59 protein-coding genes and 1 tRNA gene (1 of these 60 running past the window's edge) are annotated in these 57,143 nt (G+C 59.7%); 25 read left to right on the plus strand and 35 right to left on the minus strand.

What is annotated here, in order from left to right; translation table 11 throughout:
- Positions 1-32 precede the first annotated feature (32 nt).
- The 3 genes from R3C19_00005 to R3C19_00015 all read right to left on the minus strand — a co-directional run bounded on the left by R3C19_00005 (position 33) and on the right by R3C19_00015 (position 2,331).
- Positions 33-989, minus strand: coding sequence for a tyrosine-type recombinase/integrase (locus R3C19_00005; protein ID MEZ6058724.1), 957 nt, complete (start codon positions 987-989; stop codon positions 33-35).
- Positions 990-1,059: 70 nt separating this feature from the next.
- Positions 1,060-1,133: transfer RNA gene (locus R3C19_00010), tRNA-Val, on the minus strand.
- 157 nt (positions 1,134-1,290) lie between these two features.
- A complete protein-coding gene (locus tag R3C19_00015) occupies positions 1,291-2,331 on the minus strand; it encodes a hypothetical protein (protein ID MEZ6058725.1) in 1,041 nt (346 codons plus the stop codon).
- A 357-nt stretch (positions 2,332-2,688) separates the two neighbouring features.
- Here R3C19_00015 and R3C19_00020 point away from each other — a divergent pair, with 357 nt between their 5' ends.
- Positions 2,689-3,561: a hypothetical protein gene (locus R3C19_00020; GenBank protein MEZ6058726.1), complete on the plus strand. Its 873-nt coding sequence runs from the start codon at positions 2,689-2,691 to the stop codon at positions 3,559-3,561.
- Between the two features lie 181 nt (positions 3,562-3,742).
- Here R3C19_00020 and fmt read toward each other — a convergent pair whose 3' ends face one another.
- The 13 genes from fmt to R3C19_00085 all read right to left on the minus strand — a co-directional run bounded on the left by fmt (position 3,743) and on the right by R3C19_00085 (position 14,006).
- The gene (fmt, locus tag R3C19_00025) at positions 3,743-4,726 is read right to left on the minus strand and encodes a methionyl-tRNA formyltransferase (protein ID MEZ6058727.1); all 984 of its coding nucleotides are present in this window, start codon (positions 4,724-4,726) and stop codon (positions 3,743-3,745) included.
- 78 nt (positions 4,727-4,804) lie between these two features.
- A complete protein-coding gene (locus tag R3C19_00030) occupies positions 4,805-5,167 on the minus strand; it encodes a 2Fe-2S iron-sulfur cluster-binding protein (protein MEZ6058728.1) in 363 nt (120 codons plus the stop codon).
- A 2-nt stretch (positions 5,168-5,169) separates the two neighbouring features.
- A complete protein-coding gene (locus R3C19_00035; protein MEZ6058729.1) occupies positions 5,170-5,415 on the minus strand; it encodes a hypothetical protein in 246 nt (81 codons plus the stop codon).
- An 80-nt stretch (positions 5,416-5,495) separates the two neighbouring features.
- A complete protein-coding gene (locus R3C19_00040) occupies positions 5,496-5,894 on the minus strand; it encodes a F0F1 ATP synthase subunit epsilon (GenBank protein MEZ6058730.1) in 399 nt (132 codons plus the stop codon).
- Between the two features lie 118 nt (positions 5,895-6,012).
- Positions 6,013-7,461, minus strand: a complete 1,449-nt coding sequence (gene atpD, locus R3C19_00045; protein MEZ6058731.1) for a F0F1 ATP synthase subunit beta — start codon at positions 7,459-7,461, stop codon at positions 6,013-6,015.
- Positions 7,462-7,687: 226 nt separating this feature from the next.
- Positions 7,688-8,569: an ATP synthase F1 subunit gamma gene (atpG, locus tag R3C19_00050; protein MEZ6058732.1), complete on the minus strand. Its 882-nt coding sequence runs from the start codon at positions 8,567-8,569 to the stop codon at positions 7,688-7,690.
- 380 nt (positions 8,570-8,949) lie between these two features.
- A complete protein-coding gene (gene atpA / locus R3C19_00055) occupies positions 8,950-10,470 on the minus strand; it encodes a F0F1 ATP synthase subunit alpha (protein ID MEZ6058733.1) in 1,521 nt (506 codons plus the stop codon).
- Positions 10,421-11,059: an ATP synthase F1 subunit delta gene (gene atpH, locus R3C19_00060; GenBank protein ID MEZ6058734.1), complete on the minus strand. Its 639-nt coding sequence runs from the start codon at positions 11,057-11,059 to the stop codon at positions 10,421-10,423. The genes atpA and atpH overlap by 50 nt, the downstream gene beginning before the upstream one ends.
- A 111-nt stretch (positions 11,060-11,170) precedes the next feature.
- Positions 11,171-11,836, minus strand: coding sequence for a F0F1 ATP synthase subunit B (atpF, locus tag R3C19_00065; GenBank protein ID MEZ6058735.1), 666 nt, complete (start codon positions 11,834-11,836; stop codon positions 11,171-11,173).
- A gap of 74 nt (positions 11,837-11,910) precedes the next feature.
- Complete coding sequence (gene atpE / locus R3C19_00070) at positions 11,911-12,207, minus strand: ATP synthase F0 subunit C (protein ID MEZ6058736.1); 297 nt, start codon at positions 12,205-12,207, stop codon at positions 11,911-11,913.
- Positions 12,208-12,310: 103 nt separating this feature from the next.
- Positions 12,311-13,240: a F0F1 ATP synthase subunit A gene (gene atpB, locus R3C19_00075; GenBank protein MEZ6058737.1), complete on the minus strand. Its 930-nt coding sequence runs from the start codon at positions 13,238-13,240 to the stop codon at positions 12,311-12,313.
- 53 nt (positions 13,241-13,293) lie between these two features.
- Entirely contained in the window at positions 13,294-13,560 is a 267-nt protein-coding gene (locus R3C19_00080) for a hypothetical protein (GenBank protein MEZ6058738.1), read from the minus strand.
- A gap of 122 nt (positions 13,561-13,682) precedes the next feature.
- Positions 13,683-14,006 carry an AtpZ/AtpI family protein gene (locus R3C19_00085; protein MEZ6058739.1) on the minus strand — a complete coding sequence of 108 codons (324 nt, stop codon included), beginning with the start codon at positions 14,004-14,006 and terminating at the stop codon, positions 13,683-13,685.
- Positions 14,007-14,830: 824 nt separating this feature from the next.
- Between R3C19_00085 and R3C19_00090 the strand changes: the two genes are divergently transcribed.
- Positions 14,831-16,111 carry a hypothetical protein gene (locus R3C19_00090; protein ID MEZ6058740.1) on the plus strand — a complete coding sequence of 427 codons (1,281 nt, stop codon included), beginning with the start codon at positions 14,831-14,833 and terminating at the stop codon, positions 16,109-16,111.
- Positions 16,112-16,120: 9 nt separating this feature from the next.
- On the opposite strand, the gene R3C19_00095 is transcribed toward R3C19_00090, so the two are convergent.
- The 3 genes from R3C19_00095 to R3C19_00105 are packed head-to-tail and all read right to left on the minus strand — an operon-like array spanning position 16,121 to position 18,440.
- On the minus strand, positions 16,121-16,786 hold the full coding sequence (locus R3C19_00095; GenBank protein ID MEZ6058741.1) for a CDP-alcohol phosphatidyltransferase family protein: 666 nt from the start codon (positions 16,784-16,786) through the stop codon (positions 16,121-16,123).
- On the minus strand, positions 16,786-17,745 hold the full coding sequence (locus tag R3C19_00100) for a phosphatidate cytidylyltransferase (GenBank protein MEZ6058742.1): 960 nt from the start codon (positions 17,743-17,745) through the stop codon (positions 16,786-16,788). The genes R3C19_00095 and R3C19_00100 overlap by 1 nt, the downstream gene beginning before the upstream one ends.
- Positions 17,742-18,440, minus strand: a complete 699-nt coding sequence (locus R3C19_00105; GenBank protein ID MEZ6058743.1) for a VTT domain-containing protein — start codon at positions 18,438-18,440, stop codon at positions 17,742-17,744. The genes R3C19_00100 and R3C19_00105 overlap by 4 nt, the downstream gene beginning before the upstream one ends.
- Before the next feature lie 49 nt (positions 18,441-18,489).
- On the opposite strand from R3C19_00105, the gene R3C19_00110 reads away from it, so the two are divergent.
- The 3 genes from R3C19_00110 to R3C19_00120 all read left to right on the plus strand — a co-directional run bounded on the left by R3C19_00110 (position 18,490) and on the right by R3C19_00120 (position 21,069).
- Entirely contained in the window at positions 18,490-19,383 is an 894-nt protein-coding gene (locus R3C19_00110; protein MEZ6058744.1) for a metallophosphoesterase, read from the plus strand.
- Between the two features lie 73 nt (positions 19,384-19,456).
- Positions 19,457-20,164, plus strand: a complete 708-nt coding sequence (locus tag R3C19_00115) for a phytanoyl-CoA dioxygenase family protein (GenBank protein MEZ6058745.1) — start codon at positions 19,457-19,459, stop codon at positions 20,162-20,164.
- A 251-nt stretch (positions 20,165-20,415) separates the two neighbouring features.
- The gene (locus tag R3C19_00120) at positions 20,416-21,069 is read left to right on the plus strand and encodes a hypothetical protein (GenBank protein ID MEZ6058746.1); all 654 of its coding nucleotides are present in this window, start codon (positions 20,416-20,418) and stop codon (positions 21,067-21,069) included.
- Positions 21,070-21,094: 25 nt separating this feature from the next.
- Here the strand turns inward: R3C19_00120 and R3C19_00125 are convergent, their stop codons facing one another.
- The 4 genes from R3C19_00125 to R3C19_00140 all read right to left on the minus strand — a co-directional run bounded on the left by R3C19_00125 (position 21,095) and on the right by R3C19_00140 (position 25,550).
- A complete protein-coding gene (locus R3C19_00125) occupies positions 21,095-21,799 on the minus strand; it encodes a hypothetical protein (GenBank protein MEZ6058747.1) in 705 nt (234 codons plus the stop codon).
- Between the two features lie 37 nt (positions 21,800-21,836).
- Positions 21,837-23,045, minus strand: a complete 1,209-nt coding sequence (locus tag R3C19_00130; GenBank protein MEZ6058748.1) for a hypothetical protein — start codon at positions 23,043-23,045, stop codon at positions 21,837-21,839.
- 160 nt (positions 23,046-23,205) lie between these two features.
- On the minus strand, positions 23,206-24,249 hold the full coding sequence (locus R3C19_00135) for a DUF21 domain-containing protein (GenBank protein MEZ6058749.1): 1,044 nt from the start codon (positions 24,247-24,249) through the stop codon (positions 23,206-23,208).
- Complete coding sequence (locus R3C19_00140) at positions 24,246-25,550, minus strand: CNNM domain-containing protein (protein MEZ6058750.1); 1,305 nt, start codon at positions 25,548-25,550, stop codon at positions 24,246-24,248. The genes R3C19_00135 and R3C19_00140 overlap by 4 nt, the downstream gene beginning before the upstream one ends.
- Before the next feature lie 103 nt (positions 25,551-25,653).
- On the opposite strand from R3C19_00140, the gene bioD reads away from it, so the two are divergent.
- On the plus strand, positions 25,654-26,412 hold the full coding sequence (bioD, locus tag R3C19_00145) for a dethiobiotin synthase (GenBank protein ID MEZ6058751.1): 759 nt from the start codon (positions 25,654-25,656) through the stop codon (positions 26,410-26,412).
- Between the two features lie 167 nt (positions 26,413-26,579).
- On the opposite strand, the gene R3C19_00150 is transcribed toward bioD, so the two are convergent.
- The 4 genes from R3C19_00150 to R3C19_00165 all read right to left on the minus strand — a co-directional run bounded on the left by R3C19_00150 (position 26,580) and on the right by R3C19_00165 (position 30,572).
- The gene (locus R3C19_00150) at positions 26,580-26,861 is read right to left on the minus strand and encodes a hypothetical protein (GenBank protein ID MEZ6058752.1); all 282 of its coding nucleotides are present in this window, start codon (positions 26,859-26,861) and stop codon (positions 26,580-26,582) included.
- A 425-nt stretch (positions 26,862-27,286) separates the two neighbouring features.
- A complete protein-coding gene (locus R3C19_00155) occupies positions 27,287-27,565 on the minus strand; it encodes a hypothetical protein (GenBank protein ID MEZ6058753.1) in 279 nt (92 codons plus the stop codon).
- A gap of 22 nt (positions 27,566-27,587) precedes the next feature.
- Entirely contained in the window at positions 27,588-28,316 is a 729-nt protein-coding gene (locus R3C19_00160) for a hypothetical protein (protein MEZ6058754.1), read from the minus strand.
- Between the two features lie 111 nt (positions 28,317-28,427).
- Positions 28,428-30,572 (minus strand): PQQ-dependent sugar dehydrogenase, encoded by a 2,145-nt coding sequence (locus R3C19_00165; protein MEZ6058755.1) that lies wholly within the window; start codon positions 30,570-30,572, stop codon positions 28,428-28,430.
- A 290-nt stretch (positions 30,573-30,862) separates the two neighbouring features.
- Here R3C19_00165 and cysS point away from each other — a divergent pair, with 290 nt between their 5' ends.
- Positions 30,863-32,368: a cysteine--tRNA ligase gene (gene cysS, locus R3C19_00170; protein ID MEZ6058756.1), complete on the plus strand. Its 1,506-nt coding sequence runs from the start codon at positions 30,863-30,865 to the stop codon at positions 32,366-32,368.
- Positions 32,369-32,449: 81 nt separating this feature from the next.
- Here cysS and R3C19_00175 read toward each other — a convergent pair whose 3' ends face one another.
- Positions 32,450-32,956, minus strand: coding sequence for a DUF1569 domain-containing protein (locus R3C19_00175; GenBank protein MEZ6058757.1), 507 nt, complete (start codon positions 32,954-32,956; stop codon positions 32,450-32,452).
- A 167-nt stretch (positions 32,957-33,123) separates the two neighbouring features.
- On the opposite strand from R3C19_00175, the gene R3C19_00180 reads away from it, so the two are divergent.
- The 6 genes from R3C19_00180 to R3C19_00205 all read left to right on the plus strand — a co-directional run bounded on the left by R3C19_00180 (position 33,124) and on the right by R3C19_00205 (position 37,593).
- Complete coding sequence (locus R3C19_00180) at positions 33,124-33,558, plus strand: SRPBCC domain-containing protein (protein ID MEZ6058758.1); 435 nt, start codon at positions 33,124-33,126, stop codon at positions 33,556-33,558.
- Between the two features lie 214 nt (positions 33,559-33,772).
- A complete protein-coding gene (locus R3C19_00185; protein ID MEZ6058759.1) occupies positions 33,773-34,108 on the plus strand; it encodes a metalloregulator ArsR/SmtB family transcription factor in 336 nt (111 codons plus the stop codon).
- Between the two features lie 88 nt (positions 34,109-34,196).
- Positions 34,197-34,736 (plus strand): Uma2 family endonuclease, encoded by a 540-nt coding sequence (locus R3C19_00190; GenBank protein MEZ6058760.1) that lies wholly within the window; start codon positions 34,197-34,199, stop codon positions 34,734-34,736.
- A 244-nt stretch (positions 34,737-34,980) separates the two neighbouring features.
- Positions 34,981-36,120 carry a D-TA family PLP-dependent enzyme gene (locus R3C19_00195; GenBank protein MEZ6058761.1) on the plus strand — a complete coding sequence of 380 codons (1,140 nt, stop codon included), beginning with the start codon at positions 34,981-34,983 and terminating at the stop codon, positions 36,118-36,120.
- 39 nt (positions 36,121-36,159) lie between these two features.
- Positions 36,160-36,663, plus strand: coding sequence for an NUDIX domain-containing protein (locus R3C19_00200; GenBank protein ID MEZ6058762.1), 504 nt, complete (start codon positions 36,160-36,162; stop codon positions 36,661-36,663).
- Positions 36,664-36,882: 219 nt separating this feature from the next.
- Positions 36,883-37,593 carry an ECF-type sigma factor gene (locus R3C19_00205; GenBank protein ID MEZ6058763.1) on the plus strand — a complete coding sequence of 237 codons (711 nt, stop codon included), beginning with the start codon at positions 36,883-36,885 and terminating at the stop codon, positions 37,591-37,593.
- 10 nt (positions 37,594-37,603) lie between these two features.
- Here R3C19_00205 and truB read toward each other — a convergent pair whose 3' ends face one another.
- Positions 37,604-38,524, minus strand: coding sequence for a tRNA pseudouridine(55) synthase TruB (gene truB, locus R3C19_00210; protein ID MEZ6058764.1), 921 nt, complete (start codon positions 38,522-38,524; stop codon positions 37,604-37,606).
- Between the two features lie 123 nt (positions 38,525-38,647).
- Positions 38,648-39,658, minus strand: coding sequence for a DUF368 domain-containing protein (locus tag R3C19_00215; GenBank protein MEZ6058765.1), 1,011 nt, complete (start codon positions 39,656-39,658; stop codon positions 38,648-38,650).
- 456 nt (positions 39,659-40,114) lie between these two features.
- Between R3C19_00215 and R3C19_00220 the strand changes: the two genes are divergently transcribed.
- The 12 genes from R3C19_00220 (at position 40,115) to R3C19_00275 (ending at position 52,567) form a co-directional block, all read left to right on the plus strand.
- Positions 40,115-41,605, plus strand: a complete 1,491-nt coding sequence (locus R3C19_00220; GenBank protein ID MEZ6058766.1) for a DUF1501 domain-containing protein — start codon at positions 40,115-40,117, stop codon at positions 41,603-41,605.
- 246 nt (positions 41,606-41,851) lie between these two features.
- Complete coding sequence (locus R3C19_00225) at positions 41,852-43,426, plus strand: DUF420 domain-containing protein (protein ID MEZ6058767.1); 1,575 nt, start codon at positions 41,852-41,854, stop codon at positions 43,424-43,426.
- 309 nt (positions 43,427-43,735) lie between these two features.
- On the plus strand, positions 43,736-44,032 hold the full coding sequence (locus R3C19_00230; protein ID MEZ6058768.1) for a hypothetical protein: 297 nt from the start codon (positions 43,736-43,738) through the stop codon (positions 44,030-44,032).
- Entirely contained in the window at positions 44,029-45,267 is a 1,239-nt protein-coding gene (locus tag R3C19_00235) for a GspE/PulE family protein (protein ID MEZ6058769.1), read from the plus strand. The genes R3C19_00230 and R3C19_00235 overlap by 4 nt, the downstream gene beginning before the upstream one ends.
- Before the next feature lie 120 nt (positions 45,268-45,387).
- A complete protein-coding gene (locus R3C19_00240) occupies positions 45,388-46,452 on the plus strand; it encodes a type II secretion system F family protein (protein ID MEZ6058770.1) in 1,065 nt (354 codons plus the stop codon).
- A gap of 8 nt (positions 46,453-46,460) precedes the next feature.
- Positions 46,461-47,840: a hypothetical protein gene (locus R3C19_00245; protein ID MEZ6058771.1), complete on the plus strand. Its 1,380-nt coding sequence runs from the start codon at positions 46,461-46,463 to the stop codon at positions 47,838-47,840.
- Positions 47,827-48,915, plus strand: coding sequence for a type II secretion system F family protein (locus R3C19_00250; protein ID MEZ6058772.1), 1,089 nt, complete (start codon positions 47,827-47,829; stop codon positions 48,913-48,915). Before R3C19_00245 ends, R3C19_00250 begins: the two co-directional genes overlap by 14 nt.
- 21 nt (positions 48,916-48,936) lie before the next feature.
- On the plus strand, positions 48,937-49,365 hold the full coding sequence (locus R3C19_00255) for a hypothetical protein (protein ID MEZ6058773.1): 429 nt from the start codon (positions 48,937-48,939) through the stop codon (positions 49,363-49,365).
- Positions 49,362-49,910 (plus strand): hypothetical protein, encoded by a 549-nt coding sequence (locus R3C19_00260; protein MEZ6058774.1) that lies wholly within the window; start codon positions 49,362-49,364, stop codon positions 49,908-49,910. Before R3C19_00255 ends, R3C19_00260 begins: the two co-directional genes overlap by 4 nt.
- A complete protein-coding gene (locus R3C19_00265) occupies positions 49,907-50,323 on the plus strand; it encodes a hypothetical protein (GenBank protein ID MEZ6058775.1) in 417 nt (138 codons plus the stop codon). The genes R3C19_00260 and R3C19_00265 overlap by 4 nt, the downstream gene beginning before the upstream one ends.
- The gene (locus tag R3C19_00270) at positions 50,320-51,282 is read left to right on the plus strand and encodes a DUF1559 domain-containing protein (GenBank protein ID MEZ6058776.1); all 963 of its coding nucleotides are present in this window, start codon (positions 50,320-50,322) and stop codon (positions 51,280-51,282) included. The genes R3C19_00265 and R3C19_00270 overlap by 4 nt, the downstream gene beginning before the upstream one ends.
- Positions 51,283-51,595: 313 nt before the next feature.
- Positions 51,596-52,567, plus strand: a complete 972-nt coding sequence (locus R3C19_00275) for a hypothetical protein (GenBank protein MEZ6058777.1) — start codon at positions 51,596-51,598, stop codon at positions 52,565-52,567.
- Between the two features lie 101 nt (positions 52,568-52,668).
- Here the strand turns inward: R3C19_00275 and R3C19_00280 are convergent, their stop codons facing one another.
- The 5 genes from R3C19_00280 to R3C19_00300 all read right to left on the minus strand — a co-directional run.
- Entirely contained in the window at positions 52,669-53,145 is a 477-nt protein-coding gene (locus R3C19_00280; protein MEZ6058778.1) for a transposase, read from the minus strand.
- Positions 53,139-54,185 carry an IS4 family transposase gene (locus R3C19_00285; GenBank protein MEZ6058779.1) on the minus strand — a complete coding sequence of 349 codons (1,047 nt, stop codon included), beginning with the start codon at positions 54,183-54,185 and terminating at the stop codon, positions 53,139-53,141. Before R3C19_00285 ends, R3C19_00280 begins: the two co-directional genes overlap by 7 nt.
- A gap of 275 nt (positions 54,186-54,460) precedes the next feature.
- A complete protein-coding gene (locus R3C19_00290) occupies positions 54,461-54,661 on the minus strand; it encodes an RHS repeat-associated core domain-containing protein (protein MEZ6058780.1) in 201 nt (66 codons plus the stop codon).
- A gap of 43 nt (positions 54,662-54,704) precedes the next feature.
- Positions 54,705-56,921, minus strand: a complete 2,217-nt coding sequence (locus tag R3C19_00295; GenBank protein MEZ6058781.1) for a penicillin-binding transpeptidase domain-containing protein — start codon at positions 56,919-56,921, stop codon at positions 54,705-54,707.
- 97 nt (positions 56,922-57,018) lie between these two features.
- Positions 57,019-57,143 carry the 3' end of a hypothetical protein gene (locus R3C19_00300; GenBank protein MEZ6058782.1) on the minus strand. It continues 382 nt past the right edge of the window, so 125 of the gene's 507 nt are visible here — the last part of the coding sequence; its start codon lies off the right edge, out of view; it ends in the stop codon at positions 57,019-57,021.

Here is a 57,143-nt window from a genome sequence, read left to right on the forward strand (position 1 = left end):
ACGGGTAGGAATGAGGCGTTCGGGCTCGTGGGTTAAGACGTGCAGAAAGCATCAGTGTTCGCCGCGGCCAGTATAATTGGCACTCCCGCCTCAAGGGCATCGGTACAAAACGTATGACGCAGGCTGTAGGGCACAGAATCATCGTCCATACCGAGTCGCTGCTTGAGTCGTCGGAACGTCTGGGCGATGTGATTCCTGTTCCATGGCGCGCCGGATTCGTTTCGAAAGATTGGCCCTGATGGATAGTGCAGGATCAGTTGTTGCGTAGCTCTGACCATGACGGGCGTCAGCCAGATGATCTTTGGCTTCGCGGTATGGCGTCGTGTCTTGTGCTGCTGAAGCACCCAGCACGAATTCTGTTCGTCGAAGTCAGCGGCAGTGACCTTCGAAATATCCCCGGGCCGGGCTCCGGTGTGTCGCAACGCATGCAGGAATCGGCGGAAAGAGGGGTTCGCCGACCTGAGAATCAGTGCTAGCTGATCCCTGCTCAACGTTGACTGCCGTGACTCGGTGTGCGGTTTTCGGAGATCCGAAAACGGATTCGACGAAATCAGGCCTTCCCGACGTGCCCAGTTAAAGCATGCTTTCAGATCGCGAACGAACGTTGCTTTGGACTGCGCCGACCATGACTTCCGCGTGGACAGGAACCGCGTGGCGTGGTTGAGGATCAGTTCCCGGATCTTTATCCGACCGGCGAACGCAGAGAAGAGGTTCAGGTGATGCTTCTTGAGTTCGTAGGTGGACGCCGCATGGTGCTCAAGCGAATAGTCCAGATACGCATCCATGATCACGGCACACTGATCCGAGTCCGCGGGGACGGAAGCCGCGGCCCGGAGCCGTTCGAACACCTCCTCCGCCCGCTTTCGATCCTTTGCAGTATTCCTGCCGGAAATCAGCCGTTGGCGCGGACGACCGTTAATTGTCGCGAACCATGCGCCTTCGTGATGTCGGTAATACGGTCTTGCCTGGCGTCCCATGATTTCCCTCATTTCGCCCCGATTTAGGGTGAGTATAGGGTGGAGACACCGGCAGTGAAGCCTGAAAACACTGATTTTCCAGTGGGCGATGAGGGACTCGAACCCCCGACTTCTTCCTTGTAAGGGAAGCACTCTAGCCAACTGAGTTAATCGCCCGGAATGGATGCACACGATGGCCGCCAGTCGAATGGTGCCCGGCAGCGGGTCGGAAGTATGCCCGGCGGAGCGGTGCCGTGCAAGCGCGGCAGTCGGGGAATTCGATCTGACATCTGGCGGCACACGATGGGCGAGGCACCAGAGTCATGTCCGGCAGTTATCGATTCGCAGTCTTTTGCTTTTCCGCTCGTGCAATCCACTTTTCCGGGTCGGCGTCGAATGCGGCTTTGCAGCCGCTGCAGCACACCCAGTAGGAACGCCCCTGGTACGATACGGAAATTGTGCCCAGACCCTGAGAAATGATGCAGGTCTTGTCACCATAGCCAGCGTCGCTGATGGCAAATGATGTCCCTTCACGCTGAGTCGATACTGTGTCGTAGCGCCGAAACGGAGCGGTTCCACGGCGGCGTCCAACTTCCAGTAGGTAGCGGTCGTTTTCCTGCTGAGCGAACGCGATTTGCCAGGCTTCCGCTTCCTGCGAACTTTCGACTTCGTTCAGTTCCAGACGAAAAACGCGGTGCAGCTTATCGTCCGTGCCCACAATTTCGTGAACGGGTTCCGTGAAGTCCCCCGTCAATTGACGCGTCACGTTTTCACCGTCGGTCACCTCAAGCACGAAAACGTCGCGGTTGCTGTCCCACGTCAGCCTTGCCTGTCTCAGGTAAGGGCTTCGGTCCGAATTCAGCGTCAGTGCCGGACGGGAAGGATCTGTCTGCAGATCCCAGATCCATTCGTGGGAATCCATGGCCTTAAATCCCTCGAATTCACGGCGCGTCGTGCCTCGCCATTTTCCCAGCAGCACCTGAAGCGGTTTCAGCTTGCGGATGATGACGTCGGCTTGCTGGTCAGATTCCGATTGTTGTGGTCGGGCAGCCTTCCGCGTGTCGAAACCTGCACCGGTATGAATTCCCAACTGCAGCGGACGGAAGTCTGAATTGTCTGCCTCTTCCGCAACATTCTCGTCGGCAACATTCTCTGACGTCGCTGCCGCCCGGGGAGTTTCCGACGACGGGGAGGGCTGAGCCGTTGACGGATCGCGGGAGCGAACGACGCTTGCCTTTCCGGCCGCTCCATCGGCGGTTGACGACGGCAGGGCATGTCGGTCGGCCGGCGCATCGGTGGAATCGCAGCCGGCTGTCAGCAGCAGCACAGCCAGGCAGGCTGCCATTGGACAGCATTGTCGACTTGTGGTTCTCACTGCGATCCTTCCGTCGATAGCGGGCAGGGCGGTCTTCGTGCAGCCTGCGGGCCTTTTGATTCGCCGCATCACGCGGTCACGGCCAACTGCATCCGGACGTATCAAACGCGAATCGACGAATGGTACATGCCGTCGGCGAACAACTCACGAGGTGTCCGGAAATTCCGTTCTCGAACGTGGCGGGACACCGCTGCGATCGTCGATTTCGCCGTGGAGTTGACCGTGTCCGCCCGGTAGGTCCAATGATCGATGAACCGGCGGAAACGTGTCGTTTTCTCCAGCGGGATCATTCCCGGTTTTCGGCCGCAACGACAGCGAGTCGATGCGGCGGGTAAGTTGTCATTCAGGAGAATGCAGATGACAGGATTTCGCGGGTACGGTCGGCGACGTCGCGTCCTTTCCAGTTTCGGTCCCATCGACATCGAAAAGCTGGAGGACCGGTTGCTGCTTACGGGAAACGTCAGTGTTGAAATCAGCCGGGGGGACATTCGGATTTCCGGTGACCGCAGTGACAATGTGATTTCGATTACTCTCGACAATACGGGACTTACGATTTCCGGTGCGAACGGAACGACAGTAAACCGGGTGCAGCGACTCGTGATTCCTCCCGGCCGAATTCCGGCGGAAATCGACGACGTGTTCATCAACATGGCCGGCGGAAACGACACGGTCCAGGCTAACATTGCCGGTGTCTCGGTCCGGCACGATGTCCGGGTGAACCTTGGCGCCGGAAATGACCGATTAACGGTCACCGGCGGTTCGGTCGGTCGAGACGCGACGGTTCTTGGCGGCCCCGGTAATGACGTCGTGCAATGGGAGATGTTTTCCGTGGCAGACGACCTGAACGTACTGCTGGGAGGCGGCAACAACAGTCTTACGCTGACAAACGGCGAAGTTGGTGACAACGCCACAATCTTCGGCGGCGGAGGCATCGATCTGATCTTCGTCAATTCGGTGCAGGTGGCGGACGACGCCACTATCAGTACGTTCGGACGAAATGACCAGGTGACCGTGATGAATTCTCAGGTCGGCAATACTGTCCGCATTCAACTCGGAGCCGGCAATGACCAGTTGACCGTCAGCAACAGTCAGGTGGGCAACCGGACGATCGCCGGCGGCGGAGCAGGAAGAGACACACTGAATGTCACAACATCCCTGTTTGGGCGGACACCGCGGCTGACAAGTTTCGAAACGCTGCTGGGAGATCTGGCGAACACGATGCTCGCGTAGACCGCGCAGGAATGTTTCCTGTTCAACAGCCAGGCGACGGCAGACTGGAAGGCGGCACTCCGTGATTCAGCGTCACGGGGTGTTCGCCGGAATTCGGCGTCCGGAACAGAGCCGTGCAGCGGGTGACGTCGAGTCACCCGCCGCACTTCACCGCAACACGCATTTCGCTGCGAGTCGACATTCACGCCGGCGAAGTGTCGGCCGTGCCGCCGAACTGCATTCCGCCGCTGATCCGGTAGCCGTTCAGAAATGCTGTGGCGTCCATCGGCCCTTTTCCATCCGGCTGCAGCCGACAAATTTCGATCACGCCGCCGCCGGTCTGAACCAGCAGCCTTTTGTCCGCGAGCAACACCGTGCCCGTGCTGCCTGAGGCGACATTCTCCGGCAGGCTCTGCGGATCGGGATTCGTCGTGAGAATGATGCAGCGAAGCGGTTCGCGGGTTTTCGAAACCAGCCACGTCGCTGCCTTCGGCCATGGCTGCATGGCTCGCACGTGACAATCGATCTGTCGCGGCGACTGAGTCCAGTCGATCACACCGTCGTGTTTGCGAATTTTCGGAGCCAGCGTGACCAGCGACGGATTCTGGCGGGCGAACCTGGCGGTGCCGTGTTCAAGCTGGTTGACGACGTCCAGCGCCAGCGGCGCGCTGAGTTCCGCCAGCCTGAGCATCAGGTCGCCCGATGTTTCTTTGCTGCCAATTTCGGTCTCGACGACGCCTGCGATCGGGCCGGAATCCAGCGCCGGTTCGATCCGAAAGATCGTCACGCCGGTTTCCTGATCGCCTTTCCAGATCGAGTACTGCACCGGTGCGGCTCCGCGATGCCGAGGCAACAGGGATCCGTGCAGATTGAAGGCTCCCAGCCGCGGGATTTCCAGGAACTCGGGCTTCAGAATCTGACCGTAGGCGGCGACGATGAATGCGTCAGCGTTCAGCAAACGCAATTCGTCCAGCACGTCGGGTCGGTTGACTCGCGGCGGCTGGAACACCGGAATGCCGTGTTCTTCGGCGAGCTGCTTCACCGAATTGACATGCCGATGATGCCCGCGACCGGTGCGATCCGGTTGAGTGAAGATTCCCGCCACTTCGTGGTCAGATTCAATTAGCGCCTTGAACGAAGGCAGCGCGAATTCGCCGGTGCCCAACAGGACGATTCGAAGCGGCACGAGGAGTCCCTTCAAACAAAGCGAGCCACTCCGTCAGCGGAGTGGCTCGAGGTAGACTGACGAACGATGCCGTGCAGATCAGTTCCAGAATTTCTCACCGTGCCAGTTGATCGACGGATGCGTTTCAACCTCGACATCGCCATTCACCTTTGTCTGACAGGCAAGGCGGACGTCCTGGCCGGGATGACTGAGCATCTTCAGTCCGAGCAAGGGGTTGATCCACTTGCCGATCCGTTCAAAGAAGCTTCTCTTCGAACAGTTCTGTGACCCGTTTCTGATGATCACATTGCAACTGCCGCATTGTCCGAACCCCATGCAGTTCACAACCTTATGCGGCCCGGAATAGAGCTGCACGCCGTTCTTTCTCGCGACTGAGCGAATATCTTCGCCGTCGTGAGCCTGCACAGTGACCTTTTCGTTGACAAACTTGATCGTGGGCATAACTAGGCCGATGCTTCTTCGCGAGCCAGATACAACCGCTGAATGTCCTCCAGCGTGACAGTGATTTCGCGCGCAAATCCCGTGTGTGTGCGTTCGTACTGGATCTTGCTGGCGAATTCCGGGTGCTCATGAATGGACCTGGCCACCCAGCGGCGATCTTCAGCAGACAGGTCGCCGACGGAATCGTCCCAGCGAGTTCGAGTCTCCATTACCAACGCGTCAATTCGCGGATCAAATTTCTGCGCCATGTGAGTTGTCGTTTCTGTACGACGGAACTCCGATCCCGTCGGTAAGTCGCGACGGGATCGGAGTCCCGTCGCACAAGATACTAATCCTTCCGGGCCATGCTGACCAGCTTCCTGGCTCGTTCCAGAGCGTGAGCATTGGCGGCAAATTCTTCGTCGGAACGGACCCGCTCGGCCCTTGCTTTCGTCATTTCCTCGACCGCTTTGGCGCGGCTGATTTCTGACACGGGTTGAGCGGAATTTGTCAGCACGGAAACCTGTTCGCCCTTGACCTGAATGAAACCGCCATCGATGAAATACGACTCGCTTCCGCCGCCAAGCTCGTTCAGTTTCAGCTCGCCGACGCCCAGCCGTCCGACCAGCGGCGCGCGGCCCGGATAGACGCCGGCAGATCCATCGAACATCGGAACGCGGATCGACGCCACAGGGCGGTCGAACAGCGTCGTTTCGGGTGTAACGAGTACCAGGCGAAGGTCAGCCACTGTGAGTTCCTGTTGATCGTTTTTCGGCGATCCGAAGTCGATGCTGTGACAAGCGGTGAAACGCCGCCTTCAGACTGCCGAAAAATCAGTCCCGATCGACGGCGGTTCCTGCCACCGGCTATTCTCCGGCTTCTTCCTGCATCTTCTTGTACTGGGCTTCCGCTTCTTCGATAGCACCGACGTACATAAACGCACTTTCCGGCAGGTGGTCCCACTTGCCGTCGCAGATCTCTTCGAAGCTGCGAATCGTGTCTTCCAGCGGAGTAATGTTGCCCGGCTTGCCCGTGAACACTTCCGCGACCAGGAACGGCTGCGACAGGAAGCGTTCAATGCGGCGAGCACGATGCACGACCATTTTGTCGTCTTCGCTCAGTTCGTCCACACCCAGAATGGCGATGATGTCCTGTAGTTCTCGGTATCGCTGAAGCGTCTGCTGAACTCGGCGAGCCACTGCGTAGTGCCGTTCGCCGACGTACTGCGGGTCCAAAATACGGCTGGAGGAAGCCAGCGGGTCGATGGCCGGGTAGATACCTTTTTCGGAAATCTTTCGTTCCAGATAAATGAACGCGTCCAGGTGGGAAAATGCGGTCGCGGGAGCCGGGTCGGTCGGGTCGTCGGCAGGAACGTAGACGGCCTGCACGGACGTGATGGCTCCGTTGTTCGTCGACGTGATGCGTTCCTGAAGTTCACCCAGCTCCGTGCCCAGAGTCGGCTGGTAACCCACGGCGGACGGCATGCGACCCAGCAGAGCTGACACTTCCGAGCCCGCCTGGCTGAACCGGAAAATATTGTCGACGAACAGCAGCGTGTCCGACCCCGTTGCGTCACGGAACCATTCCGCCATCGTCAGAGCCGACAGGGCAACTCGCAGACGAGCACCCGGCGGTTCGTTCATCTGTCCGAACACCATGCACGTCTGTTCGATGACGGAGCGACCGGTATCGCCGATCTTGGTTTCCTGCATTTCCAGCCACAGGTCATTCCCTTCGCGAGTTCGTTCGCCGACGCCGGCGAAGACGGAATAGCCGCCGTGTGCGCTTGCGATTCGAGCGATCAGTTCGGTCAGAATCACGGTCTTTCCGAGACCCGCACCGCCGAAGAGTCCGGCCTTACCGCCGCGGACGAACGGAGTCAGCAGGTCGACGACCTTGATCCCGGTTTCGAAGACTTCGGTCTTGGCCGACAGGTTCTCCAGTTTCGGCGGATGGCGGTGAATCGGCCACCGTTCGTCGTGCTCGACTTCCCCGCGGCCATCAATCGCGTCACCCAACACGTTGAAGACGCGGCCGAGTGTTCCCTTGCCGACAGGCACAGACAGCGGCTGTCCTGTGTCGGTCACGGTCATACCGCGGACCATGCCGTCTGTGCCTCCCAGAGCGACGCAGCGGACCTGGCCGCCGCCGAGGTGCTGCTGCACTTCTCCGGTGACTCTGATCTTGATTCCCTTAACGGTCTCTTCGATCTGAAGAGCGTTATAGATTTCGGGCAGCGCGTCTTCGGGAAACTCGGCGTCGAACGTCGAGCCGATGATCTGAGAAACTTTGCCCTGGGTCAGTGTGGCGCTCATTTGTCTCGTGCCTGATTTGAATCTTTGCTCTTGGACTTGCCGTTACTCGCACATCTGCGGAAGCCCCCGACGCAAGTCCGGGGTTTGTCACACAGTTTGCTGGACATGCAGAAACGTGTGCTGAGAGGCCCCGGATGCCAATCCGGAGTTCGTCACCCAACGCGGCGTTGCTGGCTGGATGACACTCCGGGGACTCGCGTACGTGGTCTCTTTTCGAATTGTGTTTCTACTCCAATGCCGCCGCTCCGCCGATGATTTCGGCCAGTTCGGAGGTGATGTTTGCCTGTCGAGCCCGGTTGTACTGCTGCTTCAGACTGCCGGCCATTTCGTCCGCGTTTTCGGTGGCTCCCTTCATTGCCACCATGCGAGCGATTTGTTCGCTGACCGCTGCATCCAGAAAACACTTGAACAACTTTGCCCGGAATGCCGCCGGAACGATCTCTTCCAGAATCTCCTGTGGCGACGGCTGAAATTCATAGTCGATGCCGGAACCGCTCGATTTACCCGCCGCCGGTTCTCCACCCAGGCTGGAAAGCGGCAACAGCGACTCCACCACGGCATATTGTCGGGATGCCGATTCAAACTGCGTGTAGACCACATCCAGCCGATCAATTCGTCCCGCGATGTAGTCTTCGGCGTAGCGGGTGCCGAGTTCGTCCACTTCGGCAAACGCGGGCTGATCCTCGAAATGTGTGTAATCGCGAGCCAGAGGGATCTTCTGAAACTTCAGGAACTTGATGCCTCGCTTGCCGGACACTTCCAGCGAGTACTCGATACCCTGAGCTTTCAGTTCACGCATGTGAGCCATCGTGTTCCGCAGCACTGATCCGTTGTAACCGCCGCAAAGTCCTCGGTTGGACGTCAGCACCAGCAGCACACTGCGCTTTTGCTCCGCGCGCGATTCCAGCAGTGGATGCGAAAACTTCAGATCGGCACGTCCGAGATCACCGACGATTTCTGAGATCTTCTTCGTGTACTCAGCCGCTTCCGACGCGCGGTCCATCGCTCTCTTGAACCGACTGGTGGCGATCAGTTCCATCGTCCGCGTGATCTTGCGGATATTGCGAACCGACTTCAGTCGTTTAACAAGTAAGCGTGGATTGGCCATGAGTTTTTCGGATGCAGCGGCGTGTTGCCGCTTGATGTCTTAGTGGATTCAGCCAGCCGCAGGGCGGTTGTGCCATGCCTCTCGTTTTTTGATGCGTGCCACTGGCCGTGCCAGTGCCCTCTACCCTCGAAGTCACTGGCACTGCCAGTGGCACACGCCCCATCGATTCATCATGAATGCAGCAACAGCCCCGATTGACTTCGTTGCACGAAAAACCGGGCCTGGCGCCATGCGGGCTGGTCGACTCCTGGTTTGTCAGAATTTTTCAACATTTTACTGGCCGCGGCGGTCACCGATGCTTTTCGAAACTCTTACTGCCACGAGCCTGAATGACTCATTCTTCCCGGTGGCGGTAATCGGTCGGCCCGCAGCCGACGTGCTTACGCAGCGGTTGCGGCCGCTGTCCGGCTGCGGAACGCGTCCAGAGCGGCCCTCAGCGCTGTTTCCACTTCCTCCGTCAGTTCCGCCTTTTCAATCAGCTTGTCACGGGCGTCAGCATGTTCTGACCGCATGAAGTCCAGAAGTTCCCTTTCCGTCTGCTGGACCTTTGCCACGGGAACTTTGTCGAAATACCCCTTGGCTCCGGCATAAATGACAATAACCTGATCCGCCACGTGCAGCGGGTCATATTGTGGCTGCTTCAGAAGCTCGACCATGCGGTAACCACGATCCAACTGTGCCTGAGTCGCCTTGTCCAGTTCGGTGCCAAGCTGAGCGAACGCTTCAAGTTCTCGGAAGGCCGCCAGGTCCAGTCGGAGCGAACCGGCAATTTTCTTCATGGCCTTATTCTGAGCGTTCCCGCCGACGCGCGAGACACTGATACCGACGTTGATGGCAGGACGAACGCCCTTCCAGAACAGGTCCGGTTCCAGATAGATCTGGCCGTCGGTAATGGAAATCACATTCGTCGGAATGTAGGCGGACACTTCGCCTTCCAAAGTTTCGATAATCGGAAGAGCCGTCATGGACCCGCCGCCCAGTTCGTTGCTGAGCTTGACGGCTCGTTCCAGCAGTCGGCTGTGGCAATAAAAGACGTCACCGGGAAACGCTTCCCGTCCCGGCGGACGACGCAGCAGCAGCGACAACTGGCGATAGGCGATCGCCTGCTTGGACAGGTCATCGTACACAACCAGCGTATCTTCGCCGTTGTACATGAAGTGCTCAGCCATCGCCGCTCCGGAATACGGAGCAATGTACTGCAGCGGAGCCGGATCGGCGGAACTGGCCGCCACCACGATGGTATAGTCCAGTGCTCCGTTTTCGCGAAGAACCTCGACGACTCCGGCGATGGACGCGGCTCGCTGTCCGCACGCCACGTAGATGCACTTAACGCCGGTACCCTTCTGGTTCAGAATGGTGTCGATGGCGACGGCGGTCTTGCCGGTTTTGCGGTCGCCGATGATGAGTTCACGCTGACCGCGACCGATGGGCGTCATCGAATCGATGGCTTTGATCCCGGTCTGCAGCGGAACTTTCACCGGCTGCCGTCCGGCGACGCCAACAGCTTCGTGTTCGACGGGCCGTGACTCGCTGGTCATGACCGGACCTTTGCCGTCCAGCGGATTTCCCAGCGGATCCACAACTCGCCCGAGCATGGCATCGCCGACCGGCACCGACAGCAGCGTCCCGGTGGCTTTAACTTCGTCGCCTTCCATGATCTTCAGGTAGTCCCCGAGAATCACGACGCCGACGCTGTTTTCTTCCAGGTTCAGGACCAGTCCGGTGATGCCACTGGGGAACTCGACCATTTCACCGGCCATGGCCGTGGACAGGCCGGTGCATCGAGCGATGCCGTCACCCACTTCGATCACGCGACCGACTTCCGCCGTCTGAATCTGACCGCGAAAGTCTTCAATCTCCTTCTGGATGACTGAAGCGATCTCGTCCGCTTTGAATTTCATGGAAAGTCTTCTCCGTCAAACGACCCGTCAGTGTTTTCAGACGAGTACGCAGCGATGAATCATAAACTGTGTCACCGACCTGAATCACCAGGCCACCGATCAGAGATTCGTCAACCGATTCCTGAAGAATTGGCTCGAACCCGAGTTTGTCTTTCAATCGATCCCGAATCTGACCTCGCGACTGGTCAGACAGCGGCCGGGCGGACCGCACCTGCACCCGCTGCTGGCCGGCGAGTTCCTCACGCACCTGCACCACAACCTGCCGGATCTCGTCGATCAGCTGCATGCGGTTGTGCCGTACCAGTACTTTCAGAAAGTTCGCGAAGAACTCCGAACAGTGAGGCGCAACCGAACGGCCAATCACGGCAAGTTTGTCGTCTCTGCTCACGGAATCAGAAACCAGCACCTGCCGAAAATCGGGATGCACGGCCAGCACGTCGTCGACAAACGAAGCCAGTTCGGCCTCCGCGTCGTCCACACCGTTTTCCTTTGCGGCCGAGAGATACGACCGGGCGTAAAGACTCGCAACAGCCTTCGCGCCGGGATCTTCCAGCACGTGGTCAGGTCGAGTTTTCAGTGGCTCGGACATGGATACCTCAAAAATTGCCGCACGCCGTATCAGCGGTGCGCCCGATGACGGGACCGGTGCCGGACAACCGCCCGCCCGTTACGCAGCGACCCCGCAGGGCCTTGTCAAAAACTACGTGCCGATTTCCTGAAGTGCTTCGCTGATCAGCCGGTCCTGGTCGGCGTCGTTCATGGCCCGACCGAGCACTCGTTCCGTGGCTGCGGCCACCTGCCGATTGACCGATGTGAAGACATCCGCCAGAGCCGCATCTTTGGCCCGGCCGATATCTTCCTTCGCTCGAACCCGCATGGCTTCCACGTCAGCCTGTGCCTTCGCGACGATGTCCTGACTGACGCGTTCGGCGTCGCGTTTGGCTTCCGCCACCATGTCGGCGACGGTCTGCTCCGCGCCGCGAAGTTTGGCTTCGTAGTCGGCCAGCAGCGCCTGTGACTTCCGCTGGTTCTCTTCAGCCTCAGCGATCGCGGAGCGAATCCCGGCTTCCCGCCGATCAAGCCCTTCGATCATCGGCTTCCACGCGAGCTTTTTCAGCACGAACAGAAAGATGACAAACACAACCAGCGACCACAGAGCCAGGTCCGCCTTCGGATCCATCGGAGGCCCCGGAGCCGTACCGTGGCCACCCGCCTCGGCATGCCCGTCGACCGAAGCCGCTTCTCCGCCGTGTTCGGATTTCTCAGCGTGTTCCTGGGCATATACGGACACAACCGACGACGCGACGCACAGCGCAAACGCGAAGCAACAGAGTTTCAGCGAGTATGCAACGTATCGAAACATCATTGACCGCACCGCAGAACCGCAGGATCGAAAACCAGCGAACTTCGCATCACCCGGAAAGGAACACACGAAGCCGACTAGCCGCCACGAGCAATACACACGATGAGTGCGAAAAACGTTGCCCCTTCGATCAGAGCGGCCGCAACGATCATGGCACCACGAATGTCACCGGCAACTTCAGGCTGCCGAGCCATGCTTTCCACGGCAGAAGCACCAATCTTGCCAATACCCCAGCCGGCACCCAGCATCACAATCCCGGCCCCGAAGGCGCCTGAGAAGCTGATTGAGGTACCGCCATCCTGAGCCATTGCCGGAACGGCGGTTGCCAACATGGCCGCAAAGACCAGACAGAACAATTTCACAAATCGACTCACGAGAAACTCCTCTTGGAATCTGAAACGCGCCGCAGCACGAAACCCTAATCGAACCCCTTTTGCCTTTGATCCGTAACTCCCGAAAAGCCTGCCCTGCTATGGGTCAGTGTTCATGCACCGCCATTGCGATAAAAATGGTTGACAGGAACGCGAACACATACGCCTGCAGAAACGCGACAAACAACTCCAGCAGACCAATGAAAATCTGACCAAAAATGCTTGCCACGGTCACCAGCGACCACATCGCCACCCCTTCATGGGCAAACGAGGCAATAAACCCGAGAATTACCGCGATCACCGTGTGGCCGCCCATGATGTTGGCAAACAGTCGAACAGCCAGAACCGCGTGCTTGATAAAGAAGCCAAAGATCTCAATCCCAAAGATGCCGTAGGACAACACGGCCCCGCCAGCACCCGGAACACCTGTTTCCGGCTTCATATTATTAAAGAATCCGGCCGGCCCCATTGCCTGAAACCCATAGGTCACGGTGGCAAAAAACGCGACCACGGCCAACGCACCGGTGACATTGATGTTCCCGGTTGCGGAACCGAGCCAGGGAATTGCCCCCAGCAGATTGCAGATCAGGATGTAAAAGAAGCAGCTCCAGATAAACGGCAGATACTTGTCGGCAGGATGCCCTCCCGTTGGCTCATGCGAATGGTCGCCGTGACCGTCGCCATGCCCGTGATCATGATGGTCGTCGCCAATTGTGGGCCGCACGACCTCATCTCGAATAAACAGGGCGATGGCTTCCCAGAAGTTCCAGAATCGCCCCTTTACAGGCTCACCGCTGCGAATCCTTCGCGCCAGACCCCAAAACACGAACAGGACGATTGCTGCCGCAACAACCTGCAGCACCATGAACTTCGTGAGCTCGAACGAAAATATCCCGATGTCAAAGTTGAAGGTGTCAGGGAGCCGTATGTCCAGCAGTCCGTGGCCATGCGCATCCGCATGTCCGCCTGGCAGATCGAAGCCGGCAGCATCACGCACATGATGAAACAGATCTTCCTGGTGCTCTTCGCCAGCCATGCAGACTTAAGCCAGTGGATATGGTAAGAAAAACGATCTAAAAACGAGCAGCCTCAGGCCACACTGCGACTTCGACCGAACAGCACCCACACTTCGGTCGCCAGAGCCAGCAGATAGAAACCTATCAGCCAGCCGAAAAAGTCGGCGACGCCCAGATCCGGACGAAGTTCTTTCACAACAAGAGCCGCCGTGGCGACCGAAAACATCCGAACCATCGACTGCACCAGCAGCGCATTCAGATCGTTCGAGAAAATAGCGAGTCGCGAAAGGAACACAACCAACCAGCCGGGCACCAGACAACAGATTGCCGCAATCGACATCCACCAGACCCCCGACTCACCCCGCAACGACCGCGCCGGCCAGAAACAAACTGCCCAGCCAGCCGCAACCACCACGGTCAACAGCGCGACAGACGGAAACAGACCTGGACGAGATGCCTGATTCACTCTGAGCAGGAGTCCTTGTCATTCGAATCCGGCAGCCCGCTCGATGCCGCAACGTCGTTGCGCCGTTCGCGGCGTTTCTGCGATTCTTTGTCCAGCCGCCTCAGCAAATCCCGCAGCGACACTGCTGCTGCCACACAACCTGCCAGCGACCCGATGATTGTCAGCACCGGCATCCAGCCAGTCTTTGTATCCAGCCAATAGCCGACGCCTGCGCAGATGGCTATCGACATTCCCGCCGACATCACTTCGTGGGCCTGCCGATACGCATCCGCGATGCTACTGGCCCGCCGCTTGCGCCTGGTTTCGGAGTCCTTTGACACGAGGCGGAGCTCCGGTGCGTTTCGACCCTTGCCCGTGAGACCTGGTGACGTGCGCCAGACAGGTGTGTGCGGCGCGGCGAGTCTAGTGGCTGCCTTTCGGTCGTTCAAAGTTGGTGGCGCTGAGCGCTTCCGTTTCCCAGGATCGGGATGCTACACTCCCAGCCGCGAAACACTGAGCGGCATTCCGAAGCGTGACGGTAATCCGCGATACAGGTCGTGTCGTTCCGGCGTGGCGAAGTGTGGGCGGAAAGCGGCTTGCCGCGAGTGACCGATTCGATGCCGTCAAGTGGCAAAAGTTTTTTTGCGACATCGCGCCGGTTCGGGATCATGTGTCCCGCGCTGTGTCTCAGAAAGCCTGCTGTCCACGTTGTCGATTCGGTCCTGAGCGTGAAGTTGAGGAGCGGTGCGATCCGAAGTGAGAGTCCGGCGGCGCGGTACAGTTCCGATTACACCGGCTGCGACGATCATGAAGGAGAGTCCGCCTTCGGCATCTTGCCGGATGGCTTCACAAAAAACCCGGCGTTTTCGTCGCTGTACGGACGTCTCATTCTGGACGTGAATCGACTGACCTGTCATTGTGTTGCATAGCCTGCACTGAAAGGCAGGCATTTTCGTGCCGTCCGCGGTGTGGAAGTGCGATGCTTTATCACCATGAAGCACCGTCGCACTTCAGCGGTGGAATGATCTCCACGTTTGTCGGAAACAAGACAAGACAGAGACACGGTTGTCTCGCAGATGCGGTGAGCTGTATGCCTTTGAAATCCCGTTTTCATGGCTGTGGAAAATCCGCAGAGGCTGCTTTCCCACTTGCGGTTGTGATATTGGTGCTGACGTGCATCAGTCGTACCGCTTCTGCCCAGCCACCCGACGACGCGGCGAAGAAGTATCAGGATCAGCAGAAGCACCTGGTCCAGGACATTTCAGCAATCAAGGGCTCGCTGCTGACGAAGGAACTCAAGGGAGTCGCCGCGGATCCGGAAAAGGACATCAAGGGAGTAACCGGCGAGTTCGAAAAGATTGAGCGCACCTACCGTTCCGTCATCCGAAACGGTACCAACAGGGAAGCCGGGCCCGACTTCGATGCTCTGAAGACCGGCCTGGAATATCGCATTTTCGCTCTGTCGGATCCCGATATTCAGGCGAACTATCGCGATCTGGACGCCGCCTTCAGCAACCTGTCACGCGATATCATCGCGGCCCGCAGCATCGCCAATCCGCAGGACCAGCAGCAGTTTCGTCAGATGGTCTGCCGCGTCGCTCTGCCGCTGCTGGAAAAAGTCATCAATGAAGGGAATCTGGTCGCTCGTTCCCTGGCCATCGACATCCTGCCGGAGATGGAAACCCTGAGCCCCAGCGCCGTTCAGCGGCGGCTGGAGATGTTTGACGAAGTCGATGACGCGCTGATCCGGATTCTGAAAGACGAAAAACAACCGGATGTCGTCAAGCTGCGAGCCGCCAGTTCCATCAAGCGATTTCTGGAGAAAGCTGATGCCGTTCCGCAGGTGCAGCTGGCGCTGGCCGACGCAATGGTGGCCGAGCTGAAGAAACCTGTTACGGCATGGGAATACCAGTACTACCTGATCGAAGCGCTGACCCACACGAACGTGCCGCGCGAAGTCGTTGGTGTGAAGAAGGCCTCCATTCTGGAAGCAATGGCGGAGGTCATGCAGGACACCAGACGGGACATTCTGGTGCGCTGTGCGGCAGCCGGCGCCGTTGGCAAAATTGGCTTTGACTCCCAGATCAACTTCGAACCGCTGGCGTGGAAGACGGCTCAGTTGGCGGTGGAAGCGGGGCTGACAATCGGTCAGCAGCCACCGTCTACGCGTCGGGAACTTTGCGGCTGGCACCTGTACACGGCGTTTCATCATGAAACGGCCGCCGGGCTGAATAATTCCCGGAATCCCGAAGGTATGCTGAATCGCGCCGCCAACAACGAGGTCGTCCGTGCCGCCTATGAACACGTGCTGCCGATTGCAAAGTCGCTGATGTTTTCAAAGGGCGCGGTCGGGAACAACGACGTCCTGAAGACGAATGGCTGGGTCAGGGAAAGCAAGCCGGCCAGCCTGGCTTTCGATGCTTCGTCACCTCCGCTGAATCCCTGAAGCTGAACGTCAGCGGACGCCTTCCCGTCGACGTGACAGCACGTGCCGAATCGTCAGCACGTCCGCGCGCCATTCGTCCAGCACGTACGTGATTGCGGTGGCTTCCAGATTGGTCAGCGTGCCGGCGGTGGCCGCGATTCGAAACGGCCAGACGGCCCATTCCATTAGCAGCGCCACGGCTCCGAACAGCAGCAGCCACTGAGTCAGCTTGGCTCCGTACGTGTGGTAGCTGGGCACCTTGCCGTATTTCCACAATCCGTAGCCGGTGGTCAAGGCGTAGCTCGCGAATGCCATGATGATCCACGGCAGTTCGTGCTGCAGCACGTCCCACTTCAGGTACAGGCCGCCGATGAACAGTGAACCGTAAAGGACGGAATCGGCCAGGCTGTCGAGTCTTGCGCCGAAGTCCGATCGCTGATTGAGCCAGCGGGCGATGCGACCGTCGATGAAGTCACTCAGATTCAGCACCACGAACATTGTCACGAATGCCTGCGGCCGACCCGAAAACGCCACACCCAGCATCACGAAGGCTCCCGCCAGCCGCGTCGCACAGATGACGTTGGGAATCGTCAGCCTGCGGTTACGCCACGGCTGCGACTCGTCGGTCGAAGCTTCGCGACGGGTTCCCGAACCGACCGCATCTGGCTGTGAAGAACCGCCGTCCGAGGAATCCATCAGACACATACCGCCAGAACGAAACCGTAAAACACGGGAGCTGTAAACGTCAGGCTGTCGATTCGGTCGATCATTCCGCCATGACCCGGCAGCAGCCGGCTGCCGTCCTTGACTCCTGCGTCGCGTTTCACAGCCGACATGTTGATGTCACCAAAAAAACCGCTGACCATAATCACGGCTCCCGCAACGGCGGACATGACGATGCCACCGACCGGACTTCTGCCATTCTGAAAAGTGGTCAGCCACGGAGCCAGGACAATCGCCAGACCCGTCGTGCAGGCGAGTCCGCCGAAAAAGCCCTCCCACGACTTGTTCGGAGAAATCGCCGGCACCATCTTATGCCGTCCGAAACGGCGACCGACGATGGCCTGAGCGATGTCGTCCATTTCCGTCAGAATCATCAGAAACAGGAACCAGCCGGCCACTCCCGCCTGCGGAAGCGTCGGCAGCGGCAATTCAAAAAGGAACAATGCGAACGACGGCAGGTACACCAGCAGCAGAATCCCCCACACGGCCATCGTTGTGGAACGAATGTAGCCGCGAACAGGACCGCTGGCGACCTGAAAAACGGATGTCAGCACGACGGCAGCCATCGGCAGAAAAACGCGAACGATCCCACTGTAGCCGACGGCAATCGAGCCGTAGTGCAGCGGGACCAGTCCGAACGCGCACGCTTTCGTCACGCGGTTCAGTTCACTTCCGCCGGCAAGTCGCAGGTACTCACGCAGTCCCAGCCCGCTTGCCATTGCCATCAGCACTGCCGTTCCCGGAAGGCCGGACAGAACGGCAAGACAAAGTAGTGTCACCAGAATCCACCAGGTTGCCAGACTCTGCCGTCTGGCGCTGGCAACTTCGGCGGAAGCGTTCCGGATCAGCAGGAGTCTCACAACGGATCCGACGATCAGTGCCGCGACGGTCCCGGCAACGGCATACAACAGGCCTGGCGAAGGTGTGGTCATGCCGTCGATTCCGGTTGATGAAGTGTCCGGCTGATCGCACGAACAACAATGGGCATCACCGCGGTGAAGATCAGGGCTCCGATCAGCGGGGCGTCCAGCAATTCCCAGACACCGCGTTCGGCCAGTTCAGCCAGAGTCGGCAGGCGGGAACCTGCGAACACAAACACCATCGTTCCCGGCAGAAGTCCCAGCTGAGTCGTCCACCAGAACGTCGACGTCGGTACCAGGTTCAGCGCGCCGGCTCCGTAATTGACCACGCTGAACGGAGCATGCATCAGTCGCAGCAGTAGCAGATAGTACGCGGTGTCATGCCGCAGCCGTTCCTTCCACCGCTGCAGCACCTCGGCGTAACGGGCTTCGACGAAGCTGCGAAGCGCGTAGCGGCTGAATGCAAACGTGCACAGCGCCGCGACCGTCAGCGCACAATCGACCATCAGCACGGCCGACCAGAACCCAAACAGCCAGCCGAAGATGACCGACTTCCCCGACGTTCCCGGAATCAGTGACAGGCAGACATAGGCGACAAAGCCGATGCCCCACGCGGCGACCGGCCGCCGTTCGACAGTGTTCCGCAGGCGATTCTCACGTTCGATCAGCCACTGCAAAGACGTATACTCTCCTGCCAGCAGTCCCAGAATCACGATCACCAGAACCAGAATCAGTGAGATCAGGATTCGACGCTGCAGCACATGCATCACGAATTCCCTGTCATCATTTGTCCGTCTCCAGACCTGCGGTGCCGTTGTGAATGACCAGTCAACGCCGGATGTGACAATCCTGCAAATCTCGGACCTGCACTTCGGTCCGCCGTACGTACACGAAGTCGGCGAGGCGCTGATTCGCATCGCACCTGGTCTGAACGCGGACGCCGTCATCGTCAGCGGCGACCTGACTCAGCGAGCCAAACGCGAACAGTTTGTGGCCGCGAAGGAATTCCTGGCCCGGCTGCCGGACGTTCCGCGGATGGTCATTCCCGGCAACCACGATGTTCCGCTGTATCGCGTGAAGGAACGAATCGCGGACCCTCACGGATTGTACCGCGAAATCATTTCGGACGAGCTGAACCCGGTGCTGGAAATCGACGGAGCCGTGTTCGTGGGACTCGATTCCACCGCGCCGCACTCCGCCATCAGTAACGGACGAATCCGAAGATGGCAACTGGACGCCGTACAGCAGGTACTGACGGCGGCACCGCTGGATTCCGCCAGAATCGTGGTGGCTCACCATCACTTCGCTCCGGCTCCCGACTACCTGCACGATTCCACCATGCCGAAAGCGAAACGTGCGATGATGAGGTTCATCGATCTTGATGTCGACATGATTCTGGGAGGTCATCTGCATCGCGCGTACATCGGAAATTCTCTGGACATTTACCCCGGCCGCCACCGTGAACGCGGCATCATTATCTGCCAGTGCGGCACCTCCACGTCTCGCCGCGGACGCGGGCGCGAGCGCGAAAAGAACTCCTTCAATCTGATCGAAATTCGAAAAGCTTCCATCACTATCACTCACTTCATGTACTTCGACGCGGACGCCGGCTTTGCGGCAAACAGCCGCCACACGTTTCGTCGCGGACCTTCCGACCTGCGAAGTCGATCGCCGGAGCCATCGAACGAACCCGCACGCCGCAGCGACTGACGTACCGAAATCCTCACCCGACGCACCGGCATTCACGAGCACCGCATTTCCGCACGCAACAGGCAGGCCAGCCATGCAGCTCCGCTCAACGCTGACTTCCGACGAAAGCCGCCGACTGGAAGAAGACGGATTCCTGGCGCTGGAAGGTATCGTCAGCGAAAAGCAGCTACAGGCAATGCGCCGCAGGTTGCGGGAATTGCTCGACGCGACGGAACAAAAGCATGCCGGCACACTGATCGTGGACGGGTTGCTGGCAGAAGAAACGTTCGATCCCGCGTGGCGGCATCCCCGCGTGCTCGCCGCTGTGAAGTCTGTCCTGGGAGACTCGCACCGGCTGCTGGGCGTCTTTTCGCGAGGACTGCGGCCCGGACACGGTCAGCAGGCGCTGCACGCGGACTGGGGCGGTCAGGGGCAACCGGGAGTCTGGTATGTCTGCCACGCGATTTGCCCGCTGGTCGACTTCACGTCAGAAAACGGCGCCACGCGCGTTGTCCCCGGTTCTCACCGCAATCCATGGATGATGAAGGGGCAGCGAGACCTGCGCGGGCCGCATCCGGCTGAACGTCAACTGATCGGCAGGGCCGGAACCGTGTTCATTCTCAACGTTCACTGCCAGCACTCAGCAGTTCACAACGGATCAGACAGCGATCGACTGGCGATCTTCTCATCATTCTCCCGCCGCGATTCACCGCTTCTGCTGATGCAGCCGCCGGCGGCGACAAACCCGGACATCCTGACCCGTTTTGACGCCGACACACAGCGTCTGCTGCGCGACGATTAGCAGCGAACCGCAGGGCTGCGAGCGTCCGCGCGACAGTTCACATTCGAATCTGCCGTGCCGCTGCGACCGACCGACGATGTCCGGCATTGCGAAGGGAACTTCTTCCTTCGGTTCAGGACCATCCCGACAGAAAAGGTTCCCGCCGCCTTTTTTGTGTCCCTGCTGAAGATTTTCACGCAACCGAATCCGACTTTGCGTGAGAATGCGAACGTAAACGCCCCGTTTTCCACCCGCAATCAGGGAGATCATTCATGCCGCACATCGTCCACGATTTCGACTGGGGTGTGATCGACATCATCGTCCATGAAAAGCGTGTCTTCTTTCAGCAGCGCTGGAAGTACATCTGGGAGGTCAAGGACGGTCAGCCGGCATGGGATCTGGACGGGAAGCGGAAGTTCCACGCGGAAGTCGACAAGCAGATCTGGGCTTCGTGGAGCAACCGCGTGAAGCTCAGCGTGAGCGGCACGTCCGAATTCGCGAAGAAATTCGCCGCGACGAAGCTGCCGATGAATCTGGACGTCCGGTGGGTGCTGCGCGACGAACACTGGGAGGTCACCGCAGTGAAGAATGACCCGAGCGATATGCCACACAACTACGTGCAGTGGGATGCCCGCAAGATCAAGCTGCATACCAGCAAACTGAAATCGTACTCGGCGTGTACCAACGGAACTCCGAAAGTCTGCACCGCCGGATTCAAAAGCGTGCCTCACGAAGCCGGTCACGCGTTCGGCAACTCATCGACTCTGGGACGCGGTGACGAGTACGCGTCCACGTCACCTCATCTGGCCGACACGGGCAGCATTCTGAACATCGGCACGGAACTGCGCAAGCGTCACTTCCGCACAATTCTGGAAGAGATGAACAAGATGATTCCCGACACGACGTTCGCCGTGCATCAGGTGTAGCCGAAACGGCCGACGGCAGCTCTTCTCAACGCCAGACAAACACGGCAACGACCAGCAGAAACACCATCCAGATCACCGCCACAAGTGCTGCGCAGATCCAGAATGTGGCGGTTGTGGTTCTGCCGGCGGCAAAGCAGCGGCCAACAAGGTAGAACGTGTAAATCGACAGCGGCGGAACAATCAGGCTGACGATCACGGAACGCAGCAGCCGTCGTTCCAGTCCGTCATCAGCCGCGACTTCGACGACAGTGCCAAGTGTCAGTGACGCGGGAACTCGATAAGGCGAATCGTCCGCTTCGTTGCTGGTCACGACAGCGGATTCGGTCGTTTGGATGCGCGGCTTCTGATCATCATCGGGTAGCGGCGCCAGTTCCGGATTCGCAGGACGCACGGCTTCGCACGACCAGCATTCATCGAAGCTGTGTTCGTTGACTTCCCCGCAGCCGGAGCAGACCCAGCCCAGATTTCGTTCGCTGTCCCACTGGCTGAACCGATTGCCGCTCCATTCGCGTTCGAGCCGTTCCAGAATTGCCAGCGCCGGTTCTATCTGATCTTTCGAAACCAGCAGGTGAACCTCCTGAGCCGCGCCACCCAGCAAAGCGTGTGACGCGTTGCTGTCGTCGCCAACGGTGACACTGCGGATTCCGTCCGCTTCCAGCGCTGCCCTGGCAATCTGCGCCGTGTGAGAAGACGCATACGTCATGATCCGAACGTCGGGTTGCTGACTCATGTGCGTTGCCATATCCGGGTGGAACGTCCGAGTTGACTCAAGGAACTTTTGCCGGCCGGGCATTCAGGACAAACTGCTGTGCTGCCTGCTGCACCTGTGCTGAATCAGCATACGTCACATGTTGTCGTTTCCACCACAGTGGTCGTTCCGGAGCATCAAGTTCCGCCCTGATCGAACCGGGATCTTTGAGATGCCGCGCCAGCCACTGTGCCACTCCCAGTTGAAACCGGTCTTCCGGATAGATCGGAGCACCGGTTGCTTCCAGCGACCAGCGATCGATGCGCACGGGACACCACATGTCCAGCGGTGCCGGGTCGCCGACGAATGTTTTCACGAAATCCGGCAGTTCCCCGATCGCATCGCTGCGAACGAAGATTCGCAGGACTTCCGGGCGAGGCGAATACAACTGCCATGACGGCCAGTTGTCGGCGATTCCGAACAGACCCGACAGCGGAAACACAACAACAATCACCAATGCGATTCGCGCAAGCATCGGCATCGCCGGCGCCGACCGGACCGCTTCCGTTTCCGGGCGGCTGTCTCGTTCGCGAAGCATCGGCAGCAGCGTCAGGAAGAAGGCGTTCCACAGCAGCACGCCGGTGTTGTGATTCAGACCCAGCGGACTCAGCGACAGCAGCAGTGTCGCGTGAATCGCCATTGCCAGCACCACGCCGAAAATTCGGAAGCGGTTCGTCAGCAGCAGCAGTCCCGCAATCAGTTCAATCACGCTCATCCCGGCGCACGTCCATCGAATCAGCAACGGTGACTGATTCAGCCGGGCCAGCCCGATCGCGTTCAAGCCAAGATCCAGAATCTGCCGGCTGACACCTTCATCAATTCGCGGCCCGAACCGGGATAGTGCCGCACAAATGTAGATCATCGCCACAGTGACTCGGCACACGCGAATGCGGTGGGGCGGCTTGATGACAACATGAATCGTCGCCATCAGCAGGAACAGCACGTTCCACGGCTGCAATCGATGCTGGTTCAACACGCACAGCACAATGCCGCTGACGATGGCCGCCACGTTCGAGCCGAAAGCTGCCTTTGATCGATCCGTTTCGGGTTTAACAACGATCGTGACAACGGCCGCGAAAAAAATCACCGCGACCGCTCGATCAGCGGCCGGCGCCACGTGGCGCAGCGAGGATAGCAGAGGCACCGTCGGAAAGTTGTCCGTTCCAAACCACAGCGGCCAGGTGACGGAAATCAGCAGCAGTAGAAACAGTGCAGCCACACGATTCATTGAACGCCCGCCGAAGGATCAATCCGCGGCTGCCATGATCGAAGCCCCGTGCAACCCGATGCGCGTCGGCAGGCATTGCCAGAGTCACTCGCCCGAGCCAGCGGACGGTGTTGTCCGGACTTCGAACTCAAACAGACCGAAGGTTGCAGGTTCAGAATCGTCATGTCGGCGGCACCAGCGAGAACTCAGCGGGAGACGCCTGCACGACTCGAAACAACTGCGAAGCCAGCGACTGGCGGCTGATCACGCCGATGACGCGAGCGTTGCTGTTCCCCGGCTCACCCTCAACGACGACGCCCCACGATGCGAAGTCCTGAAACAGTTCCGTCATGACTTCCAGGCGAGGCGTGTCGCGGCGAAATGCCGGCAGTTGCTTCATGGCCAGCCGCGGAGCCTGTGCCAGTCCGATGACGTCGGCAATCCGGACGGAATGCGTCCAGTGACCCGGACGACCGTCGGGGTGCAGCATCACGAACGCGCTTTTTGTGCGCCGGGCAAGAGCCAGCAGTTCGTCGCGGGAGATCGATTCGGGAACGCCGACAACCTGCGATGGCGGCATGATTGCCAGTTCCACGGGAGCCGTCGCGATGCGCATCATGTTTTCGGCCAACTGGTTCTGCAGCCGAGTCAGAATTCCTTCGTGATGACCGGCCGCCAGCAGGCTCGACAGCCGAGTGCGGCCCAGCACGATGTCCAGCGGCCGGTTGTCCTGATCCCCGAATCGCGACACTGCGCGAGATACCAGAATCAGCGGATAACTGATCGGAAGGAAAACCCAGAAACAGAAGGTAAAAAACCGCGATCCCGACCGCAACAGCGACATCGGCGCGCGATAGTAGAGACTTTTCGGAATGAGTTCTCCGAAGATAAAAATCACGGGAGTCAGCAGCACCGTGGCCAGAACTTCCGCCGCGCCGGAGGAACTGACAACGATCACCGTGACCACCATCCCGATCGCCACCGTTGTCAGATAGTTGGCCACGTTGTTACCCACCAGAGTCGTGGCGACAAAGCGTTCCGGGTGCGTCACAAACATCTGCAGCCGTCTGGCAACGCGATCCCCGCGCTGGACCTGAAGCATTAGTTGCAGCGTGCTGAGCCGGTAGAAACCGGTTTCGGAGCCGCTGAAAAATGCGGACAGCCGGATGCCGATCAGAAAAATGATCGCGGCGGCAAACAGCACCACTGACGGAGACTGTGTCACGAGTCCGCCCCTTCCTGTTCCGCCGCCATCACCAGGCTGGCGGGTTCCACCAGAACTCGCACCTGCCCGCGCGCCGTGACGTTGATCGCCGTCAGAACCCAGCCGTGCCAGTGAATGCGGTCGCCGACCTCCGGCAGCCGCTCCAGTTCGTCGTGAAACAGCCCCGACAGCGTGTACAGCGACTCGTCCTCCGGATTCAGCGCAATCCGCAGCCGCCGAGCCAGATAGCGAAGGGTTATCAGTCCTTCCACATGAAACCGGTTGTCGCCGATTTCGATGATTGGTTCCCGACGCAGCATTCGGCGAGTGCGGCTGGGTGCTTCGCTGAGCATCGATTCCAGCAGATCTTCATACGTTGCGGTTCCGACGACTTCGCCGTGTTCGTGAACAACCACCGCGACTCCGCGAAACTTGTTCTGAAGTTCGCCCAGCACATAAGCGACGCTCGCACACCACGGAACGTAGATGACCGGTTCCGCAATCTGCTGAAACGTCTGCCCGGATTCAGCGCTGATGCCGTTCAGCGAAATCGCTCCTGTGAATACGCCGGTATCCGGATCGGTCACCATCAGATAATTGACGTGCTTCAGCGAAGTGTTCAGAGCGGCCAGTGTTCCGTCCGCCGCTACGCTGACGCAATGGCTGCGAGGCCGCATGACTTCTTCGACGTAGAGTTCATTCAGATCCAGAATGTTGTGCAGCACCTGCTGTTCGATCTGCAGGATCTCGCTGCTGAGCGCCGCGGACGTGTCCACCGCCTTTTCCAGATCCTCCGCGTGAAGCGACGCTTCCTGCTTCAGATGCGGCCAGAACGTGCGCCGCAGCACGCGGGCGAACCGGCCCAGCCACGGAATCACCGGGTCCAGCGCCGCCACCGCCACAGCCAGCGGCCAGCTTGCCAGTTGAGCCACCTGCAGCCGATACACAACCGCCACACTTTTCGGCATCACTTCGCCAACAACAATGATGCCCAGCAGATTCGCCACACCGAACACCGCCGCCACCGACGAGAACTCACGCGTGGTTAGCTTGTGAATGATGACGATGCCGACCGCGAAATAGCTGAGATTGATCAGCAGGTTCCAGAAAAGTACCGCCGAAAGCAGACGGTCGGGATCAGCCAGCAGCGACGCTACCATTCGCTGTCGCGGCGGCCCGGTACTGAATTTTCTGACCTGTTCCCGCGACAGAAAAAAGAAGGCCGTTTCGCTGGCTGAAAAGAACGCCGAAGCCACAATCAGCAACAGCATGGCAATCAAGCCAGGCAGCCAGATCGGTAACGAATCCGCGAACTCGGACATGGAACGAAGAATCTTGTTCGGTTAATAACGCTCGCCGTGTCAGGATAACAGACGCCGAACGGACTCCATACCGGGGGTTCAAATCTCAAATCTCAAATCTGAAATCTCATATCTTCTTGTCACCGGCACCGACACCGATGTGGGCAAGACCTGGGTCGCGGCACTGTTGTTACGGCAGTTGGTCGCCCGCGGCATTCGTGTGGCCGCCTACAAGCCTGCCTGCAGCGGCGCTGACTTCGATGCCGCTGGCGTGCCGATTTGGCGCGATGTGGATGCTCTGGCCGGCGCAGCAAAGTTTACCGGCGATCCGCATGTGATCTGCCCGCAGACGTTTCTCGCGCCTCTGGCGCCGAATCTTGCCGCAAAGCTGGAAGGCCGGCGAGTCAATGATGCGCTGCTGGTCGATGCGTTCCACCGCACCGCCGAACACGCCGATGTGGCTGTTGTCGAAGGCGCCGGAGGACTGCTGTCGCCGCTGTCGGACGAATCCACGAACGCGGACCTTGCCGTCCGACTGAATCTGCCGCTGATCATCGTGGCGGCGAATCGCCTGGGAGTCATCAATCACACACTGCTGACGATCGAAGCCGCACGACATCGTCAACTGCAGATCCTGTCCGTCGTTCTGAACGACGTCGCGCCGCGTTTATCGCAACCCGACGAAGAAACAAGTCGGTCAGCGTCCGGTTCATCCGATTCGCCGCCGGAGTCGAGCTCAGCCTCCGCGATCGAACACAACGCCGCAGAACTTGGCCGTCTTCTGCATGACGTGCCGTTGTTCGAGTGCCGTTTCGAAGCGACTCACGTCACGCCGATGAACGTCGCCGCGCAACAGGTGAAGCTCCCGTACGCGATGTCGTGACGTGATACAACCGGTTCCCCAGTCTTGCGCCGGCGAGCGGCGCGACGTGAGTCCGCCATCGTCGTCGCGACGCACACCGGGTCGCACGGCCATCGAAGTCGCGCCGGCAGCATGAGAGCGGACTGGCGTCGCGCTGCTCGCCGACATGGGACCGGCGGTTCCGGGTTTCACGGCCAGTGCCAGCCGGTGTTCCCGACCCACAGCGGCAACACGACGAAATGGTGCATCAGGTCGCTGAGGATCAGCGCCAGCGATACCGACCACAGCACAATCGCGATTCGCGGTCGACTGCTCAACAACAGCGCCAGCAGAATCAGTGGCACCGACCAGAACATGTGATGGATCTGGAGTAACAACGGCGGTCGAGTTTCTTCCAGCCACTCCGCAGCCGACTGTCCAGCCGTGATTCGCGCGACGATCGTGATGGCCTCGAACGTGAGCGTGAGCATGGTTGTCAACAGCAACGGCGAGACCCGGTGCCAACGAGGGTTTCCCGCGACGACCGTGGATGAATCATCTCTCGGATTATGGCGTGTTCCCAAAAACTCATCCCTGACAATCGCTCGGATTGCCATCCACGCCAGAAAACCGCCTAAACCAAGTCCTGGTAAGTCAAATGCCCTGCCGAAGACGAGCAACAGGACCCAAAATACAGACGCCCCAATCCTCCACTTCAGAAGCGACCAGGATCCAATTTCGAGTGCGTCCTTCATTGAATGATCGCGCATTTCATCAGCCGAAAACCGCTGTCGCGGAGCCGCAAGACGCGTGGCTGCCAACCGTTCGTGCCGCCGGGGCGAAAGCGGACTGACGTCGCGCTGCTCGCCTGTGCGGGCGGTCGGCACATGTTGGTCGTTCGCCGGCGCCGACAGTGTTAACGAGTCGTCTTCTGCGTCATGAGAAATTCCAACAAGTCCGCGATCTGTTGGTCCGACAGATCGTTCAATTGCCGATCCGGCATCAGTGAGACTGTCTGCTGAATCAGGTCTTCCACGTCCTTACGCGCGATGCGGATGTCTTCGTTCTTTGCGGTTCGTAAAACGATTTCCGATTCCGTGCGTTCGACCAGCAATCCCGCGTGGACCTTTCCGGCGGTTGTGATGACCGTCCAGGCGGCAAATTTCGGATCGATCTTCTTCGATGGTTCCAGCATGCTTTCCAGGATCTCGTCCGCTTCAGCCGCTTGCCAACATCGTCCAGAGCCGGGCCGATCTGGCCACCTCGCTGCCGATCTTGTGGCACGTGATGCATTGTCGGCTCTTGTTGCTGAAAATGGCAGCTCCGCGAGTCGCGTCGCCGGGCGTTGCCAGAATGGTGGCGGCGTCGGGAGTTCGATTCAGAGTGCGGCGATATTCCGCAGGCTGAAAGCGAACGAACAAGTTGCGAATCTCCGGCACGGACTCCCGCGCCATGGCGAGCAGCTCAACCCTCTTCGAAGCATCGATCCGATCCTCATCAAGCATCGCAACGACCCGCAACGCCGCCTCCGTCGACTTCAGCGCATCGCTGAGCGGTGTTGGCTCCCGACTCTCGTCTCTCGACTCCGGACTCTCCGCCAGCGACGCGATCCATTTGCGCAGCAGCTTCACTCCAGCGACGTCGACTTCCGTGGACCCGATATGAGGCATGCGGCCGCGCCCAGAACACGCGGTGCGGTACAGCAGCACCGACTTCGACGGTTGGCCGGGAACGATGATCGCTCCGCCGTCGATCTGAAACAGCCCCTGCGCCGGAGGCGCCGCGATCGACTTCATTTCTTCGACGGACGCTTCGAACCGCAGATCGATTGTCGCCGTGCCGCCGGCGCCGTTCTGATGGCAGTGAGAACAATTGATGGACAGGTACGACCTGGCGCGATCGGCCAGGTCAGCGTGTTCGTCGTACGGATTCGCCAGCGCGAGCAACCGCGCGTCGTCGGTGTTCGTCCAGATCGTCCGGCAGTGCTCCGGTCAGCAATCCGACGTCGCGGAAGTGTTCCAGCTGCGACGTTTCGACGTCACGCTGGTCATCTGTTTTCAACCCTCGACTCTCGTCAACTGCGGCAGCGTGAATGCCAGCGTTCCGCCGATCCACAGATTGTGGCAGCGCAGGCATTCCGAACGAGAATGCACTGACCACGAACTGCGTTCCGCGAATTTGCCGTAGTCAGCCAGGTTCAGTTCTGTGCCGGAGGCCGGAGCCAGCGTGGCGTCGGTTTGTTCGGGGTTCCAGACGTAGCTGTAGCCGTACCAGTTCAGGCCGTCGTAGTGCAGCATCTGAGTTTCCAGATTCACTTCGCGACCGGTGTCATCGGACAGCGTCACCGTGCGCGCGAGCACGGAATCCGTCGGAAATCGCATTCGTTCCCGCAGGCTGGAATCTTCCTTCTGAACAGGATTCTTCAGTACGTCGATCACACCGTCGCCGGGAACACCGACCCAGCGCTGAGCGGTCGCTCTGTCGTTCCACATCGGAGCGTTCGGTTCAAACGGCAGCACACCCGGCGCGGGATTTTGCGCGGACGTGTCGGCGAAGATGCCGGTTTCGCTGAGCGCCTTCGGGAAGGCGGTCGGCCGACCCGCAGCGTCGTTGCGTTCCAATTCGTACAGCACACCTTCGTAGAAGTTCGAAATGATCAACTCACGATCGGCGTCTTCACCGAAGGCGACGATGCGAAGTCGCAGGTCGACCAGATCGACAAGGTTGGTCAGGCTGTCGGCCTGGCCATCGTCGCTCGGCGTGATGTCCGAAGCCCAGATGCGGCGGGTTTCCCAGTCGCCGAAGATGTACTTGCCGATCAGTTCCGGAAACTTCTTTCCGCGATACACGAAGCCGCCGGTCACGGACGCTCCGTCAGCGTGAGAATACGCGACGGCGGCGGGAAGAATGGGAGTCGGCCCGCGTTTCTGATTCGGCAGCACCTGCTGCGGCCCTTCCATGACGCTCCAGCCGTAGTTGCCGCCGCGCTTCACGTTGTAGACCATCTCGTACATTTCCCAGCCGACATCGCCGACCCACAACTGCCCGTCCGGTCCGAAGTTCATCTTCCACGGATTGCGAAATCCGTAAGCGAAGATTTCCGGGCGGAACTGTTCCGCCGGAAACGTGTCGACGGTCCTGGAAAACTCGGCCCACGACGCTTCCTGCGGATGTCGCAGTGAATCGGGCAGGCTGCGCTCGTAGCTGATCGGCAGGCCGCTGAGCGTCGTGGTCGGTTTTGCTTCAGAAGAATCCTCTCCTTCCGCCGTTGTGGAATCCGCGGCATCGTCGGTTGTGTCCTTTGCCGACTGCTCTTCCCGTCGTCGAAGCTGTCGACGCCGTCGACGTCGCGACTGAGGATCCGGCGCGGCTGCGGTTAAGGTCGCAGTTGTCGACGTCGGCGTGCCGGACACCTCAGCGCCGGGATTCTGTTCGGTGACCACAAACGGGTTGTCCGCGGGAATCCAGTAAAGCGGTTCTTCCCCCGTGGCGTTCACGTCGATACGCAGAATCGCGGACAGCAGATTGGTCACGTCCTGCCCGGTCCGCAGCGGATCGGGAGGATTCGGGACTTCGGAATCACCGGTCGAAATGTAAAGGCAGCCGTCCGGGCCGAACTTCAGGCACGCTCCGTTGTGGCCTCCTTCGCGAAATGTCAGCACGACTTTTTCGCTGGCGACGTCGCAGCGAGGAATTCCGTCGGCATCGAAAGTCACGTTGAAGCGGCTCACTCGAGTTCCGTCGTCCAGCGGACCTTCGGGAGCACCCACCAGCGTGTAGGCGATCCAGCAGACAGGAACCTTTGGATATTCGGGATGATGCACCAGTCCGTACGCCGCTCCGATTCGTTTTGCCGTTGGATGTGGCGTGAGCTGGTCGAAGACGGCCTGCAGATCGACGAACAGATCCGGTTCGGACACGTCGCGGTTATCAAGGAATGAATGAACCGAACCGTTCTGCGAGGCCACCCACAATCGCTTGCCGGCCGGGTCGGATTCAATCAGCAGCGGCTGGTCCAGCTTCAGGTTCGGAAACCTGACGACTGTTTTCAGCGGAGGCGGCGGTTCCGGCGAACCGGACACCTTGTTGGTTGTCCATGGCTTGCGCGGGGACACGATTTCATCCGCGGAACACGGCGACAGGCCGGCAACGCAGCCAGCCAGCAGGACGAAACAGCAGGAACGACAAAAAGCAGGCAGCATGATTCGAATCCTCTGAAATTCAGGTCTCCACGAGGTTCTGACGTTTTACTATGCTGCCGCGTCAAGTGCCATCGATTCGTTGGTAGTTGGCTCGCCGAATCGTAGCTCAGTCTCGCCGAGGCTGAAGCACCTGTCCTCCGACGTCCTACCGGGAAACACCCCGCTTCTTTATTGGACGTCCTGCGGCAGGATGTCGCGTCTCGGCGAGACGCGACTACGACGGTTACCGACTTTGGATCTACACTTCGCAGCTCATCCCGTCTCCGACCCCCCGATACGTTCCGAACTCCATGCAAATTCACTTCTACAACACGCTGTCCAATCAGACGGAAACATTCACACCTGCCGAAGACAACATCGTCCGCATGTATAGCTGCGGGCCGACGGTTTACGACTTCGCTCACATCGGAAACTTCCGGTCGTTTCTGTTCGCCGACGTCATTCGCCGCACGCTGGAATTTTTCGACTACGACGTTCATCACGTCATGAACATCACCGACGTGGGCCACATGACCGATGACGCCAGCGCCGACGGCGCCGGTCAGGACAAGATGGCCGCGGCGGCTCAGCGAGTCAAAGAAGACAAGAAGTCCGGCAAGGTTCCGGAAGGAGCGGTGGCCGACCCGGACGATCCGTACCAGATCGCGGATTACTACACGAAGGCGTTTCTGGAAGACGCTCAGACGCTGGGCGTCAAGGTCGCCTTCGAACCGGAAAACATCCTGAAGGCGACCGACAACATCGACACGATGCAGGAGATGATCGCGCAGCTCATCACGAGCAACCACGCGTACGTCGGCCCGGACGGAGTCGTTTATTACAGCGTCGAAAGTTTTCCGGACTACGGAAAACTCAGCGGCAATACTCTGGATCAGTTGCAGACGGGAGCCGGCGGACGAATCTCAGACGCCAACCAGTCCAACAAGCGTCATCCTGCGGACTTCATGCTTTGGAAGCCGGACCAGACGCACATCATGAAATGGGACTCGCCGTGGGGAACCGGCTACCCCGGCTGGCACATCGAATGTTCCTGCATGGCTCGCAAACGTCTGGGCCGCGACGTCATCGATATTCACACCGGCGGCGAGGACCTGATCTTTCCGCACCACGAATGCGAAATCGCTCAGTCGCGCGGAGCCACCGGAGCCGATGCATTCGCTCGTTTCTGGATGCACGCTCGCTTTCTGATGGTGGAAGGCGAAAAGATGTCAAAAAGCAAAGGCAACTTCTGGACCGTGCGCGACGTGCTGGAGGGCCGGGCCACCGGCATCAAAGTTCATCCGGCCGTGCTGCGGCTGGAACTGATCAAGTCGCACTACCGTTCGAACATGAACTTCACGAAGAAGGGTCTGCAGGATTCCGCCAACATCGTGAAACGGCTGACGGAATTCCGTTCGAAACTGGAAGCCGCCGCTGGTGGGCAGACCGCCGACGTGAGTCTCGAACATCCGATTCTGAAAGAGTTCGGGGAAGCTCTGGCCGACGACCTGAACTTTTCGAAGGCACTGGCTGTCGTTGTTCCGTGGGCCGCGACGGAACCGGACAATCCCGCGGAAGCTCTGGCGGTGCTGGACCGGATCAACGCTGTGCTGGCGGTGGCGCCGCTGGCGTCAACAGCCGCTGCGAGCGCTGACGACGAGGGTCCCCGGATTTTGTCGCTGTGCAAGGCGCTCGACGACGCTCGAGCGACAAAGAACTGGCCAACGGCTGATAGCATCCGCAGCGAAATCGAATCCGCCGGCTACACCGTGCGAACGACTCCGGAAGGCACAGTCGCGGAGAAGAAGCTGGCGTAGTCGCGCGCACCACGCACGCTCCGTCATTCGCACGCAGGCGGGAATGACGGGATGCGCGCGACGCGGACAAATTCGCGACGGCTACTCAGCCGGCACCACGAAACTCATGTGCATTTCGCAGTGGCGAAGCTGGAATTCGTCCCATTCGCCGGGGCCCATTGTTCCGAAACCGGGATGAGGTGCGCGGTTGGGTTCCGTATTTGCGCGGTTCACGGCCGCTCGCAGTTCGCTGAGTCCGACTTCGGTCGACGTCGGGCCGGGAATCATGTTGGCTGCCTTCTTCGGCAGCCTGAACCCAGGCGACAGGGTCTGCGTCAGCATCTTCTTCTTCATCAGCAGCCGCATGACGAATTGCACGGGAGCAGGCATCGTGAAGGTGGAGTTGCCGTCGATCATGACACAGATCGAATCGGCCATGTGTTTCATGATCTGCCCGAACGACCAATTGCCCAGCGTCTTTGTCTGCATGCCGGCCAGCCGTTCCGCGTCGACCAGCAGGTCGTTGTAGGTGGCGTAGTGAACCGTTCGGCGACCGGTCACCTGCTTCGTGTTCACCGGTTGTTTGGACGAAGTCGTCTGTACTGACATCACGTGGCCTTTCGGGAAAGAAGAAATCCGGAACGTCGCATCCTGATCGACCGTTGCAAATATGTGACCTTTTGGTAACATAACTTTCGTCGACGAGACCGTCAATAAACTGCCGCGAAAAACACCGATCGTTCGTGAGCCATCTCACGTCCGGGGAGAACTTTCCAATGACCGACATATCCGATTTGACACTCGACCTGTCGCAGAGCGTCATCATCAGCGCCGCCATTGGCGACGTGTGGAAGAATCTGCTTCAGCGATTAAGTGCCGACAGTGCAACTTCGGACGGGCAGCCCATGCCGCTGGTTCTGGAAGAATGGCCGGGAGGCCGCTGGTTTCGGGATCTCGGCAGCGGTCAGGGGCATTTGTGGGCGTTCGTGCAGGTCATCAAGCCGCCGACAATTCTGGAACTGCAGGGCCCGATGTTCATGTCCTACGCAGTGGCCGGCCATATCCAGTTCAAGCTCATTCAGCAGACGGACGGCGTCGAACTTGCCCTGCGACATCGCGCGATGGGCATGATTGAAGATGAACATCGAAAGGGTGTTGTGCCCGGCTGGCAGGCGATTCTGGAACACGTGAAGAGCCGCAGCGAGACGTGACACCGAACCGCACAACACTGCCCCGTCATTCCCGGGCGTTATTTCGTTCCGTCATTCTGTTCCGTCATTCCCGCGCAGGCGGGAACCCAGTGTTCGCGGATGGGTTCCCGCCTGCGCGGGAATGACGAGGGTGTACTGGTCCGACTTCGTTCCCGTTTGCGCGAGAATGACCGGGGTGGAGGCAGTGAAGCGTTAACGGCGCGGCAATACACACATGCCGGACGAACTTGACCCGATCTTCAAAGCTCTCAGCGACCCGACGCGGCGCGAGATCCTCGACCTGTTGCGCGAGAGAACTCGCACGACCACCGAGATCGTCGAAAAGTTCCCGCACCTGTCTCGTTTTGCGGTGATGAAGCACATGGAAGTGCTGCGATCGGCAAACCTGCTGCTGACGCGCGCGGAAGGTCGTCAGCGCATCCATTCACTGAACGCCGCTCCGATCCGTCAAATCGCCGAACGCTGGATCAGCCGTTTCGACGCCTTCTGGGCCAACACCCTGCTGCGCGTGCAGGAGGATGCGGAACAGACCGATAACGAGTCGTCCTGAATTTCCCGGACGGAAAGCTCTCGCTTCCTCGGATGTGCAGGTTTTTAGCTACACTCATTCGGAAGAAACTGAAGACACGGAGAATTCCATGAGTACAGCTGCTGAGTTTGTTCCCCGATACACAGTTGAAGACTACCAGCTGTGGGAAGGCGACTGGGAACTGTGGGACGGAATTGCTGTCGCGATGACACCCAGTCCGTTCGGCAGACACGCGAAGCTGCTGGCGCAGCTGGCGCGGACGCTGGGCAATGCCATCGAAGCCGCTCAGTGCAGCGCCACCGTATTGGTCGAACTCGACTGGCTCGTCTCCAGGACGACAGTTTTGCGACCGGATCTGACCGTTGTTTGCGGCGATGCGCCCGAGCGGCACGTTGAAGAACCTCCGGCGCTGGTCGCTGAAATCCTGTCGGCAACAACTCGCGAACGAGACCTGTCGATGAAGAAGGAGATCTACCGACAGCAGGCGGTGTCCTGGTATCTGATCGTCGACCCGGACGCGTCGACCATTGCTGCCTATCGTTTGAATGAAGGCGGCCGGTTCGAAGAAGTGGCTGACCGGGAACCGATCGTGATTGACCTCTGCGAGAACTGCCGTATCGAATTCAGCGAATCGCAGCTCTTTCGCTGACACCGGCGTGTTCACCGCCGTTGACGGCAGATGTTGCTCAGACGTCGTTCTACGAACGCGCCTGCATTGTGCGTTCGGCAATGCCAGGTTCCCGAGTGTCGCGGGAGATGCGGCTTCGACTCGCGTCACGTCGTGCAACAGACTCACGCGGCGCGTGGCACGGTCGCCGGCAGACGTTATCCTCCTTCCGAAATCAACACGGCGATGCGGCCGCACGAGTCCTCATTCGGAGAAACCACACGTCATGACATCCATGCTCGCTGACAACAAACTACCCGACCTTCGCGCCGGGCTTCTGGCGGACGTGGTCACGCCGTCGGTGATCGTGCTGGCGGATCGAGTTCGGTACAACGTCGACCGGATGATCGACGTCGCCGGATCGGCCGATCGGCTGCGGCCGCACTGCAAGACGCATAAGATGTCCGCCGTGGTGAAGATTCTGCTCGAAAAGGGAATCACCCGGCACAAGGCGGCGACGATTGCCGAAGTGGAGATGCTGGCCGATGCCGGGGCCACCGACATCGTGTTCGCGTACAACCCTGTCGGTCCCAATATTGCTCGCGTGGTCGAAATCGCCAAACGGTTTCCTGATGTGACGTTTGCGGTCACGGCGGATCACGAGCAGCCTCTGCGGCAGCTTGCCAGCGCCGCTGCGGCAGCCGGAGTTTCCGTCGGCGTGCTGCTGGACGTTGACCCGGGGCTGCATCGAACAGGACTTGATCCCCGTTCGAACGACGCACTGAATCTGTACCGGCTGATATCGGAACTTGCCGGAGTCCGACCCGCGGGATTTCACGTGTACGATGGCCATCAGCACCAGCACACTCTGGACGAACGCCGAGCCGCCGTGATGAAGGAATGGCCCGAAGTCATCAGCCTGAAGCGTCGCTGCGAAGACGCGGGGCTTGCGGTTCCCGAACTGCTGTGCGGAGGGACTCCGACGTTTCCGGTCTACGCCGAACTGGATGAACCGGCGATCGCTCTCAGCCCCGGCACCGCCATTTTTCATGATGCCGGATACGGTCAGTTCGACGACCTGCCGTTCGAACCGGCGGCTTTGGTGGCGACTCGCGTCATCAGCCGGTCGGCGCCGAACCGGGTGACTGTGGATCTCGGCAACAAGTCTGTCGCCGCTGATCCTCCGAAGGGTGCCCGCGTCGTTTTTCCCGACCTGCCGGACGCCAAGCAGGTGATTCACAACGAGGAGCATCTGGTGCTGGAAACAGATCGGGCGAAGAACTTTCAGCCCGGCGATTTGCTGCTGGGGATTCCGATGCACATCTGCCCGACGATTGCTCTTCACCCGGATGTCACGGTGATTGAGAACGGTGAAATTACCGGTCGCTGGGAAGTCACCGCCCGCAACCATCGACTGACGATCTGACCTGCGGCGATTCGCCGATCGGGCGACGGAATGTCGATCATGGAACTCTTCGACGTTGTTGACGAACTTGATCGTGTCGTGGAACAGCGGCCGCGCGGGGAAGTCCATGCGGCGCGACTGCGGCACCGCGCCGTTCATGTGTTTCTGGTCCGTGGCGACGGACGCATGCTGATTCACCTGCGAACGCCGACAAAGGAAGAATTCCCGTCCGTGTGGACGTCATCCGCTTCGGGACACGTCAGCGCAGGAGAAACCTACGACGAATCCGCGGCCAGGGAACTGACGGAGGAACTGGGGATCGTCGCGCCCCTGGAACGCTTGAAAAAATTCGACGCGTGCCCTGACACATCGATGGAATTCACGGTGCTGTATTCCGCGGCTTCCGATGAACCGATCAGCGCTGACGAAACCGAAATTGCCGCTATCGACTGGCTGGAAACCGGCGAGATTTCCAGACGCATTCGAGACCGTCCGGCGCTGTTTTCTCCGGCGTTTCGTCTGTTGTTCGAGTGGTTCGACACAGTGAACAGGAATTCAACCTGAGGGTAGTTATCTGAACTCTCTTGGCTTGCGATCGTCGCGCGGACTTGTTTATGCTGACAAATGGGTTTTTACGGTGACCAGCAATTCACGTGTGTGCCGCCATCAGCGCGGCAGTCCTGTTGAAAACTCTTCCTGCAGAACTGTGGTTATCGGCCGACGGTCGACGCGACAGACGCGTGCCGTTGGTCACCTGCCACCTCGCCAGAAAATACGCCTGCCATGATTAGCCCAAAGTCCAGGACCAGCCGTAACAACAAACGCGATGAACAGCCGGATGACAAGCGTCGGCTTAACGGCCACACGGAAGACGACCAGCTGGATGAAGGTTCCGTCACTTTCAACATTCGAATGATGCGAAAGGGTGACAAGAGCAGCGCCGACTTTTTGTGGGCTCGCTTTTCACGTCGTCTGGAATTGCTGGTGAAGACTCGTCTGCACCCGCGGCACCGGCATGTGTCGGACGAAGAGGATGTTGTTCTGGAATCACTGACGGAACTGTTCCGCGGCCTGCTGGACGGAAAGTACAGCGAACTTTTCGACCGGAACGACTTCTGGCGACTGCTGGTGACGGTTGCGTCGCGCAATGTGATCGACCACGTGAATCACGAAAAGCGTCAAAAGCGAGGCGGCGGTCATGTGCGGAACGAGTCGGCGCTGACCGGCGGAAAGCACGGCGGTTCACAGATGTCGCTGCTGGAACAGGTGGAATCGGATTGTCCGCCTCCGGATATGCAGTTGATGATTACGGAACACTGCACAGCGCTGCTGGAGTCTCTGAACAACGACGAACTGCGAACGATCGCGATCGAAAAGGCGGCGGGCGCTACGAATCAGGAAGTCGCCGACACCCTGGGGATCAGCCTGCGTTCCGTCGAACGCCGCGTCGCGGAGATTCGCGAACTGTGGAGCAGGCACGGCCTGGTCTGTTGATTCCGGGGAGTCACTGACCGGTCGCGAACACGGTGCGAGGCTGAATCTTCCGCCCCTGCCGCCGAATTTCCCCCAGTGCCAGCAGTTGCGTCCCGCATGGTGACAACAGAGCGACTTGTGGCGGTGCCGGATCGACATCGCGCGCGGCGGATTCTGACGCTGACGCTTTCGTCAAACGCGATTTCTGAAGTTCCAGAACACGTCCTTTGGCGACGCATTCTGTTTCCTCCTCCGTGCAAACGTACGCGGCGATCCCGTCCACGATTCGAATGGCCGGCGTGATGTTCGCCGGCAGGTTTTCCGGCGACAAAGTCTGCGGATCGATCGCGTCGGCAACAGCAAACGACCCGATCCGCGTTCGCTGCAGCGCGGACATCAGTGCTCCACATTCCAGCATTTCGCCCAGGTCGCGAGCGATCGAGCGGATGTATGTGCCGGACCCGCAACTGATCCGCAGCGTCGCCAGCGGCCATTCGTAGTTCAGTAACTCAATCAAATCGACTCGAACTCTTCTGGCGGCCAGTTCCACGTCTTTGCCTTTGCGAGCCAGTTCGTACGCCCGGCGTCCGCCAACGTGAACTGCCGAATATGCCGGCGGCGTTTGTTCAATCAGGCCGACAAACGACGTCAGTGCTTCGCGAAGCCGCGATTCCGAAGGAGTCGCTTGTGGCGGCGGTGACTGTTCGATGGTACCGGTATTGTCATCGGTATCACTGCGCTGCCCGAATTTGAATTCCGCGAGGTACGTTTTCGATGGCTGCTGCAGCAGCGAAATCAGGCGTGTGGCCTGGCCGACACAAACCAGCAGGACTCCCGTGGCCATGGGATCAAGAGTTCCCGCGTGGCCGACTTTGGCCGGCTTTGCCAGACGCTGCACGACATTGACCACATCGCGCGAGGTCACACCGGCAGGCTTGTTCAGATTTAACACGCCAAAGAGTTCCGGTCGATGGCTCATCTGCGGGACGATCATTCGTCTGAGTCTGATTCGGGTGAGTCGTTGGTCACCGGAACGAAATTGGCGAAAGCGGCACGGGCATCTCCACCGGCATCGTCACTCGCCGGCGCGGGGATGTCGACTTCGCTGGGCCAGAACGTCCAGGACCAGGACCACGGACATTGAAAGGGCGAACACCACCACGGTCAGCCAGACGTCGGCCGACAGGTTTTGCGGAATAACGTGTTCGAACACCTTGTGCTTCACGTCAGCGGTCTCCGGCGTGAGATCCTTCTGAAACGGCCACAGGCGATACAGCGAACCGATCATGAAACCGCACAACACCGACATCGTCATGTCGTGCCTGTGCGCGAGCAGCCAGCGCAGGATGCGACTGAAGGACAGCAGTCCCGTAACGCAGCCCAGCGCGAAGACAGCGACCGTCGACAGCACCGTCAGATTCAGATCACCATGCAGAATGCTGCGCAGGCTGTCCACGATCGTGTCATATCGCCGCAACAGCAGCAAAATGAAGGCGCCGCTGATTCCCGGAAGAATCATGGCTGTGATCCCCACCATTCCGCAGATGAACAGATACCAATACGTGTCCGGAGGATTCTGCAGAGCCGGCAGCGTCACCAGTCGCAGAGCAAAGACCGCTCCCAGCAGCAGACCTCCGACGTATTGAAGTTTCCAGACGCTGACCATGCGGCCGACAAGAACGCTGGAGGCCAGAATCAATCCGGCAAATGCGGAATATGTCAGCGATCGATAATCCGTCAGCAGTTGCTTCATCACCGACGCCAGACCGGCAGCGCCCAGCAGGATTCCAACAAGGAGCGGGATCACAAATCGCAGATCGATTCGGTTCGCGGCGGCGACCCAGCGCCGGTCGAACAGCATTCGCAGCAGGTCTCGGTCACAGCGACTAATCGCCGTCAGCAGTCGTTCGTAGATTCCCAGAATCAGTGCCATGGTTCCGCCGGACACGCCGGGAACGATGTCGGCGGTTCCCATCACGAATCCGCAGCCGATCGTTTTCAGGGTGGCGACGGCGACGTGGCTGTCAACGGCGGTGGCGGAAGTCGATTCCCTGGCGGAACCTGATTCACTGGTTGGCGAAGCCATGATTCGAGCGATCGGAAAGTTTGTCAGTGGGCGAGCTTCAGACTCGGAAAGTTGTGCCGGATTCTGAGGGGAGTTGTCTTGCAAGGTCAATAGCGGTCAGTTTGCCGAAAAAAGCGGCTCCTCCGGGAAATGGAGCTGTTCATCAAAATGCGTTTCAGGAGCGACCGGCCGACAGACCGTTAGCCGGCGGCAAGTCGATTCCGCCAGGTCTCGTTCCGTTGCGGCACGAGTTTTCCAAAACGTCACTATGCGCACTGACCGGGTGAATTTGTTACGATGTCTCAGGTCGCAAACGTGGCGGATTCCATGAAAAAGACGGGTTTGCGGCGCAGCAGATGTCGTTCGCGCTGACCTGACGCTGGTGCGGCCCGTACTGTTGAAAGTTCGATTTCAAGCGCCGCTGTGTTATGACAACGCTGGTGTTGCCGTGTCCGGAAATCCATGAGGTGCAGAGTCGTGACCACGCCACTGCTTTCCGATCTGAGTCATGCATTCGACGATGAGGCTGAACATCCGGCTCGTCGAGTCGATCCGTGCGTGTCGGCTCACCGAATGACGCGTCGGCACATGCTGAGGAATTCGGCGGTTGCGGCAGCCGCGGCGAGCCTGAGTCCCGCGCTGTACGGTTCCCCTGTCACGACGGCATCGCGGCGTTCGGTGATCTACATTTTTCTGTCCGGCGGACTCGGTCAGCAGGACAGCTTCGACATGAAGCCGGACGCGTCTGACGAGATTCGCGGCGAATTCCTGCCGATCGCGACTCGAACACCCGGGCTGCAGATCTGCGAACACATGCCGATGCTGGCCGAACGGAGCAACAAATGGGGGCTCGTTCGCAGTCTGACTCACCCGTACAACGAACATTCTCAGGGACACATGGTGATGCTTTCCGGCCGGACGCCAATGCCGGTCGGGTTCAATCCGTCGCTGCCGAAACCAACGGACCATCCATCGATCGCGGCCCTGCTGGGAACGCTGCTGCCGGAACGTGATGCTCTGCCGGCATCGGTCGTGCTGCCGGAAAAGCTGATTCACCGCACCGGGCGAGTCATCCCCGGACAGTTTGCCGGAACCATGGGAAGTCAGCGCGATCCGTGGTTTCTGGCCGCCAGCCGCTTCAACGCAAAGACCTACGGAGCGTGGCCGGAGTACGAATTCCATCACCAGACCGGCGGAGAAAAGTCCGGTGATCTGGAATTCCGCAGTCTCGGGCTGTCGCTGCCGCAGGGTGTTTCGAAGCCGCACTTCGACAACCGGCTTGCTCTGCTGCAGGAATTCGAACAGCCGGCTGCGGTGCCGGAATTCGAACCGTTCTCGCGATATCGTGAACGTGCGATCTCAATGCTGGGGGATGGCCGGCTGAGCACTCTGTTTGACATTCACGACGCTGACGCTCGCGAACAGGATCGTTACGGACGCAACACGTTCGGATGGTCATTGCTGCTGGCGCGTCGGCTGGTGGAAGCCGGTGTCGGGTTCGTTCAGGTGAATCTGGGAAACAACGAAACCTGGGACACTCACGGAAATGCGTTTCCTCATCTGAAGAACTTCCTGTTTCCGCCGACGGATCGAGCCGTTTCAGCGCTGCTGGACGATCTTGATGACCGCGGCCTGCTGGATTCCACGCTGGTGGTGATGGCGGGCGAGTTCGGGCGGACGCCAAAGGTGTTCGGTCTGCCGGAACACTACAAGCTTCCGGGGCGGGATCACTGGGGAGCAGTGCAGTCGGTGCTGTTAGCGGGCTGCGGTTTCGACGGTGGCCTGACGATTGGCACCACCGACAGTCACGGCGGTTTCCCCGTGTCCGACCCGAAAACTCCGGAGATGCTGGCCGCCACGATGTACCGAGCGCTCGGCCTGCCTCGCGACACGAATTGGTACGACCTGCAGAATCGCCCGGCGCCGCTGTACAACGCCGAACCGATTCGCCCCGTCGCCGGTACCTGAATCAGCCGCTTACCGTGTGCCGCGTGGTTGTGATCAGCCGGCTTTCGGCAAGCGAGCTGCATCGCACTTCTCGAACCAGAGACTTCGGCAACCCGGAACGAAATGTCGCCTGACATCAAATTCCGCCGCCGTAGAATCGATGAAAAGTCTCCGTGCGACCCACGCGATCTTGCCCCGTGAAATGCAACGTACCGCCGTGAACTGCGCGGCTTGGCCACGCGGCGCTGGCAGCAGGAAAGTATTGAAGTGACACGCGATAACCAATTCACGGAACGTCCGGGTGATCTCCGGACGCGGCCAGCTCGCCCCGGCGCGGTGTCGCTGACGTTCGTGATTGGAGGCTTGCTGTGGATTCTGGTGATCGCCGCTTTGATTGCCATGTGGCAATTGAAGCGGAAGGAATCCGTCCAAAGCTCGCCGCAACAGACGTCGACACAGAATGCAGCGACGGCACGTGACGCAGCGACGGCAGTTGAAGAGCAGTCCGGTCAGGACACCGCCAGTGCCGCAGAAGACGGCGCGGCAGACGATGCTTCCCCGGCTTTAGTTGAACCGACGGTTAAGCTGAGTTTCCCGGCAAGGCATGTTCCCGATTTCGAGTTCGACGAATCAGAAGGCGGGACGGTCAGCAAGGAAAGTCTGATGGGCCGGCCGTGGGTGGCCAGCTTTGTGTTTACTCGCTGTATGGCCACGTGCCCGACCATTTCGATGGCCATGAAACGTCTGCACGATCGCGTCATCAAAGAAAACGCCGACGTGCAGTTTGTGACGTTTACCGTGGATCCGGAATTCGACACCGTTGACGTGCTGAAGCAGTATTCCGACGTGTATTCTCCCGACCGCAGCCGCTGGAAATTTGTCACCGGCAATCAGGACGAACTGTTCAGCCTGATCATCAACGGGTTCGGGCTGTACGTGAAGGAAAACCTGGGAGAATCGCGGCGTCCGGGATTCGAGGTCGCGCATTCCAACCGAGTCGTGCTGGTCAACGAAGAAGGCGTTCCGGTCGGAACATTCCTGGCCACCAACGACGACGACATGGCTGCTCTGCGCCAAATTCTGACCGGGCAAAAACCGTTTCCGGAACCCGGTCCGCCGCTGACCATCACCGCCGGCGACGGAAGCCCGGTCCCGCTGGAAATCAACCTCCGCAAAGTCGATGAAGATGAAAACGGCAGCGACGAAGACTCCGCACCGGAAACGCCGGACGCGGATTCCGCCGACTCCAACTCTGACGGAGACTTGCGGCAGCCGGAAGCCGAACCTCAGGCTTCCAGCGAACCGCCGCCCGATGATTCCGCTGGCCACAGTATTCCCGCATCTGTTCCCGTCTCCGTCGCCGAACACAATGCCCGTGTTGACGATCAGCTTCCCGGCTGGGCGAGGCCGCTTCCGGCGGTCAACGCGTCTCTGAACGGGCTGGCGACATGCCTGCTGGCTTCCGGCTACATCGCGGTTCGCAGCGGAAATCATGCACTGCACCGAAACCTGATGCTCAGCGCGCTGCTGACGTCGGTGGTGTTTCTGACCAGCTATCTGGTGTATCACTATGCCCTGGGAAAATACACCGGCACGCACGGGCGAAAATTCAGTGGCGAAGGGATCTGGGCGGCCATCTATCCGCTGGTCCTTTGGCCGCATGTGATTCTGGCGGCGACCGTGCCATTTCTGGCAATCGGCGTCGTTCACCGGGCGCTTGCCAGGGAATGGGAAGCTCACAAACGACTGGCTCGCGTGACTTTTCCCATCTGGATGTACGTGTCTGTCACGGGAGTGCTAATCTACGGTATGCTGTATCACTGGCCGGAAACCGCTGGATAGATGACTCGGCCAATGCATCGTGATGTGTGGCACTGACTGTGCCAGTGCATCTGCCCTGCGGAATCCACTGGCACAGCCAGTGCCACACAACTCATCAACTCAGTGCTGACAGGGAACGAGTGCCTTGTCACGCCACAAGCGAGCGACCGCTAATGTTGAATCGTAGGAAGGACTTTCAGGTCCGTCGCAAGGCGCGATGGACAAAGTTGTTCGTCGTGCCGAGCGGAATGGCTGTCGCACACCACTCGTAACCTGAATTCAACGATGGCATCCCGAACCACAACTCACACTCATAAACGACGATCTGTCATGAACCGGTTCCTGAAATCCACATTGCTCGGTGTGTCGCTGATGTTTGCGTCGGGGATTCTGCCGGCGTTCACGTCCACGGCCGCCGCGTGTCCGAATTGCAAGGCCGCGAATGAAACGGACAGCCGTCTGCCGCGAGCCTACATGTACAGCATTCTGTTCATGATCGGCATGCCGGCGACGATCTTCACCGGCTTCGGACTCAGCTTCTATCGGATGACGAAGAATGCTCAGCGCGTTACCGAGGCGGCTGCCGCTGAAGCCGCGCCGACGGTGGCTGACGAAGTGATGGAATGATGCCTGCTTCGGCATCGGCTTCCAGTCGGTCAACGCTGCCGCAGCTTTTTTCCCAGGCGATGGCGTCGCTGCCGGTTGCTTCGGAAAACTATGTTCCGCTGCTGGTGGACGTGCTGCTGAACGAAGCTCGGCGCCATCGAGCCAGCGATATTCACCTGGTACCCTCGTCAGCGTCACTTCGAATGCAGTGGCGCATTGACGGTGTGCTGCAGACGATTGCAGAGTTCGACGGCGACCTGTCTCCGCGCGTGGTGGCTCGGCTGAAAGTGCTGGCGGGACTGCTGACGTATCGGACCGATGTTCCACAGGAAGGCCGGATTTCTCACGCGGATGCCCGGGCCGATGTCGACGCCTGCGAGACTCGCGTCACCACATTTCCGACGCTGCACGGCGAAAAAGCGGCCGTGCGTCTGTTCGCGACCACCGGCGAATTTCAGCACCTGGAACAGCTCGGTCTGCCGGCCGACATCGAAGCCACGCTTCGCGACCTGCTGCAACAGACGTCCGGCGTCGTTCTGCTGACGGGGCCGTCGGGCAGCGGAAAGACAACCACCGTTTACGCATGCCTGCGGGAACTGGTCAGACTGTCCGGCGTGACTCGCAGTCTGATGACGCTGGAAGATCCTATTGAAGTCGAGGTGCCCGGGGTCACGCAGTCGCAGGTTCGTCCATCGGCCGGGTTCGACCTGGCCACCGGGCTGAAATCGATGATGCGGCAGGATCCGGACGTGATCATGGTGGGCGAAATCCGCGACCCCGGCACTGCCGAAAGCGTCTTTCAGGCGGCGCTGACCGGGCATCTGGTGCTGACCACGTTCCATGCCGGCAGCAGCGTGGAAGCGATCACGCGGCTGCTGGAAATGGGCATCGAACCGTACCTGATCCGAAGTTCGCTGAAGGCTGTTGTCTGTCAGCGACTGCTTCGGCGAGCCTGCCCGGTCTGCCATTTCGGAGATTCCGAAGAATCGGCAGACAAAATCTCCGCAGCCGGTCATCCTTCCACCGGCTGTCAGACGTGCAGCGGCACGCGATTTCACGGACGATTCGTTACCGGCGAACTGCTGGATCCGAATGTTCCGGAATTCGCCCGGTCTGTCCTCGAACGCGAAGACGCGAAACGGCTGCAGTTGATTGCGGAAGAGTCGGGAATGACGACACTTCGTCAGCGAGCTGAAGCTGCCGTGAGGGATCGTCTGACTCTGCCGGAAGAAGTGTTTCGCGTACTCGGGCGGTAGGCCGCGGCGTTCAGGACAACCCGTTCAACGCGGAAGACCCGGCGCGCGATCGTCTGTCAGCAGCCGCGAATTCAAACGCCGCCGCCGTGATGTTTCCACTGTGACTACTTCCTTCAATCCATGCCCCTGACGTCGCCCACTATCAACGACATTCAGTATCTGGCCGAGGAAGTTCGGGCGCTGGCCGCAGCGGGGTTGCCACTGGAAACGCATCTGGCCGACGCCGGGTATGGACATGGATCGCGGCTGCAGACATTGACGAATCAAATCTCCGACGATCTTTCGCGGGGAAAGTCGCTGCCGGAGACAATCGCCGAACACGGAGCCGGCGCTTCCCGATTGCTGGCCTCCGCGGTCGCCGCCGGAATGCGGTCCGGCGACCTGGCGTCATCGATCGAATTGCTGGGCGACCTGGCCGCGGACGTTGCCGTGCTGCGGCGACGGATCCTGCAGTCGCTGGCGTACCCGCTGACAATCACAGCCATCGCGGTCGTGTTGTTCACACTCTTTGTTCGAACATTCCTGGATCGCATGCGGACGGTGTTTGCCGACCTGCGAATCCCCGTGTCTCCCTATCTGCAGACGGCACTGGATCTGGATCACAACAATCCGTATTGGCCGTGGATTTTTCCGGCTGTTGCCATCGTTGTGTTTCTGGTGTGGATGTTGACCGGTCGCGCCGGAGCCGTCACGTTCGGCGGTCCTGAAAGGCTGCTGCTTCTGTTTCCCGGCGTGAAGGGAATGGTGCGGGACCTGCAGTTCTACACGCTGACTCGCATGCTGGGGCTGCTGGTGGAACGGCAGGTGCCGCTGCCCGACGCGTTGCTGCTGGCCGGCGGAGCATGCGGAAGCCGGCGACTCGATCACGCCTGCAGAACCGCCGCCGGACAGATCTCCGCCGGTAGCCTGCCGAAAGTTTCCCGATCGGAATCCTGGTCCGCGGGAAAGCTGCCTCCATTGCTGCAGGCAACACTGGAAAACACCGGTCGACAGGAAGATCGGCTGCGCTTGCGGCTGGCGGGAGTCGCCGGGCACTATCAGCGCCGCCTGGAAATCAGCGCGATGTGGTTCCGCAGCATCATTCCTGTCGCCATGTTTGTGACCATCGGTGCCGGTACGGTTGTGGTGTACGGGCTGACGGTGTTCTGGCCGATCACGGAGCTTTATCAACGGTTGGGAAGCTGAGTCCGGATATGCCGACTTACCGCTACGAAGCCATCACACAACAGCACGTCCCCATTCACGGGATGATGGACGCTGACGATGAGGATGCCCTGACGGTACAGCTTTCGGCCCGTGGTCTGCGGCTGGTCAGTTCGACAAAACTGTCTCTGGATGCAATCGGCGGAGGCAGAATGCCGGACCTGCCGCGGCTGTACCAGTTGCGAATCGGAGAATCACTGCGGGAAGCGCTGCTGACGGATCTGCCGGCTCACGACGCCGTGCGAGCGATCGCCGCGGAGCCGTTTTCGCATCCGTTCCTGAGCATCTTTCCCTGGATTCAGCTCGCCGCAGCGGTGGTGTTCGCGTTTGCCGGTTTCAGGTGGATGCTGTCCGACGGTGCCGTTGCAATTCCCTGGATCTCGGCAGCAGGTTGCTTCGTGGCGGTTCCTGTCATCTGGCTGCTGGCCCGCGAGTTCCTGTCAAAGCGGCCGCGACGGCTGCTGCACCGCTTTGCCGACCGGCTGGAATCCGGAAACACAAATCTGGGAAATCTCGTTGGCGCACTGCCGGGTGAACTGCAGACCGTGATGGATTCCGGCATCGAAACGACTCAAAAGGCCCGCACGATTGCCGAACTGATGCCATCGCTGCTGAGCACGGGTATTCGCAATCAGCAGTTTGCGATCAACATTGTCGCCCCTGTGGCGATGATGGCTGTCGTGTCGCTGGGTATGTACGCATTGCTGGCGTTTGTCGTCCCGGATTTTGGGAAGATCTTCAGCGACTTCGGAACGGAACTGCCGCTGATCACACGGTCGATGCTGGACCTGTCGTCGATGCTTTCTGCCGGCGGAATCGCCGCGTGGTACATCAGTGCGGGTGTGGCATTCGCCGCACTGTGCCTGCTCTTCTGGCTGCTGACTACCGGCCGAGTTGCCGAGTTGCTTGAGAGCGTCCCGTTACTGGGAGTCGGCTTCCGCTGGACAATGCAAAGTCGAGTCGCCCGGATTCTCGCCGCGATGATTCGCAATGGTGGTGACTACGCCGAGTCCATTCGAACGGCGACCGCCGGCAGCGGGTTCCAGTCGGTCATGGTGGAAGGACGAGTGCTGGCTCGGCATCTCGAAAGCGGGTCTCCGCACCCGTTTCCCACAAAAAAACTGAACGGTCTGCCCATGTCAATGCTTACCGCCAGTGTCGGCGGATTGGACGATTCCGAACATCGCCGGTCGGTTGCGGCGACCTTCGACAATCTTGCCGATCTGCTGCAGAACGCCTCGGTGGGTCAGGGCCGGCTGTTCGCGATGTTTCTGCAGTCAATCACGATTGTTGTTTGTGCAGTTCTTGTCGGCTTGGGAGTCATCGCAATGTTCCTGCCGCTCATCAAACTTCTGAATGATCTGGCCTGATATGAGCGGCGGACATCTGCAGGCAGTGCTGTTCATGATGAACCGGCCGGAACCGATCCGGCAGTCATCGCTGCTGATGGTGCTGGCCACCGGAGTCGGACACGGCGCGTCGCTGCTGAATGGTCTGGATGCTCTGGCGAAGGAATCGTCCGAACCGTGGAGCACTAAGGTCACTCAACTGCGACTGTTTCTTGAACACGGCAGTTCGCTGTCCGATGCCATCGCGTCGATTCCGGGCCTGCTGCCGGAAAGGACCACCGTCGCCGTTCGCGTGGGGGAAAAGACCGGAACACTGCGGCAGGTGCTCACCGACGAAGCACTTCGTTTAATGAATCCCGGCGAATCGAATTCGGCCGTGTCGGGCACTCTGCCGGCCTCTCTGTTGTGGCTCAGCCTGGTGGGAATTGTGGCCACGGCGATCATCTCATTCCAGATGGTCTTCATCGTGCCGAAATTCAAGAAGATCTTTTACGACTTCGGCACTGATCTGCCCGCCATGACATCAGCCCTGATTGATGTGTCTGACTGGTCGCTGCAGTATTGGTATCTCGTGCTGCTGCCGCTATTGAGCGGTTTCGCTATAGTCGCTGTTTACGCGACGTGGGGACACTACCAGTACGTTTCTCACGGGCGGCTGTTGTGGACGGAACACATCCCGCGATACTGGACGCCGTTGCTGCTGCAAATGCTGAGTGTGACCGTGGCGGCCAGACAAACGGTGCGGGAGACGCTTCACTTTATGCTTAGCGAACTGCGCCCGGGGCTTGCGGCAACTCGCGTCAGTACACTGCGGCAGGCCGTGGAATCCGGCGAAGACTGCTTCCAGGCGATGCGCCGCCTGCATCTGCTCAGACGGCGTGAAGCGGCGTTTCTGAATGCCGCGTCACGAAACAATCACGTCGACTGGGGTATGCTGCACCTGGCAAGAACAATTGAACGCCGCCGTCAGGTATGGCTGGGCAGGCTGACGAACGCCATGCTGCCGACGATCGTGATTCTGATGGGACTCATCGTCGGCTTCATCTGTATCGCACTGTTCCTGCCCGTCATCAAGCTGACCAACGACCTTTCGTAGCCAGGATTCCGGATCTGTTACATGAATTCGAACGCCGTTCACACGTATCAATCCCGTACAACCGGCCTTCCCGCGCGGCAGGGGTCGCTGATGGTGGAGATGGTGGTGTGTACCGTTCTGCTATCGGCCGTCATGCTGGTTCTGGCTCCGGCGCTGGCCGCCGTCGGTCACCAGCGCAAGGCCACGCGGCTTGATTCGTTCACTCTGGTGGAACTCAGCAATATCGCCGAACGACTGAATGCCGGATCGAAACCGGAAGACATCGAATTGTCCGACTGGTTCGTGCAGCGCTATTCCGATACTCAACTGACGATCGAATCACCGACAGCAGCGGACGGCGACGATTCAGCACTTCAGCCGATTCGAATCACAATTTCACGTGCGCCGGCTGACGGATACCCGGAACTGCAGCGGTCACTGGTGGTCTGGAAGCCGGAGGACGCCGAATGAGATCCTCCACAGCGTCGCGGCACAGCCGACAATTCCCGGACCGTCGGCGAGGCGCTTTGTTCCACTACTATCTGATCTACCTGCTGCTGACCAGCACGCTGCTGGCGCTCGCCGGCGTCTGCATCCACAGCGTGTTAAAGGCCGATCAGCGGGATTCGGAACTGTCGCGGCAACAGCGCACGCTGCTGCGGCTGCAGCAGGTACTTCGAACAGACGCCACCGAAGCCGCAAACGCATCGCGAGAGGACGACCAACTGATTCTGACCTTTGATGACGAATCGGTCGTGCAGTGGGAACTGGATGAAAACATCGTCAACCGCACGGCGGTCGCGAATCAGCAGCTTGCCGGACGCGAACGTTTTGTCTTTTCGGCCGGCACAGAGTCAAAGTTCGATTTCGACGACGCCAAGCGAATGCTGACGCTGCGGCTGACCGATCCGCCGTATGTACGAACGTCCGGCAGTCAGCCGCCGAACGCTGATGCCTCGCCGCGCAGGTTCGTGGAACTTCTGTTTCAACTGCCTGAATCCGGAGGTTCACCATGATCAGGAACTGCGAAGTCCGGCACCATTCGGCGGGGTTGGTTCCGAATCCTGCAGCCCCGCGGCGTCGCGGAGCCATCACGGCGATGGTGCTGGTTCTGCTGCTGCTGACGTCGCTGCTGGTGGCCCAGTACGTTCGGCGAGCCGTCGCGGATCGGCGCCAGATGAAGCAGGAACTGCAGTACGTCCAGACTCAGCAACTTGCCGGAGCCGGGGTGCGCCGCGCGACAGCGGCCATGCTGCGTGGTGACTACAACGGCGAAACGTGGACCATTCCCGCAGGAGTCATTCATCAGACAAATACGGCAACGGTGTTGATCCGTGTGGATGACAGTTTCGCAACGGTTGTGGCACGATATCCGTCTAACGAAGACCTGCCCGTGCAGGTCACCCGCAAGGTGAAGGTGCAGAAATGAACCCTGATTCGCGATTCGTCAATCCCGCTCAACGGACCGACGCCGTGCCAACGGAAAAACAGACACCGCGCGGCGCCGCTGGCGGAATGTCCCGCCACCGCGGCTTTACCCTGATTGAACTGCTGGTGGTGATCGCCATCATCGCCATCCTGATCGCGCTGCTGCTGCCCGCCGTGCAGCAGGCGCGCGAGGCCGCTCGGCGAACTCAGTGCAAGAACAACCTGATGCAGTTGGGGATTGCTATGCATAACTACGACATGGCATTCGAGATGCTGCCGCCCGGCAGCGTCAATCCAACCGGACCGATTCTGAACGTTCCGTCCGGCTATCACATAAGCTGGACCATCCAGATCTTGCCGATGCTGGATCAGTCGAACGTTTTCTCGCAGTTCGATTTCGTCCAGGGAGCCTACGGCGCGGCGAACCAGCGAATTCGCGCACTGCAACTGGACGTGTTGTCATGCCCGTCCGACTACAACTTTCAGTCGCAGGTGGAAGGACTGGGCACCGTAGTGGCCGGCAGCTATGTCGGATGTTTTGGAGGCGACGATGTGCCGATCGATATGGACAATAACGGACTGCTGTTCCTGAACAGCAGCATCAACTATCGCCAGATTCGGGACGGCGCTTCGAACACGATCCTCGTCGGCGAAAAGATCGGTGTCAAAAACTCAAACGACCTGGGCTGGCTTTCGGGAACGGCGGCGACTCTGCGGAATACCGGCGTGCCGACCAACGACGGCGGGAAGTATGCGGAATACTTCGAAACACTGAACGCCTCGACGCCGAAGGAACCGCCGTCTCAAACCACGACCGGCGGCTTCAGCAGCCAGCATACCGGAGGAGCACAGTTCCTGCTGGCCGACGGGTCGGTCAGGTTCATGAGCGAGAATCTTGACCCACAGGTCTTCAGTTGGCTGGGAAATCGCGAAGACCTGCAGATTGTGGGTGAATTTTGACGCCCGGAATCGCCGCCGCTCGGCAATCCGCCCGGAAATTCGCCCCGCTGCAAGCCGATACTACTGTCAGGCGCTGCCATCCGCAAAACCGGACTCTGCCGGGTACGCGGATCGGTTCGGGCCTGTTCTGGTCGTAACATCTTATTGACTGGCCGTTTACGGCATGGCTATAGTTGTCCCCAATGCCAGGCGCGGTTGGTAATATCCGTTCACGACACGGGCGCAAGCTGCGTCAATAAGGCAGTTCAGGAAGCCCCCGGCCGGCTTCCAGTGAATCGGGTAGCCGATTCGAAGCTTCGGAAAGGTTCATCGCATGACAGTTCGTATGAAATCGCCACGAATTCTTGCCGTTGCTCTGTCCGTTTCCGCAATGCTGAGTTTGTGCGAATCGGCAAGCGCGCAGTTGATCAAGGCTCCGCTTGATCGTGGTTTCGTTCGCAGCAGTTCGATCGCCGTCAGCGTCGACGAGATGCTGGGGCCAAAGAAGCAGCGATCCGCCGAGGAACCGATTCTGGGCCCGGGCTACCCGGCTCTGCGGATTGCGGAAGTTCAGTACAAACCGATGCGCTACGTCAGAATGCCGATCACGGATCCGAAGACCGGCGAAACCAGTCGCGAGCTGGTCTGGTACATGGTCTATCGCGTGATCTCGCGTCTGCCGTCCGACCTGGCGGGAGACAAGAGCGAAGAACTTGTCCGGAAGCTGAATGATCCCACGCTGGAGCCTGCGAATCCTGCCGATCCCGTGCAGGCTCAGCCCGTGCTGCTTCCTCGCTTCATCCTGCAAACGACCGACGAAGGGTCACAGGCAGCCTACGCGGATGAAGTCAATCTGGAAGTTCAGCAGTCGGTCCTGCGACGCGAATTCCGCCAGGATGCCGCCGGCCTTCCTCTGCTCAACAGCGTTCAGGCGGTCCGGACATTTCCTGAACCCGTTCCGGTTGATGCCGAAAACCCGCTCGAAAACGCGCTCTACGGCGTCGCCGTCTGGCGCAACGTCGATCCCGAAACGGACTATTTCACAGTCACGATGACCGGCTTTTCGAACGCCTACCGAATCTCCACCAGCGAGACCGGCGAGCGTGTTGTTGAGGAAAAGGCGATCGTGCAGAAGTTTGGCCGTCCCGGTGACCGGTTTCTTCAGGACGAAGCAGAATTCCGCGTGATCGACGATCCGAGCTGGATCTACTGGCAGCGTCCGGCGGACCTGACCGTACCGGAATTCGAGTCAATCCTGCGCAGCGCTCCGATCCAGGCCGCCGGTGCTCCCGAGCCCAGGGAATAGGCACCCCTCGCAACACCTCCCACCGTCCGCCGCCGACCGCGGCATCTCTGGCGCAAAAATGGGTCCTGACACGAATGGCACTGTCGTGGATGTAAGTCGTTTCAGGCTTTCCCGTTATCATCATTGAGGAGTTTCGCTTTGAGCACGTCGCGGGGTTCCTGCATGAGCGGGTAGCCGTGGCGGCGGCGCTTGATGACTCGCGGTTCCACGCGGCCCGGACGGTTGGCGACTTCGCACCGGGCAATCTGAGATAGCATCTCGCGACAATACGCTTCCACGTCGCCGGCCGCAATCAAACGTCCGCACATCAGTGTCCGGGACGCCAGGACATACTGGCACGTGCCGGTGAAACTGATCTGCCGCGGCTGCTTCTTATGGAATACCGCCGCCGCAGCGGTCGTCGTCCGGATCAGGTTATAGCCCAGCAGAGTGGTCCACAGTTCGCGGTGAACCATTTCCGGTGACTTGCAGCGCACATGAGCCAGGTTCAGCGACTGCTTGATCGAACGGATATCCAGCTCCGAGTTCCATCGGAAACCATATATACTGGCCGCGGCGAACACTGATACATTTAACACCTCTTCCGCCGCGAGCCAGAATACCTCACTTTACCCCGCTCGGGGTATAACTCAGCGATATCCGCTTTGGAACAGACATCGGCATTCGTCAGCGTGGTGGCAATGGTGATGGTTCTCGTACGGAACCCCGGTTCCTCAATATTGAAGCGAATCTCACGCAGTTCCAGAGTCTCGGGGATCGTGGCATAGGTGTCTTCGTCCATCCACTGCGGTCGGGCGGGCCGGGTCCAGACAATAATATGATCGTATTGTCCCAGCCGTCGTCCGCGACGAAAGTCGACGCGCCGTTTGTGGTGCATGCGGGCACACACCTGAACGCCGCGGCTCAGCAGCAGAGCGATCATCATAAACGAACAGTAGTAGCGGTCCATGACGGCCAGGTCGCCTTCGTGGAAGGAATCCAGCAGATCCCGCAGCAGCGCGGTTTCCCCGGTCTGCTTGCCGGAATAGGGTCCGGCCGCCAGTTCCAGCGCGGCGGCGGTGGCCAGCGACAGAACAATCGTGGCCCGCGCGATGGGCAGCCCCACTCCCTTCTTCTGAGTCTTCGGCGAAGGATACACGGCCTGGTTCCTGGCGGTATCCGGCATGGTGAATGTGAAGCCGTCGATGAGTTTGGCGTGCAGGCCCTTCCACAACCAGGCGGCATCGGCCCCGTCTTCCAGTTCGTCGGCGATTTCAACGCTCAGGTCATGCAGAGCGGCCTCGGACAGTTTGGCCCGGGCACGACAATAGTCGCCGGTGTCGGCTGTGGGCACGGGCCCGCCGATCTGCTGCTGATGAGCGGCCACGCGAGCCACCGCGGCCTGGCACGAAGCCGATTTGCCATCCTGCAGCACCTGGCACACAAACGCCCAGACCATCACGGCCGTGGAATAGATCTGACCAATCCCAAACAGGTTTCCGTGCCTGGCGAAAATGCGTTCGATGCGTTCGGCGGAAAGGACCGAGGCAAACGGCAGACCAGGCTGTGCCAGGAAAGCCGCCACGACGCATTGAAAGTCGGTCCTGCGAGGATTCAAAGAAGATGGTATTCTGGACATGGAAAAACCCTCCCTGGTTTCTGTTGGCACAGACTCTCCAGAGAGGGTTTCCAAAATGAATACCAGAGACGGCCCGAACAACTCAAGACCGGTCTCCGACGGCGGATCCTACAAAATTCCTCCGTTTCGCCACAGACCAGTCTCCGCGCATCTCTCACCACGACAGTGACATTCGTTCCTGACACCTTTCTTTGGCCAAAACTCCTCCGTTTCGCCCCAGACCAGTCTCCGCGCATCTCTCACCGCGACAGTGCCATTCGTGTCAGGAACCTTTTTTATGCTTCGTTGGCGGGGTTGTTCTGGACATGCCGGTACAGGTTGAGATCGTCCTCGGCGGGGTCTTCGCTCTTGAAGCGGTCGGTAGCGGGGTTGTAGTGGCGGAAGTGCAGCGACCTGGCTCCGATGTCGCGGGCGTGGTTGCCGGGACTGTTGACATAGCGGAAGTCGGCTACGGGACCACGTCGACCTCCCGACAAAGCCTGGCCGACAGGTATTCATCGGTCGCTTGCCCCAGCAGTGTTACAGCAGGCTGAGTTCCAACATGCGGCGCACGAGTTCTCTGGCTACCGGTCCGGCCGTTCGGCCTCCGCTGCCGCCGTGTTCCAACACGACCACGAACGCGAACTGTGGACGATCTGCCGGGACGTAGCCGGCGAACCAGGCGTGGTCCGGCTTGCCGGGAGTCGTTTCTGCGGTGCCCGTTTTTCCGGCGATGGCGACGACAGGTAGCCGCACCGTTCGAAAGGCGGTTCCGGAAGGTTCCTGAACCGCGGCCGTCAGCCCTTCCCGAATTCGTTCCAGTGTAGATACCTGCAGCCCGGGAATTCGCCGGCGCGGATTCGGATGCGGAGCGTCACTAATGTCGCCAGCCGTGCGAGCGACGCCGTCCTGGCTGACGACATGCGGAGTCACCAGCCAGCCTCCGTTGGCAATCGCCGCCATCATCCGGACCATCTGCAGCGGAGTCGCGGTGAGCTGTGACTGGCCAATCGCAAGGCCGAGAGCTTCGCGTTCCAGGCCGCGACGGCCCGACTGCGCCGCACCGATCGTTCGTTCCGATGACGGCAGTGTTCCTTTTTTTTCGAACGGAAGGTCGACACCGGTGGGGCGCCCGAATTCAAATCGTTCGGACCAGTCGACCAGCGGTGCAATCCCCGTCTTCTGTGCCACCGAAAAAAAATAGACGTTGCACGATTCGGAAAGTGCCCGGCGCAGAGTCAGATTGCCGTGACCGGAACCGTACAGCCGAAAGATCAGGCAGCGGTGTTCGTCGGGGTTGCTCAGGTATCCGCGGCAGAAGAACGTTGCATCGGGGTCGAGTACACCGGATTCCATCCCTGCCGCGGCGGTCACGGGCTTGAAGACGGAGCCCGGTGGCAGCGCCATGGAGGTGACTCGCGAAACGAACGGGCGACGCGTGTCCGCGTTGGCGGCATCCCAGTCGCGCTGAGATCCCGAAACGTACAGCGACAGAGCGAACTTCGGAGCACTCGCGGCGGCAAGCAGGCGGCCGGATTGAACATCCATAACAACGACGCTGGCACCGACGGGTATCGTCTGCGGTTCGCTTTTATCGGGATCGTCATTGGAATCGCTGAGCAGCAACTCGGGGGGACGTTCGGCGAGTGCTTCCTGGAGAAGTCGCTCCGCATGTTGCTGCAACGGCACGCTGAGCGTCAGCACGATGTCGCGTCCGGCGATCGGTTTTCTGACTTCTGTCGATTCGACAATTTCCTGACGACGATTGCGAACGATCTTCCGCAGGCCGGGCGTGCCGCTCAGGTGCCGATTGGCACTGAGTTCGACGCCGAAGCGACCTGTTTTCGGCCGCCAGTTGGCCAGCCGCAGTGCACCAGCCGGAGTCTCGGATTTGGCAAGTTCATCGTCAGTCAGCGGCGTGCGTGCTCCGACAACATGCGGAGCAAATTGGGTGTGCGGATACGTTCGCTGCGTTCCGGCGGCAATTCGGACGCCGGGAAAACGTTCCGGGTGTTCGCGAATTTCCGCGGCCACGGCCAGCGGCACGTCCGGCACGACAACGTGAAAATCTTCTTCTTCGCGAACGACGATTCGGTCTGCTTCCGACCGGGTTGGCGGTTCCGTCAGGGCTCGTCGCACGGCGGACGCGAAACTCATCAGCGGGCCATCGTCGCCGGTATCCGGTTTCAGCAGGTCGTCGTCGCTGAGCACGTCGTGGGAAAATCGCCGGCGGTTCACGGAGTCGGCGATTCGCGTCACCGTTTGCTGAATGGTCTCGCGCCGCCGACACAGCTCACTGTCGGGAAGCGAGCAGACAGCGGACATGGCCTGCCACAGATTTCCGCGGGCCTGAAGAATGGCGGCCTGCGTGTCGGCGACGAGTTTCTCGTCACGACGTTCGTCGCTGGTCAGTTGGGCGCGCACCTGGCGCCGCAGCCACGCGTCGTCGACAGGTTCCTGCAGCCAGCGGTAGTGGACTTCGACGGCGTACTGATCGACGTCGGCCGCCAGCACGTCATTGTCGGTCAGGATCCTTCCGTCGCGGGCCGGCAGAACTTCATATTCGGTCGTCGTGATTTCCAGTGATTGCAGATAGCTTTGTTGCAGTCGGGATTGGACATACCCGATTCTCACCAGAACGACGACCGCGGCGGCGACGAATGCCGTCGCCAGAAATCGAAACCGAGACACGGATCCGGGGCCGATGGTCCCGCTGTCCGGCATGTCGAAGGCGGTATGGCGAGGTTGATTCAGCATTGCAGTCTGCCGTGACCGTCCCTCATCCGGCTTCCATTCGGTAGCCGGCTCGCGAATTCCGGCCGATACAAACAATCGAGTGCGCTGATCGGCGACATCAGAATCGCATCGTATCCGCTCGCCGCCGCAGACCGAAATCGTCGGCCGCGCGGAACACGATTCCCAGCAACAAGCTGAGCGGCAGGGAAATCGCAGCGCAGCGGACGATGGAGGCCGCATCGA

The sequence above is a fragment of the Planctomycetaceae bacterium genome, from assembly GCA_041398785.1.
Lineage (GTDB): Bacteria > Planctomycetota > Planctomycetia > Planctomycetales > Planctomycetaceae > JAWKUA01.

Coding starts and splice junctions, on each gene's coding strand:
- R3C19_00005 (MEZ6058724.1), bottom strand. CDS start 989: ATGAGGGAAATCATGGGACGCCAGGCAAGACCGTATTACCGACATCAC.
- R3C19_00020 (MEZ6058726.1), top strand. CDS start 2,689: ATGACAGGATTTCGCGGGTACGGTCGGCGACGTCGCGTCCTTTCCAGT.
- R3C19_00030 (MEZ6058728.1), bottom strand. CDS start 5,167: ATGCCCACGATCAAGTTTGTCAACGAAAAGGTCACTGTGCAGGCTCAC.
- R3C19_00035 (MEZ6058729.1), bottom strand. CDS start 5,415: ATGGCGCAGAAATTTGATCCGCGAATTGACGCGTTGGTAATGGAGACT.
- atpD (MEZ6058731.1), bottom strand. CDS start 7,461: ATGAGCGCCACACTGACCCAGGGCAAAGTTTCTCAGATCATCGGCTCG.
- atpG (MEZ6058732.1), bottom strand. CDS start 8,569: ATGGCCAATCCACGCTTACTTGTTAAACGACTGAAGTCGGTTCGCAAT.
- atpA (MEZ6058733.1), bottom strand. CDS start 10,470: ATGAAATTCAAAGCGGACGAGATCGCTTCAGTCATCCAGAAGGAGATT.
- atpH (MEZ6058734.1), bottom strand. CDS start 11,059: ATGTCCGAGCCACTGAAAACTCGACCTGACCACGTGCTGGAAGATCCC.
- atpF (MEZ6058735.1), bottom strand. CDS start 11,836: ATGATGTTTCGATACGTTGCATACTCGCTGAAACTCTGTTGCTTCGCG.
- atpB (MEZ6058737.1), bottom strand. CDS start 13,240: ATGGCTGGCGAAGAGCACCAGGAAGATCTGTTTCATCATGTGCGTGAT.
- R3C19_00080 (MEZ6058738.1), bottom strand. CDS start 13,560: ATGTCGATTGCGGCAATCTGTTGTCTGGTGCCCGGCTGGTTGGTTGTG.
- R3C19_00095 (MEZ6058741.1), bottom strand. CDS start 16,786: ATGGATTCCTCGGACGGCGGTTCTTCACAGCCAGATGCGGTCGGTTCG.
- R3C19_00100 (MEZ6058742.1), bottom strand. CDS start 17,745: ATGACCACACCTTCGCCAGGCCTGTTGTATGCCGTTGCCGGGACCGTC.
- R3C19_00105 (MEZ6058743.1), bottom strand. CDS start 18,440: ATGCATGTGCTGCAGCGTCGAATCCTGATCTCACTGATTCTGGTTCTG.
- R3C19_00115 (MEZ6058745.1), top strand. CDS start 19,457: ATGCAGCTCCGCTCAACGCTGACTTCCGACGAAAGCCGCCGACTGGAA.
- R3C19_00120 (MEZ6058746.1), top strand. CDS start 20,416: ATGCCGCACATCGTCCACGATTTCGACTGGGGTGTGATCGACATCATC.
- R3C19_00125 (MEZ6058747.1), bottom strand. CDS start 21,799: ATGAGTCAGCAACCCGACGTTCGGATCATGACGTATGCGTCTTCTCAC.
- R3C19_00130 (MEZ6058748.1), bottom strand. CDS start 23,045: ATGAATCGTGTGGCTGCACTGTTTCTACTGCTGCTGATTTCCGTCACC.
- R3C19_00140 (MEZ6058750.1), bottom strand. CDS start 25,550: ATGTCCGAGTTCGCGGATTCGTTACCGATCTGGCTGCCTGGCTTGATT.
- R3C19_00150 (MEZ6058752.1), bottom strand. CDS start 26,861: ATGCTCACGCTCACGTTCGAGGCCATCACGATCGTCGCGCGAATCACG.
- R3C19_00155 (MEZ6058753.1), bottom strand. CDS start 27,565: ATGCTGGAACCATCGAAGAAGATCGATCCGAAATTTGCCGCCTGGACG.
- R3C19_00165 (MEZ6058755.1), bottom strand. CDS start 30,572: ATGCTGCCTGCTTTTTGTCGTTCCTGCTGTTTCGTCCTGCTGGCTGGC.
- cysS (MEZ6058756.1), top strand. CDS start 30,863: ATGCAAATTCACTTCTACAACACGCTGTCCAATCAGACGGAAACATTC.
- R3C19_00175 (MEZ6058757.1), bottom strand. CDS start 32,956: ATGTCAGTACAGACGACTTCGTCCAAACAACCGGTGAACACGAAGCAG.
- R3C19_00180 (MEZ6058758.1), top strand. CDS start 33,124: ATGACCGACATATCCGATTTGACACTCGACCTGTCGCAGAGCGTCATC.
- R3C19_00185 (MEZ6058759.1), top strand. CDS start 33,773: ATGCCGGACGAACTTGACCCGATCTTCAAAGCTCTCAGCGACCCGACG.
- R3C19_00190 (MEZ6058760.1), top strand. CDS start 34,197: ATGAGTACAGCTGCTGAGTTTGTTCCCCGATACACAGTTGAAGACTAC.
- R3C19_00195 (MEZ6058761.1), top strand. CDS start 34,981: ATGACATCCATGCTCGCTGACAACAAACTACCCGACCTTCGCGCCGGG.
- R3C19_00200 (MEZ6058762.1), top strand. CDS start 36,160: ATGGAACTCTTCGACGTTGTTGACGAACTTGATCGTGTCGTGGAACAG.
- R3C19_00205 (MEZ6058763.1), top strand. CDS start 36,883: ATGATTAGCCCAAAGTCCAGGACCAGCCGTAACAACAAACGCGATGAA.
- R3C19_00215 (MEZ6058765.1), bottom strand. CDS start 39,658: ATGGCTTCGCCAACCAGTGAATCAGGTTCCGCCAGGGAATCGACTTCC.
- R3C19_00230 (MEZ6058768.1), top strand. CDS start 43,736: ATGAACCGGTTCCTGAAATCCACATTGCTCGGTGTGTCGCTGATGTTT.
- R3C19_00235 (MEZ6058769.1), top strand. CDS start 44,029: ATGATGCCTGCTTCGGCATCGGCTTCCAGTCGGTCAACGCTGCCGCAG.
- R3C19_00240 (MEZ6058770.1), top strand. CDS start 45,388: ATGCCCCTGACGTCGCCCACTATCAACGACATTCAGTATCTGGCCGAG.
- R3C19_00245 (MEZ6058771.1), top strand. CDS start 46,461: ATGCCGACTTACCGCTACGAAGCCATCACACAACAGCACGTCCCCATT.
- R3C19_00250 (MEZ6058772.1), top strand. CDS start 47,827: ATGATCTGGCCTGATATGAGCGGCGGACATCTGCAGGCAGTGCTGTTC.
- R3C19_00255 (MEZ6058773.1), top strand. CDS start 48,937: ATGAATTCGAACGCCGTTCACACGTATCAATCCCGTACAACCGGCCTT.
- R3C19_00260 (MEZ6058774.1), top strand. CDS start 49,362: ATGAGATCCTCCACAGCGTCGCGGCACAGCCGACAATTCCCGGACCGT.
- R3C19_00265 (MEZ6058775.1), top strand. CDS start 49,907: ATGATCAGGAACTGCGAAGTCCGGCACCATTCGGCGGGGTTGGTTCCG.
- R3C19_00270 (MEZ6058776.1), top strand. CDS start 50,320: ATGAACCCTGATTCGCGATTCGTCAATCCCGCTCAACGGACCGACGCC.
- R3C19_00275 (MEZ6058777.1), top strand. CDS start 51,596: ATGACAGTTCGTATGAAATCGCCACGAATTCTTGCCGTTGCTCTGTCC.
- R3C19_00285 (MEZ6058779.1), bottom strand. CDS start 54,185: ATGTCCAGAATACCATCTTCTTTGAATCCTCGCAGGACCGACTTTCAA.
- R3C19_00295 (MEZ6058781.1), bottom strand. CDS start 56,921: ATGCTGAATCAACCTCGCCATACCGCCTTCGACATGCCGGACAGCGGG.